This is a genomic window from Hyphomonas polymorpha PS728 (genome assembly GCF_000685315.1).
Classification (GTDB): domain Bacteria; phylum Pseudomonadota; class Alphaproteobacteria; order Caulobacterales; family Hyphomonadaceae; genus Hyphomonas; species Hyphomonas polymorpha.
Window position 1 is genome coordinate 1 of record NZ_ARYM01000002.1, and the last position, 55,454, is coordinate 55,454.

At 64.3% G+C, this 55,454-nt stretch carries 56 protein-coding genes; 33 read left to right on the forward strand and 23 right to left on the reverse strand.

From position 1 onward, the window contains the following. On the forward strand, positions 1-333 hold a 333-nt coding region (locus HPO_RS20850; protein ID WP_206742109.1), incomplete at its 5' end, for a hypothetical protein. 77 nt (positions 334-410) lie between these two features. On the opposite strand, the gene murB is transcribed toward HPO_RS20850, so the two are convergent. Continuing rightward, entirely contained in the window at positions 411-1,358 is a 948-nt protein-coding gene (murB, locus tag HPO_RS01610; RefSeq protein WP_035593759.1) for a UDP-N-acetylmuramate dehydrogenase, read from the reverse strand. A gap of 53 nt (positions 1,359-1,411) precedes the next feature. Next, on the reverse strand, positions 1,412-2,008 hold the full coding sequence (locus tag HPO_RS19485) for an EF-hand domain-containing protein (protein WP_051612166.1): 597 nt from the start codon (positions 2,006-2,008) through the stop codon (positions 1,412-1,414). A 252-nt stretch (positions 2,009-2,260) separates the two neighbouring features. Between HPO_RS19485 and HPO_RS01620 the strand changes: the two genes are divergently transcribed. Then, a complete protein-coding gene (locus tag HPO_RS01620) occupies positions 2,261-4,708 on the forward strand; it encodes a sensor histidine kinase (protein ID WP_035593760.1) in 2,448 nt (815 codons plus the stop codon). A gap of 131 nt (positions 4,709-4,839) precedes the next feature. On the opposite strand, the gene HPO_RS01625 is transcribed toward HPO_RS01620, so the two are convergent. Further along, positions 4,840-6,153, reverse strand: coding sequence for a dicarboxylate/amino acid:cation symporter (locus HPO_RS01625; protein WP_035593761.1), 1,314 nt, complete (start codon positions 6,151-6,153; stop codon positions 4,840-4,842). Between the two features lie 124 nt (positions 6,154-6,277). Here HPO_RS01625 and hrpB point away from each other — a divergent pair, with 124 nt between their 5' ends. Both hrpB and dacB read left to right on the forward strand, forming a co-directional pair. Beyond that, positions 6,278-8,716, forward strand: a complete 2,439-nt coding sequence (hrpB, locus tag HPO_RS01630; protein WP_084324096.1) for an ATP-dependent helicase HrpB — start codon at positions 6,278-6,280, stop codon at positions 8,714-8,716. A 20-nt stretch (positions 8,717-8,736) separates the two neighbouring features. Further along, positions 8,737-10,188, forward strand: a complete 1,452-nt coding sequence (dacB, locus tag HPO_RS01635) for a D-alanyl-D-alanine carboxypeptidase/D-alanyl-D-alanine endopeptidase (protein ID WP_035593763.1) — start codon at positions 8,737-8,739, stop codon at positions 10,186-10,188. Between the two features lie 6 nt (positions 10,189-10,194). Here the strand turns inward: dacB and HPO_RS01640 are convergent, their stop codons facing one another. Together HPO_RS01640 and HPO_RS01645 are read right to left on the reverse strand one after the other, a co-directional pair. After that, complete coding sequence (locus tag HPO_RS01640) at positions 10,195-11,823, reverse strand: hypothetical protein (RefSeq protein ID WP_051612167.1); 1,629 nt, start codon at positions 11,821-11,823, stop codon at positions 10,195-10,197. Between the two features lie 87 nt (positions 11,824-11,910). Next, positions 11,911-12,339 carry a hypothetical protein gene (locus HPO_RS01645; RefSeq protein WP_035593765.1) on the reverse strand — a complete coding sequence of 143 codons (429 nt, stop codon included), beginning with the start codon at positions 12,337-12,339 and terminating at the stop codon, positions 11,911-11,913. 140 nt (positions 12,340-12,479) lie between these two features. Between HPO_RS01645 and HPO_RS01650 the strand changes: the two genes are divergently transcribed. Next, positions 12,480-13,769 (forward strand): serine hydrolase domain-containing protein, encoded by a 1,290-nt coding sequence (locus HPO_RS01650; RefSeq protein ID WP_035593767.1) that lies wholly within the window; start codon positions 12,480-12,482, stop codon positions 13,767-13,769. Positions 13,770-13,828: 59 nt separating this feature from the next. Here the strand turns inward: HPO_RS01650 and HPO_RS01655 are convergent, their stop codons facing one another. From HPO_RS01655 to HPO_RS01665, 3 genes are read right to left on the reverse strand one after another with little or no spacing between them, the layout of a single operon-like run. Continuing rightward, positions 13,829-14,476, reverse strand: a complete 648-nt coding sequence (locus HPO_RS01655; RefSeq protein WP_035593769.1) for a pseudouridine synthase — start codon at positions 14,474-14,476, stop codon at positions 13,829-13,831. Continuing rightward, positions 14,473-15,897, reverse strand: coding sequence for a sensor histidine kinase (locus HPO_RS01660; RefSeq protein WP_035593772.1), 1,425 nt, complete (start codon positions 15,895-15,897; stop codon positions 14,473-14,475). The genes HPO_RS01655 and HPO_RS01660 overlap by 4 nt, the downstream gene beginning before the upstream one ends. 42 nt (positions 15,898-15,939) lie before the next feature. Next, complete coding sequence (locus tag HPO_RS01665) at positions 15,940-17,178, reverse strand: serine hydrolase domain-containing protein (protein WP_035593774.1); 1,239 nt, start codon at positions 17,176-17,178, stop codon at positions 15,940-15,942. A 193-nt stretch (positions 17,179-17,371) separates the two neighbouring features. On the opposite strand from HPO_RS01665, the gene rpmH reads away from it, so the two are divergent. The 11 genes from rpmH to HPO_RS01720 all read left to right on the forward strand — a co-directional run bounded on the left by rpmH (position 17,372) and on the right by HPO_RS01720 (position 25,979). Then, positions 17,372-17,506 carry a 50S ribosomal protein L34 gene (gene rpmH / locus HPO_RS01670; protein WP_035593776.1) on the forward strand — a complete coding sequence of 45 codons (135 nt, stop codon included), beginning with the start codon at positions 17,372-17,374 and terminating at the stop codon, positions 17,504-17,506. A 38-nt stretch (positions 17,507-17,544) separates the two neighbouring features. After that, positions 17,545-17,910: a ribonuclease P protein component gene (rnpA, locus tag HPO_RS01675; protein ID WP_035593777.1), complete on the forward strand. Its 366-nt coding sequence runs from the start codon at positions 17,545-17,547 to the stop codon at positions 17,908-17,910. 61 nt (positions 17,911-17,971) lie between these two features. Beyond that, positions 17,972-19,792: a membrane protein insertase YidC gene (yidC, locus tag HPO_RS01680; RefSeq protein ID WP_035593780.1), complete on the forward strand. Its 1,821-nt coding sequence runs from the start codon at positions 17,972-17,974 to the stop codon at positions 19,790-19,792. Then, a complete protein-coding gene (gene yihA / locus HPO_RS01685) occupies positions 19,793-20,452 on the forward strand; it encodes a ribosome biogenesis GTP-binding protein YihA/YsxC (RefSeq protein ID WP_370454420.1) in 660 nt (219 codons plus the stop codon). A 37-nt stretch (positions 20,453-20,489) separates the two neighbouring features. Further along, complete coding sequence (locus tag HPO_RS01690) at positions 20,490-20,951, forward strand: GNAT family N-acetyltransferase (RefSeq protein ID WP_035593784.1); 462 nt, start codon at positions 20,490-20,492, stop codon at positions 20,949-20,951. 99 nt (positions 20,952-21,050) lie between these two features. Continuing rightward, complete coding sequence (locus HPO_RS01695; protein ID WP_035593786.1) at positions 21,051-21,251, forward strand: hypothetical protein; 201 nt, start codon at positions 21,051-21,053, stop codon at positions 21,249-21,251. An 81-nt stretch (positions 21,252-21,332) separates the two neighbouring features. Beyond that, on the forward strand, positions 21,333-22,226 hold the full coding sequence (argB, locus tag HPO_RS01700; protein WP_035593788.1) for an acetylglutamate kinase: 894 nt from the start codon (positions 21,333-21,335) through the stop codon (positions 22,224-22,226). Then, positions 22,201-23,232, forward strand: a complete 1,032-nt coding sequence (locus tag HPO_RS01705; RefSeq protein WP_035593790.1) for a DUF1036 domain-containing protein — start codon at positions 22,201-22,203, stop codon at positions 23,230-23,232. The genes argB and HPO_RS01705 overlap by 26 nt, the downstream gene beginning before the upstream one ends. Further along, on the forward strand, positions 23,229-23,972 hold the full coding sequence (locus HPO_RS01710; protein ID WP_035593792.1) for a pyrimidine 5'-nucleotidase: 744 nt from the start codon (positions 23,229-23,231) through the stop codon (positions 23,970-23,972). Before HPO_RS01705 ends, HPO_RS01710 begins: the two co-directional genes overlap by 4 nt. A gap of 16 nt (positions 23,973-23,988) precedes the next feature. Further along, entirely contained in the window at positions 23,989-24,816 is an 828-nt protein-coding gene (gene dapD / locus HPO_RS01715; protein ID WP_035593794.1) for a 2,3,4,5-tetrahydropyridine-2,6-dicarboxylate N-succinyltransferase, read from the forward strand. 167 nt (positions 24,817-24,983) lie between these two features. Continuing rightward, positions 24,984-25,979 (forward strand): HWE histidine kinase domain-containing protein, encoded by a 996-nt coding sequence (locus tag HPO_RS01720; protein ID WP_233349228.1) that lies wholly within the window; start codon positions 24,984-24,986, stop codon positions 25,977-25,979. Between the two features lie 11 nt (positions 25,980-25,990). Here HPO_RS01720 and HPO_RS01725 read toward each other — a convergent pair whose 3' ends face one another. Then, positions 25,991-26,749: an alpha/beta hydrolase gene (locus HPO_RS01725; protein WP_035593798.1), complete on the reverse strand. Its 759-nt coding sequence runs from the start codon at positions 26,747-26,749 to the stop codon at positions 25,991-25,993. 86 nt (positions 26,750-26,835) lie between these two features. On the opposite strand from HPO_RS01725, the gene HPO_RS01730 reads away from it, so the two are divergent. Together HPO_RS01730 and HPO_RS01735 are read left to right on the forward strand one after the other, a co-directional pair. Beyond that, on the forward strand, positions 26,836-27,975 hold the full coding sequence (locus HPO_RS01730; protein ID WP_241767849.1) for a glycosyltransferase family 4 protein: 1,140 nt from the start codon (positions 26,836-26,838) through the stop codon (positions 27,973-27,975). Between the two features lie 4 nt (positions 27,976-27,979). Then, positions 27,980-29,017, forward strand: coding sequence for a glycosyltransferase family 9 protein (locus HPO_RS01735; protein WP_051612168.1), 1,038 nt, complete (start codon positions 27,980-27,982; stop codon positions 29,015-29,017). Positions 29,018-29,025: 8 nt separating this feature from the next. On the opposite strand, the gene HPO_RS01740 is transcribed toward HPO_RS01735, so the two are convergent. Next, entirely contained in the window at positions 29,026-31,542 is a 2,517-nt protein-coding gene (locus HPO_RS01740; protein ID WP_051612169.1) for a zinc-dependent metalloprotease, read from the reverse strand. Between the two features lie 131 nt (positions 31,543-31,673). Between HPO_RS01740 and infC the strand changes: the two genes are divergently transcribed. From infC to HPO_RS01785, 10 genes are all read left to right on the forward strand, one after another. Then, on the forward strand, positions 31,674-32,273 hold the full coding sequence (gene infC / locus HPO_RS01745) for a translation initiation factor IF-3 (RefSeq protein ID WP_233349230.1): 600 nt from the start codon (positions 31,674-31,676) through the stop codon (positions 32,271-32,273). Between the two features lie 188 nt (positions 32,274-32,461). Further along, positions 32,462-32,662: a 50S ribosomal protein L35 gene (gene rpmI / locus HPO_RS01750; RefSeq protein WP_011645460.1), complete on the forward strand. Its 201-nt coding sequence runs from the start codon at positions 32,462-32,464 to the stop codon at positions 32,660-32,662. Between the two features lie 58 nt (positions 32,663-32,720). Next, entirely contained in the window at positions 32,721-33,083 is a 363-nt protein-coding gene (gene rplT, locus HPO_RS01755; protein ID WP_035593801.1) for a 50S ribosomal protein L20, read from the forward strand. 21 nt (positions 33,084-33,104) lie between these two features. Beyond that, entirely contained in the window at positions 33,105-33,266 is a 162-nt protein-coding gene (locus tag HPO_RS20450) for a hypothetical protein (RefSeq protein WP_157532615.1), read from the forward strand. 132 nt (positions 33,267-33,398) lie between these two features. Further along, positions 33,399-34,475, forward strand: coding sequence for a phenylalanine--tRNA ligase subunit alpha (pheS, locus tag HPO_RS01760; protein WP_035593804.1), 1,077 nt, complete (start codon positions 33,399-33,401; stop codon positions 34,473-34,475). Then, the gene (gene pheT / locus HPO_RS01765) at positions 34,475-36,868 is read left to right on the forward strand and encodes a phenylalanine--tRNA ligase subunit beta (protein WP_035593806.1); all 2,394 of its coding nucleotides are present in this window, start codon (positions 34,475-34,477) and stop codon (positions 36,866-36,868) included. Before pheS ends, pheT begins: the two co-directional genes overlap by 1 nt. A 25-nt stretch (positions 36,869-36,893) precedes the next feature. Next, the gene (locus HPO_RS01770; protein WP_035593807.1) at positions 36,894-37,712 is read left to right on the forward strand and encodes an ion transporter; all 819 of its coding nucleotides are present in this window, start codon (positions 36,894-36,896) and stop codon (positions 37,710-37,712) included. Beyond that, positions 37,705-38,535, forward strand: coding sequence for a 4-hydroxy-tetrahydrodipicolinate reductase (dapB, locus tag HPO_RS01775; RefSeq protein WP_199285897.1), 831 nt, complete (start codon positions 37,705-37,707; stop codon positions 38,533-38,535). The genes HPO_RS01770 and dapB overlap by 8 nt, the downstream gene beginning before the upstream one ends. Before the next feature lie 99 nt (positions 38,536-38,634). Next, positions 38,635-39,039, forward strand: coding sequence for a PTS sugar transporter subunit IIA (locus tag HPO_RS01780; protein WP_035593812.1), 405 nt, complete (start codon positions 38,635-38,637; stop codon positions 39,037-39,039). Beyond that, a complete protein-coding gene (locus tag HPO_RS01785; RefSeq protein ID WP_051612170.1) occupies positions 39,039-39,332 on the forward strand; it encodes an HPr family phosphocarrier protein in 294 nt (97 codons plus the stop codon). The genes HPO_RS01780 and HPO_RS01785 overlap by 1 nt, the downstream gene beginning before the upstream one ends. Before the next feature lie 22 nt (positions 39,333-39,354). Here the strand turns inward: HPO_RS01785 and HPO_RS01790 are convergent, their stop codons facing one another. From HPO_RS01790 to HPO_RS01800, 3 genes are all read right to left on the reverse strand, one after another. Next, positions 39,355-40,917: a 2-isopropylmalate synthase gene (locus tag HPO_RS01790; RefSeq protein WP_035593814.1), complete on the reverse strand. Its 1,563-nt coding sequence runs from the start codon at positions 40,915-40,917 to the stop codon at positions 39,355-39,357. 149 nt (positions 40,918-41,066) lie between these two features. Beyond that, the gene (locus HPO_RS01795) at positions 41,067-41,816 is read right to left on the reverse strand and encodes a TVP38/TMEM64 family protein (RefSeq protein ID WP_051612171.1); all 750 of its coding nucleotides are present in this window, start codon (positions 41,814-41,816) and stop codon (positions 41,067-41,069) included. Positions 41,817-41,869: 53 nt separating this feature from the next. Then, the gene (locus tag HPO_RS01800; protein WP_035593816.1) at positions 41,870-42,838 is read right to left on the reverse strand and encodes an oxidoreductase; all 969 of its coding nucleotides are present in this window, start codon (positions 42,836-42,838) and stop codon (positions 41,870-41,872) included. Between the two features lie 145 nt (positions 42,839-42,983). Here HPO_RS01800 and HPO_RS01805 point away from each other — a divergent pair, with 145 nt between their 5' ends. Continuing rightward, the gene (locus tag HPO_RS01805) at positions 42,984-43,595 is read left to right on the forward strand and encodes a tetratricopeptide repeat protein (protein WP_035593819.1); all 612 of its coding nucleotides are present in this window, start codon (positions 42,984-42,986) and stop codon (positions 43,593-43,595) included. On the opposite strand, the gene HPO_RS19490 is transcribed toward HPO_RS01805, so the two are convergent. Further along, entirely contained in the window at positions 43,592-44,062 is a 471-nt protein-coding gene (locus HPO_RS19490) for a bactofilin family protein (RefSeq protein WP_051612172.1), read from the reverse strand. The genes HPO_RS01805 and HPO_RS19490 overlap by 4 nt on opposite strands. Positions 44,063-44,148: 86 nt before the next feature. Here HPO_RS19490 and HPO_RS01815 point away from each other — a divergent pair, with 86 nt between their 5' ends. After that, the gene (locus HPO_RS01815) at positions 44,149-44,823 is read left to right on the forward strand and encodes a glycoside hydrolase family 25 protein (protein ID WP_051612173.1); all 675 of its coding nucleotides are present in this window, start codon (positions 44,149-44,151) and stop codon (positions 44,821-44,823) included. Here HPO_RS01815 and HPO_RS01820 read toward each other — a convergent pair whose 3' ends face one another. Further along, positions 44,824-45,147, reverse strand: coding sequence for a hypothetical protein (locus HPO_RS01820; RefSeq protein WP_035593821.1), 324 nt, complete (start codon positions 45,145-45,147; stop codon positions 44,824-44,826). It abuts the gene before it with no gap. Between the two features lie 81 nt (positions 45,148-45,228). On the opposite strand from HPO_RS01820, the gene HPO_RS01825 reads away from it, so the two are divergent. Beyond that, on the forward strand, positions 45,229-46,482 hold the full coding sequence (locus tag HPO_RS01825; RefSeq protein WP_035593824.1) for a M48 family metalloprotease: 1,254 nt from the start codon (positions 45,229-45,231) through the stop codon (positions 46,480-46,482). 11 nt (positions 46,483-46,493) lie between these two features. Here HPO_RS01825 and HPO_RS01830 read toward each other — a convergent pair whose 3' ends face one another. The 7 genes from HPO_RS01830 to miaA all read right to left on the reverse strand — a co-directional run bounded on the left by HPO_RS01830 (position 46,494) and on the right by miaA (position 52,990). Then, positions 46,494-47,060 (reverse strand): GNAT family N-acetyltransferase, encoded by a 567-nt coding sequence (locus HPO_RS01830; protein WP_035593826.1) that lies wholly within the window; start codon positions 47,058-47,060, stop codon positions 46,494-46,496. Positions 47,061-47,074: 14 nt separating this feature from the next. Then, a complete protein-coding gene (gene ilvC, locus HPO_RS01835) occupies positions 47,075-48,094 on the reverse strand; it encodes a ketol-acid reductoisomerase (protein WP_035593828.1) in 1,020 nt (339 codons plus the stop codon). A gap of 52 nt (positions 48,095-48,146) precedes the next feature. Continuing rightward, a complete protein-coding gene (locus HPO_RS01840; RefSeq protein WP_035593830.1) occupies positions 48,147-48,758 on the reverse strand; it encodes a hypothetical protein in 612 nt (203 codons plus the stop codon). Continuing rightward, a complete protein-coding gene (gene ilvN / locus HPO_RS01845; protein ID WP_035593831.1) occupies positions 48,758-49,324 on the reverse strand; it encodes an acetolactate synthase small subunit in 567 nt (188 codons plus the stop codon). The genes HPO_RS01840 and ilvN overlap by 1 nt, the downstream gene beginning before the upstream one ends. Next, a complete protein-coding gene (locus HPO_RS01850; protein ID WP_035593833.1) occupies positions 49,321-50,019 on the reverse strand; it encodes a hypothetical protein in 699 nt (232 codons plus the stop codon). Before HPO_RS01850 ends, ilvN begins: the two co-directional genes overlap by 4 nt. A 36-nt stretch (positions 50,020-50,055) precedes the next feature. Further along, positions 50,056-51,852 (reverse strand): acetolactate synthase 3 large subunit, encoded by a 1,797-nt coding sequence (locus tag HPO_RS01855; protein WP_241767850.1) that lies wholly within the window; start codon positions 51,850-51,852, stop codon positions 50,056-50,058. A 187-nt stretch (positions 51,853-52,039) separates the two neighbouring features. Further along, a complete protein-coding gene (miaA, locus tag HPO_RS01860; RefSeq protein WP_035593835.1) occupies positions 52,040-52,990 on the reverse strand; it encodes a tRNA (adenosine(37)-N6)-dimethylallyltransferase MiaA in 951 nt (316 codons plus the stop codon). Between the two features lie 80 nt (positions 52,991-53,070). Here miaA and serB point away from each other — a divergent pair, with 80 nt between their 5' ends. Further along, positions 53,071-53,970 carry a phosphoserine phosphatase SerB gene (gene serB / locus HPO_RS01865; RefSeq protein ID WP_035594214.1) on the forward strand — a complete coding sequence of 300 codons (900 nt, stop codon included), beginning with the start codon at positions 53,071-53,073 and terminating at the stop codon, positions 53,968-53,970. A 6-nt stretch (positions 53,971-53,976) separates the two neighbouring features. Further along, positions 53,977-54,447 (forward strand): NUDIX domain-containing protein, encoded by a 471-nt coding sequence (locus tag HPO_RS01870; RefSeq protein WP_035593837.1) that lies wholly within the window; start codon positions 53,977-53,979, stop codon positions 54,445-54,447. Here the strand turns inward: HPO_RS01870 and HPO_RS01875 are convergent. Beyond that, the gene (locus HPO_RS01875) at positions 54,426-55,199 is read right to left on the reverse strand and encodes a L,D-transpeptidase family protein (protein WP_035593840.1); all 774 of its coding nucleotides are present in this window, start codon (positions 55,197-55,199) and stop codon (positions 54,426-54,428) included. The genes HPO_RS01870 and HPO_RS01875 overlap by 22 nt on opposite strands. Between the last annotated feature and the right edge of the window lie 255 nt (positions 55,200-55,454).

Genomic DNA, 55,454 nt, shown 5'->3' on the forward strand with positions numbered 1-55,454 from the left:
CCGGCAAACCCGGCGTGGTTCAACGCTGCGGTACTAAAGGCGCGTAAGGACGCTCGCGGTTGGGTCAAAACTGCCGATACAATTTATGCAGCTGGCTTTGCATTCTCTGGGCCAAATTGCGATCTAATTGGATTGCGCAACACCAGTCGCATAAATGTAGCTCCTGAGAGAAGCCTTCACTATTGTAATTATGATGGCTCAATCGGCGTGACTTTAAGTGCAGATCGATGTGATGCAATCGCGAATCGATTTCACACGAACGGCACATCCGAGAAGCCAATAAGCGTTGAAGATTGGATACTCTCCGGCCACTTGGGTGAGATGCCGGGCTAAAGCACGTCAGACGCCATTGGATGGCGCAAATAGGTTGGCGGGTTACGCCTTCGGCTAACCCGCCCTACGGGATCGACCTAAACCCTCTGCACACGGCCCATGCGGCGGACTTCCCAGCGGAGGTCAACGCCGGAGGTTTCCAGCACGCGGGCGCGGACGAGTTCGCCGAGGGCTTCGAGGTCTGCGGCGGTGGCGGTGCCGGTGTTGATCAGGAAGTTGCAATGGAGGGGGGAGACCTGGGCGCCGCCGACTTTCAGGCCGCGGCAGCCGGCCGCGTCGATCAGTTTCCAGGCCGAGCGCTGGTCCGGCGTGCCCGGCGGGTCGGGGTTGGCGAAGGTGGATCCGGAGGTTTTCTCTTTAATGGGCTGGGTCTCTGCGCGGCGGGCCTGAAGGGCGGCGATGGCAGCACTGATGGTGGCCGGATCATCCGTGCCCGTGCCTTCCAGGATGAGGCGCGTGACGATGAGATCGTCCGGCAGGTCTGTGTGGCGGTAGGAAAAATGGGCCTCGGGCAGGGCGCCGGGCTTGCCGGGGCCGCGCCAGGCGGCCGGGCTGCCATCGCGGCGGAAGCCATGCAGGGCAACGAGCCGGTCGCGCAGCTCGGCGCCGTAGCAGCCGGCATTTGTGCGCGTGGCGCCGCCGAGCGAGCCGGGGATGCCGGAGAGGAATTCAAGGCCGGTGATGCCGTTTTCGGCGGCGGCCTTGGCGACGGCAAGATCCAGCGCGCCGGCGCGGGCGGAAAGCGTGATGCCGTCGAGGGCTTCAATCTCGCCCCAGTATTTGCCCATCAGGCGGATGACGACGCCGGGGATGCCGCCATCGCGCACGATGAGGTTTGAGCCGACGCCGAGGACGGTGACCGGGATGGCGGGGTCCAGCGCTTTCAGGAAGGCGGCAAGGTCTTCCTCATCGGCGGGCAGGAAGAGGGCGTCTGCCGGGCCGCCGACGCGGAACCAGGTGTAGGGCGCAAGCTCTGCGCCGGGGATGAGTTTGCCGCGCACGGGCGGAAGGGGAGGCAGGGTCATGGCGGAAACGGGTTTCCTGAACCGCGCGCGAAGTCAAGGTGGGGGCGGGCGCCTTAGCGCTGGGGGCCGCCGGGCGGGCCTTCGCCGCGCGGGCTGCCGCCTTGGGCGAAGCGGCGGTCTTCCTTCTCCGGCTTGTCGGGCGCGGTGAGGCCGGCGGCGGCGATGTTGCCGGCGCTGTCCTGATACTGGGCGGCGAGTTGGAGGATCACCGTGTAGAATTCTTCATAGGTGACGATCCGGTCGAGATTGGGGTCAAACCGGACGGGATTGGCGAGGGTATCGTCGCGCACCGGGAAGCTGGCGGCCCAGGCCTGCTGTTCCAGCGCCGAGATCTGGCCATCGCCATTGGCATCGGCCTGCGTGAAAGCGGCGGAAATGCCCTCCCGCAGTTCTTCGGGGGAAATGACGCCGTCACCATTGGCATCGAAGCTGATGATCAGCACGCCGCCCGGGACGAGGCGTTTGGGCTTGTCGCCTGGCTGGCTGCCGGGGAGGGGCATTCTTTCGGGCCGGGCGGCGGCCTGCTGGCCGGGCAGGCGCACGATGTCGTCGGCTTCAGCGAGGTCTCCATCGCCGGAGGCCATCGCGGTCATCGGCAGGGCAAGGGACAGGGCAAGGGACAGGGCAAGGCTGGCAAGGAGGGCGCGCATACGGGATAGCTCCTGAAAGGCCGATCGAACTAACCTAGGTGGGTGTGGCTGTTTTGCAACACCAATCTGCAGGCTGGCCCGACCGCCGGACTGTTCTGCAGGCAGCGTGCTGAACTCAGTATTAACCCCGCCTTAACGCTCGCGGCACCATTCATTAACCAGTATAAACCCCTCGCGAGTCGCGGCGCCTTTTCTGCGCGCGGCCGGCAATGGTCGGCATGATTTGCCAATATATAGAGGCCCGGTAGCTCGATGACCGCTGAACAGATGCCCATCCTGATGGCTATTGGCACCGCGCTGCTGGCGCTTGGGGCGCTGCTCTGGGCGCTCAGGGTGTCAGACGGGGCGCGCGGGGCGGCCAAGCGCTACCGCGAAGTGGCCGGGGACCGGGAAACGGAGAATGCCGGCCTTAAATCTGTGTTAGGGGCCCATCCGGGCGTCATTCTGGTCTGGCAGGGCGACGCGCTGGAGCTGGACGGGGACGAGATCACCCCGCCGGAGCTTTATGGGTCGCCGGTGGCGCTGGCAGGCCTCCTCAGTTTTACCGATGACGCGATTTCGCCAGACCCGGCGGTGCGCATCGTCGAGGGGCTGGCCGATCTGGAGGCGCGCGATTCGGCGGGCCAGGACACGACGCTGCGCATCCGCCTGCGGGAGCTGCGCGAGAGCGGGCAGCCTTTCTCGTTGACGATCATCGGGCCCTCGGGCCGCTTCCTGGAGGCGGACGGGCGCACGGCGGGCGTGCGCGCGGTGGTGTGGGTCAACGACACGACGATCAAGGGGCTGGAGGAAAGCTCGGCCCGCGGCAAGCTGGAAGAGGCGCGGCAGGTGATTGCGCGCGACCCGACGGCGTTCCTCGACATGCTGGGCAAGGCGCCGTTCCCGGCCTGGCGGGTTTCGGGAATGGGACGCCTGCAATGGGCCAACCCCGCTTATATCGAAGCGGTGGACGGCGGAAACCTTGACCGGGTGCTGGAGCGGCAGGTGATGCTGGACCAGGCGGTCAACGAGCAGGCGCGCAAGACGATCACCGACGGGGCCGAGCATGACGAGACCCGGCATATCGTGATCAACAATCAGCGCCGGGCGATGCGGGTGCTGACCTTCCCGCTGTCGGGCGGGGCGGGGTGTATGGCGTTTGACGTGACCGAGCAGGAGAATTCCCGCGAGGAGCTCAACCGCCATGTGCGCGCCCATGACGAGACGCTGAACCATGTGGCCGATGCTGTGGCGATCTTCGGGCCGGACCGGAAGCTGAACTTCTACAACAAGGCCTTCCGCGACATGTGGGATCTGGAGGAGACCTTCCTTCTGGACCGCCCCAATCATGGCCAGCTTCTGGACCGCCTGCGCGAGAAGAAGAAACTCCCGGCGCGGACGAATTATGCCGAATGGCGCGCCGAGGAGATTTCCTATTATCTCGACATTGACGGGGTGAAGGAAGACAAGTGGTCTCTGCCGGACAGCCGCACGCTGTCTGTCACGCGCCAGCGCCACCCGATGGGCGGGCTGCTGGTCCTGTTCAAGGACATCACCGACCATCTGTCGCTGCAGACGCGCTTCAATGCGCTGATCAAGACGCAGTCTTCGACGCTGGACAATCTGCATGAGGCCGTCGCCGTGTTCGGCTCTGACGGGCGGCTGAAGTTGCATAACCGCGCCTTTGAGCGGGTGTGGGACATTCCGTCTGACCGGCTGAAGGACAAGCCGGATTATGACGATGTGGTGCGGGGCTGTGTGCCGCTGTTTCATGACATGGACATCTGGGAAGGCATCAAGGTTCACATCACCGACCCGTCCGCCCGCCAGTCCACCACCGGTGAGATGCGCCGCTCGGATGGTTCGCTGCTGACTTACCTCACCCATCCGCTGCCGGATGGAAACACGATGATCGCCTTTGCCGATGTGACGGCGACGCGGCGGGTGGAATCGGCGCTGCGCGACCGGGCCGAAGCGTTTGAAGCGGCTGACCGCCTGAAGACCGAGTTTGTGCGCAATGTGAGCTATCAGCTGCGCTCGCCGCTGACGACGATCTTTGGTTATGCCGAGCTCTTGGAGACCCAGCGCAATGGTCCGCTGACGGAGCGCCAGACAGACCATGTGCGCGCGATCCTTTCAGCGTCGGATCATCTCAACAAGCTGATCGAGAATATTCTGGATCTGGCGCTGATCGAGGCTGGCAGGCTTGATCTGGAGCTGAGCGAACTGGACCTGGAAGAGGTGATCCATCAGAGCGTTGAGCTGGTTGTATCGAAGGCGGAGGATACCGAAGTCTCGGTGCGCGCCGAGATCACCGGGCGCCTTGGCCAGATGCGGGGCGATGAGCGCCGGATCAAGCAGGTGTTGTTCAACCTCATCTCCAACTCGCTGCGCTTTACCGAGCCGGGCGGGGAGATCGTGGTGGCGGCCCAGCGCATGGGCGACATGATTACCCTCAGCGTGCGCGACAATGGATCTGGCCTTGAGGCAGACAAGCGCGCGACGAGCTTTGACAGCTTTGTTTCCGGCGATCAGCGCGGCGCGGGCCTGGGGCTCGCCCTGGTGAAGCACTTCATTCATCTGCATGGCGGTACGGTGGGCATGAAATCGGTCGATGGCGGGGGCCTGGAAGTGACCTGCTGGCTGCCCTCGCAGGCGCCGGTAACGGCGTCCCTGCCGCCGAGCCAGACGAGCTTCGAGCCGCAACCGACCGCGCACTGAGTTCGCGCCCAAAGCATAGGAAAAGCCCGGCCCTCGAAAGACGGCCGGGCTTTTTATTCTGCCGGTGATGTCTTTGGTTGCCTCGACCCCTCACCCCCCCCCTTCTCCCCAGGGGGAGAAGGGGGTGAAGATCAGACCGGATCTGTCGCCCGGAAGACTTCCTCGTCGAGATCGCCTTCCCATTTGGCGACGGCGGTGGAGACGGCGAGGTCGCCGGTGATGTTGGTGACGGTGCGCATCATGTCGAGGATACGGTCGAATGGGAACAATACGGCGATGATCAGCACGATCTGATCGGGGCTTGCGCCGACGATGCTGAGCGTGGTTGTGGCCAGCAGCAGGCTGACCGAGGGCACGCCGGCGGTGCCGATCGATACCAGCGTCGACATGATGATGATGGTCACATACATGCCCGGATCGATGGGGATGCCGAGGGCCTGCACGGCGAAGAGGGCGATGAGGCCCTGATAGAGCGCGGTGCCGTCCATGTTGATCGTGGCGCCGAGCGGCAGCACCGAGGAGGCAACCGGTTTGCCGATGCCGAGATTCTTGGTGGCGCAGGAGATGCTCATCGGCAGGGTTGCGTTGGAGGAGGAGGTCGAGAAGGCCACCATCTGCGCATCGAACACGCCGCGGAAGAAGGGGATCAGCGGCAGGCGCAGAACGCCTTTCACGATGAAGCCGTAAGTGAACAGCATGTGCAGGATACAGGCCGTGTAGTGGGCCAGCGTCATCTTGCCGAGCACGGTGAGGACACTGAGGCCCCGGTCGCCCATCACCCAGGCCATCAGGGCGAGGACGCCGAAGGGGGCTGTTTCCATCACGATCAGCGTGAGCTTCATCATCGCTTCGGCGCCGGAGTTGAACAGTTTCTCCAGCGGCTTGCCCATCTCGCCGGTCATCATGATGCCGACGCCGAGCAGGATGGCGAAGAAGATGATCTGCAGCACGTCGCCGCGCGCGAAGGCGTCGACCGGGTTTGACGGGATGATGGAGAGCAGGGTCCGGACAAGCTGCTCGCCGACGCTGCCAGCGGGCGCGTTGACGGCGAGGCGCGAGCGGGTCTCTTCAATATCTGCGGCTGAGGCGATGGAGGTGTCAAAGCCCGCGCCCGGCTGGACGAGCGTGCCCATCAGCAGGCCGAAGCAGATGGCGACCATTGTGGTGCCCATATAAAGGGCAAGGGCGCGGCCACCGAGACTGCCGAGACGTTTGGGATCGCCCATCGCCAGCACGCCGGAGACCAGCGTAACGAAGATCAGCGGCACGACCAGCATGCGGATGAGGTTGATGAAGGCGTCGCCCACAGGTTTGAACCAGGTGGTGACGAACTCTCCGGCGCGCTCTGGCCCGAGGCCGTAGCGCAGGGCAAGGCCGATCAGCGTGCCTACGACGAGGCCGACCAGCACCCGCTTCCAGAGATCAATGGCGAACCAGCCCTTCATACGCAACTCCCAGTTAGAACCCGCCGGGACGGTAGGGGGAGGGCGCCGCAATGGCAACTGCCGGAACTGCAGCAGGGATGCCGGCGCTTGCCATCAGGGCAGGGGGCGCCCTATCAGCGGGCAGATGATGCACGCCGATGCCCTTCCCATTGACGAAGTGATGCCGGAAATCCTCCGGGCATTGGCGGGCGGGCCGCGCCTTGTGCTGGCCGCCCCGCCCGGCGCGGGCAAGACGACGCGCGTGCCGCTGGCGCTGGCGGGCCTGCTGGGCGGGCCGGGGGTGATTGAAGGGCGGATCCTCCTGCTGGAGCCGCGCCGGGTGGCCGCGCGCATGGCGGCCGAGCGGATGGCCTCCTCCCTTGGCGAGCGGGTGGGCCAGACCATTGGCCTCACCACGCGCGTCGACCGGAAGGTGTCTAGGGACACGCGGATCGAAGTGATCACCGATGGCCTGTTCACGCGCCGCATCCTGGCCGATCAGGAACTTTCCGGCGTGGGCGCGGTGCTGTTTGACGAGTTCCATGAGCGGCGGCTGAACGCTGACCTTGGCCTGGCGCTGGCGCTGGAGGTGCAGTCTGTGCTGCGCGAGGACCTCCGCCTGCTGATCATGTCTGCCACTCTGGATACGGCCGCGGTCGCGCGCGCCATCGATGCGCCGGTGATCGAGAGTGAAGGACGTATGTATCCGGTGGAGGCGCGCTATCTCGGCAAGTCTGACGAGCGGATCGAGGACCGGATGCCCAAGGTGATCCGCCAGGCGCTGCGCGAGGAGGCAGGGTCTGTGCTGGCTTTCCTGCCGGGGGCGCGGGAGATCAACCGCACGGCGGAGGCGCTCTCGGGGCTGGGGCCGGATGTTATCTTGGCACCGCTTTATGGCGCGCTCTCGCCGGGGGAGCAGGACGCGGCGGTTTCGCCCGCGCCGCCGGGCAAGCGCAAGATTGTTCTGGCCACCGACATTGCCGAAAGCGCACTGACGATTGAGGGGGTGCGGATCGTGATCGATTCTGGCCTCTCGCGCGTCGCGGAGGAAGATTTGGGCGGGCTCGGCAGCCGGCTCACCACCGTGCGCGCGTCCCGCGCCTCTGCCGACCAGCGCCGGGGCCGGGCCGGGCGGACGGCGCCGGGCGTGTGTTACCGGCTATGGGATGAAGCGGCGACACGCGGGCTTATGGCGGCGCCGACGCCGGAAATTCTGGTGACGGACCTTTCCGGGCTTGCGCTGACGCTGGCCGAATGGGGCACGCAGGACGCGGCGGCGCTGACCTGGATGGACCCGCCACCGCCGGGCAAGTTGAAAGGCGCGCGCGCCCTGCTGACGGCGCTGGGCGCGCTGGACGCAGATGGCGCGCTGACCGCGCGGGGGCGGGAGATGGCGCGCCTGCCCCTGCCGCCGCGCCTTGCCGCGCTGGTGGCTTCCGCGCCAGGCCCGGCAGAGAAGGCGCTGGCCGCCGAGATTGCCGCCATGATGGGCGAGCGCGGCATGGGCGGGGAGAGCAGCGATCTGACCCAGCGGCTGCAGCGTTTCCGCGCCGATGGCAGCCCGCGGGCCCGGTCCCTGAAGCAGCAGGCCAAGAGCTGGGGCGGGGGCGCAGCGCCCGGCGGGGATCTGGCAAAGCTGCTCAGCCAAGCCTGGCCCGATCAGGTGGCGCGGCGGCGGCCGGGAAGCGCGGGCAGCTATCTGATGGCATCGGGGCGGGCAGCCGCTGTTCAGCCCTCTGATCTTCTGGCGAAGTCAGACTGGCTGATCGTGGCAGACCTGGGCGGGGCAGCGAAGGAGCCGCGCATCCTGCTGGGCCTTCCGCTCAGCGAGGCAGAAGCGCTGGCGAGCCAGAAGGCGGTGACCGAGGAACGGGCGGCGTTTGATCCGAAGACGGGCCGGTTCACCGCGCGCCGGGTGAAGGCGCTGGGCGCGATTGTGCTTTCGGAGGCGCCTCTGCCGAAGCCCTCGGCAGAGGCCGCGGCGGCAGCGATGCTGGCGGCGATTGAGGCAGATGGGTTTGGCGCCATTGGCGCGGGCGATGTGATCGAGGAGACGCTGAGCCGGCTGCGCATTCTGGCAGAGGCGGGCTTGATCGAGGCGCCGGGGCTGACGGTTGAGGGGCTGGCGGAAACGGCGGCAGACTGGCTGAAGCCGGCGCTGAAGCGGCGCGGGGCGCAGGTGCCCGAGCCCCATGATGTGCGCGAGGCGCTGGTGCAGTCGCTGGACTGGCCGGTGCAGGAAGCGCTGCGCAGCCATGCGCCGCTGAGCCTGGAGCTGCCCTCTGGCCAGAGCGCGCGGGTGGACTGGCTGGACCCGCGCGCGCCGCTGGTGTCTGCGCGGGCGCAGGCCTTCTATGGCCTGACCGAGCATCCCAAGATTGCGGCGGGGCGCGTGGCCGTCACGGTGGAGCTGCTTTCGCCCGGCATGAAGCCGGCGGCGGCGACGCAGGATCTCGCGCGCTTTTGGGGCGCAGGTTACAAGGACATGGCCAAGGATATGCGCGGGCGCTATCCCAAGCATGACTGGCCGGACGACCCGGCAAATGCCCGCGCGCATGAGGGGCGCACCAAGAAGCGCCTCTAGAGATAAAAGGACGGTTACGGATGAACTTCCCCCGCTTGCTGAAGGCCATCACCGGCGCTGCGCTGATGGGGCTTGCTGCCTGCACCACGACGCCGGCAGAGCCGCCCCGGCCGGCGCCGTTTGCCGAGACGGAGGTGGCCGGCGTGCGCTGGGGCGCGGTGGTGATGACGCTGGACGGACGGGAGGTGTTTTCGCTGAATGCCGATGAGCGCTTCATCCCGGCCTCCAACACCAAAGTGTTCACCACGGCGGCAGCGTTTCAGTATCTGGCGGGGCTTGATGTGGCCGATCCGGCGGCGGGCACATCGCTGTGGCTGGCGCCGCGCGGAGAAGGGGCGGCGCCCGATCTTGTGCTGATGGGAGCGGGCGACCCCATGCTGGCTGACCGGCCGGACTGCCTGAACAATTGCCTGCATCAGCTGGCGGACGCGGTGGCCGCTGCCGGGATCACGCGCGTGGGCGACATTATCGGCGACGATACGCTGCTGCCCGCCGAGCCTTGGGGGCAGGGGTGGAGCTGGAACAATTTCGTCTGGTATTATGCCGCGCCGGTTTCTGCCCTTTCGGTCAACGAGAATGCACTGAGCCTGATTGTAGCGCCAGGGGCGGCGCCGGGCGATCCGGCAGCGGCGGACTGGGCGGCGGGCGATGACCTGCTGACGGTTGATAACCAGCTGATCACCGGCCTGCCGGGAACCGAGCAGACGCTGCGGATGGGGCGCGTGCCGGGCCTTGAGATATTGCGGCTGACCGGATCTATCCCGGCGGGCGCCGCCCCGCGCGCCTATGCCGTGGGAATGCGCGACCCGGCGGAGACGGCAGCCTTTCGCCTCTTCCGCCTGCTGACGGAACGCGGCGTGGCCGTGGAAGGCAGGATGCGGGCACGTCATGAGCCCGCCGAATTTGGCGCCGGGCAGGGCGCGCCGGTGCTGATTGCGCAGCTGACACCGCCGCCGCTGATGGACAGTCTGCGGCGTATTCTTGTGAACAGCCAGAACCTTCATGCCGAGCTGCTGCTGCGCCGCATTGCGCTGGCGCGGGGGGAGCTTTCCCCCGAAGGCGGGCAGGAGGTGCTGGCCGCGCTGGTGGCCGAGGCCGGGCTGACGCCTGTGGAGGCGGAGCTGTTCGATGGCTCGGGCCTTTCCAGCTATAACCGCGTGACCCCGCGCGGCATGGCGCAGTTTCTCCAATGGGCCGCCCGGCAGGCCTGGGGCGAGGATTGGCGCGGCCTGATGCCGGTGGGCGGGGAAAGCGGCACGCTGGCGCGCCGGTTCCGGGGCACGCCGCTGGAGGGGAAAGTCTATGCCAAGACAGGCTCTCTGCACGGCGTCAATGCGCTCTCCGGCTTCATGACGGCGCGCAGCGGGCAGACGCTGATCTTTGCCGTCTATGCCAATGACCGGCCGGCCGATGCGCCTTCGATCATCGGAGAGATGGATGCAAACCTCGTGCGGATCGCGCAGGAAAATTAGGCGGGATTATTCCTCCTTGCCCTTCTCCCAGTACACCTCGCCCTTGACGAAGATCTCTTCCGGGGCGGCAGGCTTGTCGCCGTCTCGGATGGCAAAGAACTGGCGCTCTTCGCCTTCAGCCGTTTCGATTATCAGGGCATAATCCTCAAAGCGGTATTTCTGGCCTGTCTGGCGATCATCGCCCTTGCCGCCGCTGACGATGATGTAGGAGGCGCCAATATTGCCGGCAACAAAACCGCTGCGGGTAAAGTCCAGCTCTCCATTCTGCCGGAAAGCGTAGCTGCGATCGCTGCGCGCGCCCATCATGGCGATCTGGAGGTAATAGTATTCCTTGTCCAGGCGCGCGCCATTGCCGATGGGGCGCAAGCGGGCGGGTGCCTTCAGTATAAGGATTTCTCCGCCATCGGCGGGGCGCAGGACAATATCCTTGCCGCGCGCGCTCCATTTATACCATTTTCCCGGCTCGCGCTTGCGCAGCAGATCGGTGTTTACATCCGTGACCGGGAAGGGCCATTCATGCAGGAAGGCGCTGCCATCTTTCTGCAGCACATAGATCGCTTCGTTCCGGTCGACATAGCCATTACCGAACCCGTCCATACGGGTGGAGAAGTCTGCGTCATAGATCACCCGATCGATGCTGCGCATCGAGGGGCCGGCGCGCGGACCGGCATAAGCTTCGCTGACATCCAGTGGACGGTCGACAAGGCCTGCGACATCCTCAGGCTGGAGCATCAGGGCAGGTTGCAGCTTGGCCGGCGCCAGCGTGCAGGCGTCCAGGGTGATCGTGCCGCCATCCTGCGTTTCCACGAAATGCCGCAGGCGCCCGGTGACAACCCGGTTTTCACCGGCGGCTGCGGCGAAGGCGGTCTCCTCGGCATCGTTGGCAAAGCTGCGGCAGGAGAGGGTGTAGCGGGATTGATGATCGCCGCGCCATTCGCGCAGATCGCGCTGGCTGATGACGCGGCCAAAGGTGGAGAGGGGGCCGCGTGCCTGCAGCCAGGTTTCAGCATAATCGCCGCGCGCCTCGCGCGTTTTCCGGTTGGCGGAGGCCTCTTCGGCGGGGGCCACCTCTTCCATCAGATCCAAGAGCATTGCCGAGAGACGGGAAAGCGGGATGATTTCCGGCGGCGCCTCTGGGGCAGCAGAATCCAGCCGCACGCCCAGGTCGTCTGCCTTCTGCAGCAGGCTGCGGATCTTGGGGCGGAGGGTCATGTCCTCCTTGGCCAGAAGCTCGTCCATCTTTCCGCAGGCTTCAGGCTCGGCCTCAAGCTGAGGCAGGATCTGGGTGCGTGCCTGCGCGCCGATGCTTTCAAGCTCGGGACGCAGCTGGCTGTATTTGGTTGCGACACCTTCGATCAGTGTGTCGAACAGGGCGACTTCGTTTTCCGATTCCCAGGCCTCTGTCTTCGCGCTGCGCGCGGCAGCGTATTCGGGATCGCGCTCATTGCAGAGGAGAGTGATGGTCCGCGCCAGTTGCACCTTGCTGATGACGGCGGAGAAATCTTCCAGGAACAGGGTGAGATCGTCAGCGGCCGCTGGCCCGGCGATTGCGGCGCAAAGCCCGGCGCAAAGCGCGCTCCTCAGCGGTCTACGGGCAGTCTTGCGATCAGGCGTGTCGGCGGCGCGATGAAACATGCAGGGGGGCCTCCTTCTCCGGTTAGGAGAGGGAACCTGCACAGGAATGTGGCGTCAATCGGTCAATGCAGGATGCGTTTGCGCCGGTCAGTTGGGGCGGCGGCCTGTTTCCTCGCCCCAATCCATGCCCATGGATTTTTTCATCCAGTCAGAGAAGGTGGCGGGTTTCTTGAGGGCGTTGGCCTCCAGCGAGCCATAGGAGACGAGCGCGCCATTCTTGCCTTCCAGGCGCACGCCGCGAATACGCTCGCCGACATGGCTGAAATCGTAGGACTGGGCCGGATCGAGGATCAACATCACCTGCTCGCCGCCCTTGCCCTCAAGATCGCGCCCGAAGACGAGGCCATAGACCTTCTCGCGCCCCCAGAGGCCGTGGCTCGCCGCCTGGCGCTTGCCATCGAGCAACACTTCATCCCAGAGCAGGTTGCGCCGCCATTGCAGCACATGCATCCGCTCGCCTGAGACGATCTTGATATCGACTTCGTGCAGCGCGACGCGAACGAGTTCAGCATGCATGGGGTGGCTCCTCAGGTTCTTATCGTTTTTCAATATATGAGCAGAGCGGGGGCGTCAACACCGGTATTTGGTTTCCGGCCACGCCGGTCGCTGCTTGTCGCGTGCTTGACCGCCGCTAGCCGCAAGTGCACCGATGAAGGATGAAAAGGTTGCTCAAGATTACCGCCGCGGCCCTTGCTGTTCTCGCCCTTTGGGCGGCGCTCGTGGTGCTGGGGGCGCGCGAAGGCTGGTTGCGGCCGATGCCGGCGGCCAAAGATGATACGGCGGCTTTCCTGAAATGGGCCGAGGCCCAGTATGCGTCGGAATCGCAGGGCAATATTGCAATCATATTGCTCGAGAACGGCCACACAGCGCAAACTTACTTCGCGTCTCATGGGCGGCCCGTTGACGGCAACTCGCTCTTTCAGATCGCTTCCATAAGCAAATGGGTCACCGCCTGGGGCGTGATGGCGCTCGCCGAGCAGGGCCGGGTCGATCTTGATGCGCCCGTGTCGCAATATCTTACACGCTGGCAGCTTCCGCCGGGGCCGTTCAATAATGAGGAGGTTACCGTGCGCAGACTGCTCAGCCACACGGCCGGTCTCACCGATGGCCTGGGATTCCTCGGCTTTGAAGAGGGGCAGCCTCTGCCCACACTCGAAGAGGAGTTGGCGCAACCGCGAGACGTGATGCCGGGAGCGAATGGGAGTGTGCAGGTCGGCGCTGAGCCGGGGTCCGCCTGGCGCTATTCCGGCGGCGGCTATCTGATCCTGCAATTGCTCATTGAGGACGTGACGCAGGAACCGTTCAACGACTATATGCAGCGCGCGGTGCTTCAGCCGCTTGGGATGACCGGCTCCACATTTGTTGAGCCAGACCCGGGCCGGCTGGTTGATTTCTATTCAGCAGGCGGATCACTGGCGGCGCACTACCGGTTCACTGCGACGGGGGCTGCGTCCCTTTATACGTCCGCTGCGGATATGGCGCGCTTCCTTCAGGCTGACTTTGACGGCCCGGAGGGGGCTCCGCCCGGGCGCGGTGTGCTCAGCCGCGCCACGCTTGAAGAGATGCACGCGCCGGAAGCGTTTCTGTATGGCCTGCCCGTCTGGGGGCTTGGGCCAACCCTCTACGCGCCCAATGGGTCCGGGGGTTATGTGATCGGCCATGATGGGGGCAACTACCCCGCCATCAACACCACCGCGCGGATTGATCCTGCGACAGGCAACGGCATCGTCGTGCTTCAAACCGGCAGCGCGACACTGGCCCGAAAGATTGGCGGGGAGTGGCTGTATTGGCAAACGGGCAAGGTCGGGCTGGATACGCTTATTGTTCTGGAGGCCCGTACTATCCTGATCGTGTTCGCGTCGGGCGCAATCCTGATCCTGATGGGGGCGATTTTGATCGCGCGGACCGGGCGGAGACGGCCGCCTCACTCTGGGGGCACAGACTGAGCAGATCGGGTGGTGGAAGATGCCTCGTTCTGTGTGTTGGTTTCCAGGATATAACAGCGTCAGAACGGGCAGGGCGCTTCAAACTCCATGCGTTCATCCGTTGCCGGATGGACGAAGGCAAGGAGCGCGGCGTGCAGCGCCAGGCGCGGTCGGGCGGCGAGGGCTTCGCCGGTAGCGTAGAACTCATCGCCCAGGATCGGGTGGCCGATGGTGGCAAGGTGGACACGCAGCTGATGGGAGCGGCCGGTCAGCGGGGTGAGCTTCAGGCGGGCATGACCATTCTGAACACTGAGGGTTTCATAGAGTGTCCGGCTCGGCTTGCCGATGTCGTGATCGACCTTCTGCAGGGGCCGGTTTGGCCAGTCCGTGATCAGGGGAAGGTCAATCTCGCCACGGGTGGGGGAGGGCGCGCCCCAGACATCGGCGAGGTAGGCCTTCTCCACCTCGCCGCGCTCGAAGAAGCCGGAGAGCGCTCGCTGCATGTCCTTGCCGCGCGCCATCAGCAGGAGGCCGCTGGTGGCCATGTCCAGCCGGTGGACGGTGAGGGCATCTGGAAACTCTGACTGCACGCGGGCGATGGCGCAGTCGGTTTTCTCAAAGCCCCGTCCGGGTACGGAGAGGAGGCCGGAGGGTTTGTCGATCAGGATCAGGTGATCGTCGCAATATATGTAGGAAACCGGCGCGGGCGCCGGGGCGTAGGCGTTCATGCCGCAAGGCCCGGCAGGGCGAGGCGGAAGACGGTGCCATCCGGGCCGGTTGAGGCGAGCGTGAGATTGCCGCCCAGGGCCTGCGCCAGTTCATGGGCAATCACCAGGCCGAGCCCCGTGCCGCCCACCCGGCCGGAGCCGGAGAAGGGGCGGAAGAGATTTTCCTGCGTCTTTTCCGGAACGCCGGGGCCATTGTCAGCAAACATCAGCGCGCCGCCTTCTATCCGTATCCGGATTTCTGGGTCAGGTGTGTTCACCTGGCGCATTGCCTCGGCAGCGTTGCGGATGAGATTTGCGGCGATGCGGTGCAGATGGTCGGCGTCGGACCGGATGACGAGGGTTTCGGGCACATCGATCCGCGTCTTTACGCCGTTCTCCACCAGCGCTTCTTCGGCGGCGCCTTGCAGAACGCTCAGCAGGCGCACGGTCTGCATCACCGGCGCGCGCGGGGCGGCCTTGCCATAATCGAGCGTGGCGGTGGCCAGTTCAATGGCGCGTTCGAGGGCGCGTTTGAGGCGCGGAGCGGCGCGCTGCACGCGGGGGTCTTCAGAGGTGGCAAGGCCGTCAGAGACGAGCTGGGCAGAGGCGAGGGAATTGCGCAGATCATGGTTGATCTTGGCCACGGCGCTGCCAAGTTCGGCCAGGTGGGCACGCTGGCGGAAGGAGTCGGCGACGACTTCCTCCATGCCGGCAAGGGCGTTCTGCGCGCGGCCGATCTCGTCGCGGCGCTTGGTGGGGGAGAGGCGCCGGGTCCAGCTGCCGGGGTCGCGGCTGAACTGTTCCACGCTGACGGTCACCCGCCGCACCGGGCCGACCACGAGGGCATTCAGCACAAGGTAGATCACCACGGCTGCGACCAGCGCAATGATCAGCGAGAAGCCGGTGACCCGCCAGGCAAGCTCCACCATCGTTGTCTTGAGCGGCGCCTGGGGCACCACAACCTCGATCACCCGCCCGCTTTCGGAGCCTTCCGCCAGGATGACCAGCATTTCGCCTTCGGGCGCGAAATATTCCCCCAGCGCCGCCGCGCTGCGGCCCATCATGCCGGCTGCGCGCAGGTCCACGATGCGGGTGGGCGCTTCTTCGATTTCCATGGCCGGGGCGAGCAGCTGGAAGCGCATGTCATCTTCCACCTCGGTGACGGCGAGCACTTCAGCCTTCTCCAGCAGGCTGCTGGAGAGTTCTTCGGAGACCTCGCGCATCGGCGCTGCCTCAAGGGCGAGGGCGGCGATCCGGGCGGCCTGGGCGCGCTCGGTCAGCCATTGGGTGCGCACATTACCGGCCGTGGGGATGAAGACCAGCGCTTCAGTCAGCAGGATGGCGCCCAGCGTCAGGGCGAAGAGGCGCGCAGCAAGGCTCTCCGTCAGGCGCCGCACGCGGCGCTGCGGGGCTTGGTCCGGGGACAGGTCAGGCTCGCTCACGGCCGGAGACTTAGGCCAAAAGCGCCGCGAGGGAAACGGGGGCTATTTCGCGGCCCCGGCGGCGGGCGGGTCGATCCGCATCCAGTCATGCGGGGGGAGGCCATAGATCATGTCCATCACTTCCAGCTCGATGCCGACCGGGCGGCGGGAATTGGAGTTCCAGAGCACCACCACGCCGGAATCGAGCTCGGGATCAAACAGCATCAGCGAGCGATACCCCTCCACCGCGCCGCGATGGCCCACCACGCGGGCGCCGGTGATGTCGTATTTGTAGGTGCGCCAGCCAAGGCCGTAGCGGGCGTCGCGCATCCGGTTTTCGTACTGGTTGCCCAGGCGGGACTGCTCGCGCGGGGTGTAGACGCGCGGCGTGTGGAGGGTGACCAGGGTTTCAGGCGTCAGCACATCGGGCGCCAGGCCCATCTGGGCGCGGGCAAACTGAGCCAGGTCGAGGATCGAGCCATTGACGCCGCCGGCGGCGGGCACGCGGTAATAGGGCTCCTTGACGGTCTGGCGGACGGGTTGGGGCGCGCCGCGCTTCATTTCATAGGGCTTGGCCCAGGAGGCAGAGCCGACGAGCCCGGCGCGGCCGGTGCTGGCGGTGGTCATCTGCAGCGGCTTGAACAGGGTGACATCGACGGCCGCGCCATAGGACATGCCGGTGGCCGCTTCGACGATCTCGGTCACCGCATCAAAGGCGACATTCTGATAGGAGTGGCAATCGCGGATCGGGCAGACAACCTTCAGGCCGGCGAGGCTGCGGCGGATATCAGCCGGGTTGCGGCCATCCTCCAGCATCGTGTCATAGGCGTTGGACACAACGCCCACCCGGTGGGCCAGGAGGTCTTCCAGAGTGGCCGCCTCTTCGCCCTTGCCGGGCAGGCGCAGGGTGGTCTTGAACGAGGCAAGGGTATCGTCCAGCGCAAAGCGGCCCTCATTGGCGAGTTTTGCCGTCAGGCTGCTGGCGACGCCTTTCGACAGCGAAGCCCAGCGGAACACGGTATTGCGCGTAACAGGATCTTCCCCATAGGCGGTGACGCCATAGCCGCGCGCGAAGGTAATCTCGCCCCGCTCGATCACTGCCACGGCCAGCCCGACCATGTCGGTCTCCCGGGAGAGCCGGGTCAGTCTTTCGTCCAGACGGTCAAAATTTACAGGCTGCGGCGCGACCAGAACGGAGGCCTGAACCGGGGGATGAGCCGGAACCGGCTGAGGGCTCTGCGCCTGAGCGATACCCGCCACACACCCCATAAACCCCAGCAGAAACGCGCCAAACCGGATCATCGATACCCCTCTGCCTTCAGATGCTGCGTTACAGATAACACCGTGTGTGGGAGGAAAGTGTAAACCGGGCTCAGGCAGTAGAGCTGCAATCTGTCAGCCGGGGAGGGGTAAATCCCGCAGGCCCCGCTTGACCTTCCCCCGCGCGGCCTGTATTGGCCGCGGTTTCCAGAATTCAAGCCGTCAGGGCAGACCTATGAAACGCACATTCCAGCCGAGCAACCTTCGCCGCAAGCGCACGCATGGTTTCCGCGAGCGTATGGCCACGAAGAACGGCCGTAAGGTTCTGGCGCGCCGCCGCGCCAAGGGCCGCAAGACGCTGACGGCCTGACGGAGCTTGCCTGCGCCGGTTTTTCCGGCGTTGCGGTAATGTCGCCCGATCTCACCCCCATGCCAGAACTGCGCCGGCTTCGCCGACGCCGCGAGTTCACCTATGTCCGCGACGGGATTACCGAGCGGCGCAAGACGGTGGTGGTTCAGGCGCGCGCCCGGCCCGGTGATGAAACCGGTGATCATGTCGGGGAGGGCTACACGGCAACGAAAAAGGTTGGTGGCGCTGTCGAACGCAACCGGGCCAAGCGCCGCCTGCGCGAAGCTGCCCGCCGCCTCTTGGCCCAGCATGGCCGCCCCGGATGGGATTATGTCTTCATCGCCCGGGAAGCGACACTTGATACCGGCTGGGCACGTTTGCTTGACGATATGGAAAGCGCGCTGATAAGCCTCGCGCGCACCTGATCCCCGAAACGCCACCGCGCCTGCCGGACCGGCACGCTCTCAGCCCCCGCGGACACCCGATATGGAACCTCAAGAACAACGCAACTTCCTGATCGCCATGGCGGCGATGATCGCGTTCGTTTTCCTGTACCAGTATTTTGTCATGGAGCCGGCCCAGAAGCGGTATGAGGCCGAGCAGGCAGCGCTCGCCGCCGCCACGCAGGCGCCCGGCGCTGATACCGGGGTAGCCGAGGTTCTGGGGCCCAGGCCGCTGGAAGCTGCCCTTTCCGAAGGGGAGCGGGTGGCGTTCAATGCCGACGCCGTGGACGGCTCGATCCGTCTGGCCGGCGCGCGCATCGACGATCTCAGCCTGAAACAGTTCTACACCACGGTCGACCGTGTGGAGGAAATCCGCCTCCTGCGCCCGGAAGCCTCCGAAGGAGGCTATTTCGCCACTTATTACTGGGCGGACGGCAATACGCTGTTGGCCGGGCGCAACTCTGCCTGGACGCAGGTGGGCGGCGATACGCTGACCACCGCTTCGCCGATCACCCTGCGCCTTGAAGCCGACGGCATGACCATCGACCGGGAAATTTCGATCGACGCCAATTACATGTTCACCTTCCGCGACACGCTGACCAATACGTCCGGCGCGGCGCGCAATGTCCGCGCCATCGGCTCGCTGGAGCGCCATGGCGACTGGAAACGCTTCCTCGAGATCACAGACCCGGCCTCGGCCACCAGTGGCGGCCCGGCGCATCTTGGCCTGATGGGCGTGGTGGAGGGCGATCTGCGCCTGCAGAAATACAAACCGCTTTTTGAATCCAAGAAAATCAGCGGCGAATCGAGAGACGGCACCTTCTTCTCCGACGAAGGCGGCTGGTGGGGCCTGACCGACATGTACTGGATGGGCGCGCTGGTGCCCGAACAAGTTCGTCCGTTCACGGCCAGCGTCAACCGCACGAGCCTGTCGCGCGGTGGCCCGCTGGAAGTGCGCACGGAGGCAGAACCGGTGCAGATTGCGCCGGGCGCCAGTGTCACGGTTGAGAACCGCCTCTTTGCCGGCGCCAAGCAGTTCGAAGTGCTTGAAGGCTATGAGAAATCCGGCCTGCCGCGCTTTGTCGATGCCATCGACTGGGGCTGGGCCTACTTCCTGACCAAGCCGTTCTTCTATGTGCTGCACTGGCTGAACGGTCATCTCGGCTCGTTCGGCTGGTCGATCCTGGCCTTTACCGTGCTTGTGAAGCTGCCGCTGGTGCCGCTCTACAATGCCAGCTTCAAATCGATGGCGAAGCTGAAGAAGCTGCAGGAGCCGATGAAGCAGCTGAATGAGCGTTTTGCCGCCGATCCGCAGCGCAAGCAGCAGGAGCTGATGAAGCTCTACAAGGAAGAGGGGGCCAACCCCATCGGCGGCTGCCTGCCCATCCTCTTCACTATCCCGATCTTCTACGCGCTCTACAAGACGCTGTATGTCTCGCTGGAAATGCGTCATGCGCCCTTCTGGTTCCTGAAGGATCTCTCCGCGCCCGATCCGACAGCCATCGGCAACCTGTTCGGCCTGATCCCGTTCTGGTCCGGCGCTGACGTCAAGAGCATCCCGGTCATCGGCATCATCATCGGCATCGGCATCCTGCCGATCCTCTATGGCGCGACCATGGCGGCGCTGCAGTCGCTGTCCCCGCCGCCGCCGGACAAGATGCAGGCGCGCATCATCATGGCCATGCCGATCGTGTTCATGTTCGTTTTCGGCGGCTTCGCGGCGGGCCTCGTGATGTACTGGGTGTGGTCGAACGTGCTGACCTTCATCCAGCAATACATCATTATGCGGATGAATGGGGTGGAGACCGAGCTCGGCAAGTTTGTTGCCACGCGGCTTGGCCTCAAAAAGGCGCAGGCGGAATAGATCTTGGACGCAGCCCCGGAATTCTCAGAGGAAGCCCTGGAGGCTGGCCGTCTGCTGTTTGCAGGCAAGGCGGAGTTCGTCCTGGGCGTGGCCAGCCTGTCGGGCCTGCCGCCCTCTGACCGGGCCGAAGTGTGCTTTGCCGGGCGCTCGAATGTCGGCAAGTCCAGCCTGATCAACGCTCTCACCGGCCGGGCCAAGCTTGCCCGCTCCTCGGCGGAACCGGGCCGCACACGCGAGCTCAACTATTTCGCCATCGGGGATGAAGGAAAGCTCTTCCTCGTCGACCTTCCGGGCTTTGGCTATGCCAAGGTCTCCAAGACGCAGACGGCCGCCTGGACCAGGCTGATCAAATCCTATCTGCGCGGCCGGCCCAGCCTGCGGCGGGTGTTCCTGCTGGTCGATGCCCGGCGCGGCGGCCTGATGGATACGGACGAAGAGGTGATGAACCTGATGGACGGGGCCGCGGTCACGTATCAGGTCGTGCTCACCAAGGTCGACAAGGTGCCGAAGGCGGAGGTCGAGAAGACCGTCGCAAAGATCACCGACAAGCTGAAGAAACGCGGCGCGGCCCACCCGGTCGTGCGCATGACTTCGGCAGAGAAGGGCTTTGGCATTCCCGAGCTCCGGGCAGAGATTGCAGGCCTCGCCGCGCTCGGCTAGCGGTTTTGCCGGACATATATAGGCAAGGCTCTCACCCATGACCATCGACATCCGCCCGGACGATCTCACCAGCGCCGAGATGGCCGACCTGATCGCCATCCATGCCCAGACGATGCTGGCTTCCTCACCGCCCGAAAGCTGTCACTTCCTGCCGATTGACAGCCTGCGCCAGCCTTCCGTCAGTGTCTGGTCGATGTGGGAAGACGGCGCGCTGATCGGCTGCGGCGCCCTCAAGGATCTCGGCAATGGGGAGGGCGAGATTAAGTCGATGCACACGCGGGCGCATCTGCGGGGCAGGGGGATTGGCCGGCTGATGCTGGAACATATCCTCGGTGTTGCCAGGGCTCGGGGCTATACCGGGCTCTGGCTGGAAACCGGCTCGATGGACGCCTTTATCCCAGCCCGGCGCCTGTATGAAAGCTATGGCTTCTCTTATTGCGGGCCCTTCGGCGATTATGCGGAAGACCCGAACAGTGTCTTCATGTGTTTGCAAATGTAACAGGCATTTTTCACCTTTCCGGACCGTAACATTCAACCACACTTGACGCCGGATTCAGGATCGTTCTTAAGGGGCTTCCACGCGCAAAGGGGAGTTTGCATGCTGGCCGTTCCGCTCGTTCTGATCGCCATTTTTGTCGGCGTTCTGTTCTATCGCCGCACTCAGAAGGCCGGGCGCGAGCTCGAGCTGCGCCGCATCCAGAGCGAGCTGGCGGCGCTGGCGCGGGTGCGGCAGCATAATGAAGGCGGCGAGCTTGTGCCCATCCCCGTGGAGGCGCGCCGCCGGGCGGCCGGGCGCTAAGGCAGGCCGGGCCTGCGGCCTTTGCTTCAGGCACAGAATATTCGTTTCGTCTCGCGAAAAACCGGGCTATTAGCCCCGCCCATGACGACCCAATCCGACGCCCAGTTCACCGCCCGCACCCTCTCCGAGGCTCTGCCCTATATCCAGCGCTATGCCGGCCAGACCATCGTGGTGAAATACGGTGGCCATGCCATGGGCGATGCCAGCCTTGCCTTGTCCTTCGCGCGCGATGTGGTGCTGCTGAAGGCCCTGGGGCTTAACCCGGTGATCGTGCATGGCGGCGGCCCCCAGATCGGCAAGCTGCTGGACAAGCTCGGCATCGTTTCGGAATTCAAGGACGGCCTGCGCGTCACCGATGAAGCGACGATGGAAGTCGTCGAGATGGTGCTTTCCGGCCCGATCAACAAATCCATCGTGCGGGCCATCAACCAGGCAGGCGGCAAGGCGGTCGGCCTTTCGGGCGCGGATGGCAATCTTCTGCGGGCGGAAAAAGCCACGCGCACCACACGCGATCCCGACAGCCATATCGAACAGATCGTCGACCTCGGCTTTGTCGGTGAGCCGAGCGAAGTTGATACCAGCGTGCTCAATGCACTGCTGCAGGCGGATGCGGCGCTGATCCCCGTGGTGGCTCCGGTCGGTGTGGGCGCGGATGGTGCGCGCTATAATGTCAACGCCGATACAGCCGCCGGCGCGCTTGCCTCGGCCCTGAAAGCCAGCCGCCTCATTCTGATGACGGACGTTGCCGGCGTGCTCGACAAGCAGAAGCAGCTGATCCGCGAAATCCCTGCGGCAGAGGTCGCCGGGCTGATCAAGGACGGCACAGCTGTAGGCGGTATGATTCCGAAGCTTGAAACAGCGGCGCAATCCGTAAATCATGGTGTCGGGGCGGCGGTTATTCTGGATGGGCGTGCGCCGCATGCCCTGCTCATGGAGCTGTTCACCGAACATGGCGCTGGAACGCTGGTTTCTTAGAATTGTAGTTCTGGCGATTGCTTCGCTGGCCGTCCTGCTGCTGCCTGCCGATGCGCAGGAAGGCGAGGGCTGGAAGCTGTGCAATCGCACCAGCTATGTCATCGAGGCCGCTGTCGGCCATGAGGAAGCCAGCGGCATCACGGTTGAAGGCTGGACGAAGCTGCATCCGGGCGCCTGCCGCATTGCGCTGCCCGGCCCGCTGAAAGCCGGTATGCACTATCTTTACGGCCGCACGTCCTCTGCCCACCTTGGCGGCGGGCGGGAATGGGGCGGGCGCAAGGATCTCTGCGTGGACCCGACCGGCACCTTCTCGCTGGAGAGCCCGCCGGACTGCGCCGCGATGGGGCTTGAGACTCAGGGGTTCCGCCCGGTCGATATCACCCGGGACGGAAGCTGGACCAACCTCTTCACCGAGATCGAGAATTATTCCGAGGACACCGCCCGCAATGCCGGGCTGCAGCGCCTGCTGGATGAGGCGGGTGTCATTTCCGGCAATGTTGATGGTTTCATCGGCCAGCGCACGCGCGCGGCAATTGCCGACTTCCTGAAGCTGCGCGGCCTGCCGGCCAACCTCTCGGATGCCGATCTGATCGACTATCTTGAACAGGCCGCCGAGGAGCGGGGCCGCAATGTCGGCTTCACCCTCTGTAACCGCACCAAGAACCGCATCTGGAGCGCCATTGCCCGGCGCAGCCCGGAAGGCTGGGAAAGCCGCGGCTGGTGGCGGATCGAGGCGGGCGGCTGCGCCCGCGTGATCGACCGTCCGCTGAGGGGCTCGGAACATTTCGTCTATGCCGAGATGGAAGACGGCGCCCAGCTGCGCACGCTGGCCAATGCCAATGAAGCCTTCTGCGTCGGCCGGGCGAAGTTCGCCATCTCCGGCCGCGAGGATTGCGAGGACGCCGCCTACCGCACCGCCCTGTTCACGCGCACGCCCGCGCCGGTCGAACGCAAGCTCGTCTATGAATTCTTCGCCCGCGACTTTACCGAGGTTGCCAGAAAATGAGCGGCAGGGACGGGGAAGGCGATACCGGCTTCGGCCATGTGCAGGACTGGGTGTTCGATCTCGACAACACCCTCTACCCGGCCGAGTGCGACCTCTTCGCCGAGATTGACACGCGGATGACCGATTTCGTCTCCCGCTACCTTCAGCTTGAGCGCATCGATGCCCGCAAGCTGCAGAAATCCTATTACGCCCAGTATGGCACCACGCTGTCGGGGCTGATGCAGGTGCACAAGCTCGATCCGGCAGAGTTCCTGCACTATGTCCACGAGATCGACCTCTCGCCGCTGCCGGACCTGCCCAACCTGCGCACGGCGCTCGCCTCGCTGCCGGGCCGCAAGTTCGTCTACACCAATGGCTCGCGCCGCCATGCAGAGCGTGTGACCGAGAAGATGGGGATCGCCCATCTCTTCCATGACAGCTTCGGCATCGAGGAAGCTGCCTACCGGCCCAAGCCTCACCTGGATGCCTATCAGACCTTTTGCCAGACGCATCAGGTCCGCCCCGAAGGCGCGATCTTCTTCGAGGATCTCGCGCGCAATCTGAAGCCTGCCAAGTCTCTCGGCTTCACCACCGTGCTCGTCCATTCGGAAAAGGACTGGAGCCATGAGCCGATCGAGGCACGTCCCGCCGGGGCAGGGGACGCTTTCGGGGATGACGGCCCCGGACACATCGATTATGTCACCGGCGACCTCGCCGGTTTCCTCGATACGGCGGTGTCGAGCCTGACTGCCAAAAAATAAGCTGAAGAGAGATGCCATGACCGACGCCCTTGCCCGTGTAATCGATGCTGCCTGGGAAGGGCGCGACAGCCTCTCCACGTCCACGACCGGCGAAGTGCGCGATGCGGTGGACGCCGCCATCAGCCTGCTGGATTCCGGGGAGGCGCGCGTTGCTACCAGGGAAGCTGATGGCAGCTGGACCGTGCATCAATGGCTGAAGAAGGCCGTGCTGCTCTCCTTCCGTCTCAACGCCAATGGCGTGATCAATGGCGTGCCCGGCGGCGGGAGCTGGTGGGACAAGGTGCCCTCGAAGTTTGAGGGCTGGGGCGCCAAGGAATTCCAGGACGCCGGCTTCCGCGCCGTGCCGCCCTCGGCCGTGCGCCGCGGCGCCTATGTGGCGAAGAATGCCGTTCTGATGCCGTCTTACGTCAACATCGGCGCCTATGTCGGCGAAGGCACGATGATTGACACCTGGGCCTCGGTCGGCTCCTGCGCGCAGGTTGGCGCCAACTGCCACATCTCCGCAGGCACCGGCATCGGCGGCGTGCTTGAGCCGCTGCAGGCCAATCCCACCATCATCGAAGACAACTGCTTCATCGGTGCGCGTTCGGAAGTCGTCGAAGGCGTGGTTGTGGGCGAGGGTTCCGTACTCGCCATGGGTGTGTTCATCACCCAGTCCACCAAGATCGTTTACCGCAGCACCGGCGAGATCATCTATGGCAAGGTGCCGCCTTACTCCGTGGTCGTGCCCGGCACGCTGCCCGATCCCAAGGGCGGCCCCTCGCTCGCCTGCGCCGTGATTGTGAAGACCGTTGACGCGCAGACCCGCTCGAAAACCGGCGTAAATGAACTGCTGCGCGACTGAGGCTGTGTGAAGAACCCCGCAACACGCGCATAACGCGTGTTGCGCAGGCGGCTGGTTGCGCAATGGTTGTGCTTGTATTACCGTGACTTTTCCTCAGGCTAGGTCATTCGGTTCCGGTGCGCTCGAAATTACAGTCTCTTCCAGCTTTCGCCGCGGCCGAGAGGCGATTGTCCCTTCCGGCTGCGCTGGCGACCTATGTGGCCAGCGTCGCCATCTTTGCCCTCGCCTTCGGCCTGCGCAGCTGGTTTGACCCTTATCTGCCGCAAGGATTTCCCTTCCTGACCTTCTTCCCGGCGGTGATTGTCAGCGGCTTCGTCTTCGGGGTGCGCCAGGGCATTCTGGTGGCGCTGCTCTCGGCATTTGCGTCCTGGTACTTTTTCATTCCGCCGGTGGGGGCAGATTTCTCGGCCGGCACATTGCTGGCCATGGGCCTCTACATGTTCGTGGTGTCCACCGAGCTGGCGCTGATTGCCCTGATGATGCACGCCTTCCGCGCCGAAGCCCGCGCGCTGGAGGAAACGCGCCGCCTGGCCGACCAGCAGGAAACCATGGCGCAGGAGCTGGACCACCGGCTGAAGAACATCTTCGCCACGATGAACGCGATCATCTCGCTGTCGCTGCGGGGCGTCACCAGCGCCCAGGAACTGGCTGCCCGCCTGCGCGAACGTGTCAGCGCTCTGGGCCGGTCAAATCTGCTCCTGCGCGGTTTCCGGGCCGGGGAAGAGGTGGGTCTGCGCTCGGTGATCGAGCAGGCGCTTGAGCCTTTCTCGATCGTCGGCACACCAAAGCTCAGCACGGCGGGCGCCCACATCCCGATCGGCGGACAGACCCTGGTGGTGATGGGGCTGACATTGCATGAGCTGGGTACCAACGCCGCCAAATACGGGGCGCTCAGCGTGCCCGAGGGCAGGGTTCTCCTCTCCTGGCAGATGGAAAAGGACACCGCCACCGGCGCGGAAAACCTGCTGTTTGAGTGGCGCGAGACCGGCGGGCCGCGCCTTGATCCCGAAAAGCGCGGGGCAGGGGGCTTTGGCTCAACGCTGATGAGCCGCGTTATCGCCAATGTCGGCGGGCACACCGATATCGACTATCCTCCCGAAGGCGCCCTTGTGCGGATCATCATGCCCGCCGAAATGCTGAACCCGGAAAGCCCGTCAGCCTGACGCGCGCCGCTTCAGGCGCCGGTCAGATTTGCCATGTCCGCGCAAGCGGCAATCAGTCTTGCCACATCCTGATCGCGGGAGAGGCGATGGTCGCCGTCCTTGATCAGGGTAAGGATGACATCGGAAGAGGTCAGCCGCTCATTGATCTCCAAGGCGTGTGGCCAGGGCACGTCCGGATCTTCCATCCCCTGAAGGATGCGCACCGGGCCATCAAACGCAATCGGCGCGTCCAGAATCTGCCACTGGCGGCCATCCTCGATCAGCGCCTTGGTGATCGGGTCGGGCGTGCCATAGTCTGACGGGCGAAGGGTGACGCCCCGCGTCATGATCTCTTCCTGCTGGGCCTGGCTGAGGCCCGCCCACATCAACTTTTCGGTGAAATCCGGCGCCGGCGCAATCAGCACCAGGCCCTTTACGCGCTCGGGCCGGGCAAGCGCCGCCAGCAGCGCCATCCACCCGCCCATGCTGGAGCCAGCCAGGACAAGCGGGCCTTCCGACAGGGTGTCGATAGCGGCCAGCGTATCTTCGCGCCAGCTGGAAATTGTTCCGTCCTCGAAACGGCCCTCTGATTCGCCATGGCCGGAATAGTCAAACAAAACAGCGCCATTTCCGGTCTGCCAAGCCCAGCTGCTGACCGCCTGCGCCTTGCTGCCCGCCATGTCCGATCTGTAGCCTGACAGCCAGATGAAGGTTGGCCGCCCGTTTACAGGCGGGATTTTGTTGAAAGCCAGCCGGCGGCCCTCGGGTGAGGTGAAATATTCCGTTGTCATGGCTGCTGCCTTCCGTCATCTCTCACGCCTGTCAAGCGAGTAGTCAGGGCCGCGTTTTGGGCGAACTTCCGGATTTGAAGAACAGGGTGATCCTCCAGGTTGCGCCGGAGCTTTCGGCCGGCGGTGTGGAGCGTACCGTGCTGGAGGTGACCGAGGCCATCGTCGAGGCAGGCGGGCGCGCTCTGCTTGCGAGCCGAGGTGGAAGGCTGGAAGCCGAATTCGAGCGCCTGGGCGGCGAACTCTTCCGTATGGATGTAAAAAGCCGCAACCCACTGACCATCCGGATCAATGAAGGCAAGCTGCGCCAGATCATCCGTGAAGAGAAGGTGGACCTTGTCCACGCCCGCTCGCGTGCTCCGGCCTGGAGCGCCTATGCCGCGGCAAAGGCCGAAAGTGTCCCCTTTGTCACCACCTATCACGGCGCCTATTCGGGAACCTCGGGTCTGAAGCGCGCCTATAATTCCGTGATGGCCAAGGGCGACATCGTCATCGCCAATTCCAACTGGATTGCCGATCACATCTGCCAGGTTCACCAAACGCCGGCAGACAGGATCGTCACCATCCCGCGCGGGGTGGACCTGGCCGAGTTCGATCCCAAGGCCGTAGCGCCTGCCCGCGTGGATGCGATCCGCCAGAGCTGGGGCCTGCTCGGAGACAAGCGCCTGACGCTGTTCCTCCCCGGCCGCCTCACCGAATGGAAGGGGCAGGGCCTCGCCATTGACGCTTTCGCCGCTCTGGCCCCGGACGAACGCGCGGGGATGGTGCTGGTCCTCGCCGGAGACCCGCAGGGGCGCGATCACTATGTCGATGCGCTGCAGAACAAGATTGCGGGGCTCGACCTTGAACGCTCGGTGATCATTGTTCCGCATATCGGCGACATGGCGGCCGCTTACCTGGCGTCTGACATCGTGCTTGCCCCATCGACCCGCCCGGAGGCCTTCGGCCGGGTGGCGGCAGAGGCCGCTGCGATGGAGCGTCCGGTGATCGTTTCCGATCATGGCGGCGGGCGGGAAACCGTCATCGAATACGAGACCGGCGCGCGCGTCCAGCCGGGGGATGCCCGGGCCCTTTCAGGCGCGCTGCGGGCCATGATCGGGCTTGGCCCCACGGTGCGCGCCTCCATGGGCGCGGCGGGCCGGGCGCATGTCCTGCGCCATTTCTCCAAGAGGGGGCTTCAGACGGCGACACTCAACGTCTATAAGCGCCTGTTGGAGAAGGGGAATTGAACACTTGTCGAGTGCGCGCGGAAGCGGCGCCAGCCCGGTAAATCCCGGCGCGAAGGCGAAGGAAGTGCTGGTCATCAAGCTCAGCGCGCTGGGAGACTTTGTCCTCGCGCTGGGCGCCATGCGCGCTGTACGCGAGTTCCACCCGTCTGCCCGCATCACGCTGCTGACCACCCCGCCTTACGAGGAATTCGCCAAGACCTGCCCGTATTTCGACGTGGTGGAGACCGATGGCCGGCCCGAGGGGCTGAAAGCCACCAACGCGCTGCTCAGCCGCCTGCGCAAGGCGAAATACGACATCATCTATGATTTCCAGACCAGCGGGCGCACCCGGAACTATTATTCGGTGCTGTCCCGCGCCGGGAAGGCGCCGCTCTGGTCAGGCCATCATGAGAAGGCTGCCTTCTTCCACGATAATCCGGCCCGCGCGGGGATGCACTCGATTGACCGGCTGGCCGAGCAGCTTGAGGTCGCCGGGGTGGCGCCTCAGGGCCGCTGGCTGGGCAAGAGCGCGCCGTTTCCGGATCTCGGCTGGGTGCGCCCCAAGCTGGGTGACACGCCCCGGCTGAGTCCGGCCTATTTCGGCATCCAGAAGCCCTACATGCTGCTGATTCCCGGCGCGTCGGAACACCGGGAAGCCAAGCGCTGGCCAATCGAGAACTATGCCGAACTCGCCCGCCGCATCGCCGATCTCGGCATCACGCCGGTCGTCATCGGCGGCAAGGCCGAAAGCGCAATCGCCCAGGAACTGGTGAAGCGCGAACCGCGCGTCAAAAACCTCGTGACGCGCACAGACCTCTTCCAGATCGTCGCGCTGGCGGAAACGGCGGTCTTCGTCGTCGGCAATGATACCGGGCCGATGCATATGGCGACCCTGGCCGGCGCCCCCGGCATCGCCCTCTTCGCGCTGACCGAAAGCAACCCGGACCATTCGGCCCCGCGCGGCCCTAGGACCGTCATCGTCAACTCCGCCCCGACGCTGAAAGAGCTGTCGGTGGATGATGTCTGGCAGTCCGTCCGCGCGCTGGGGATCGCGCCGGTCTAGGGGCGCAGCTATTGAGCTCCGCAGAACCAGCATTCTTCGATCTGGCCCATGGCGCCGGTCATCGATCCGATGGGCGCGCCGGCGGGGGCAGGGGGCGCCGGGCGCAGGATAGCGGCGGGCAGATCATCCCCGGCCAGATGCTTGCCGATCATGTCCACCAGTGCCCGTGAGGTGTCCGGATTTGTCCGGATTTGTCCTCTTTTGGGCGCGGAAAGCCGCGTCTGCAGCCCGGCCAGGTAGCTGTCTGTCACAGCCTTGACGCCCGGCGAGGCCGTTTCGCTGCGTGAGAGGCCAATCAGCTCGGCGACAAAGCGGGTCTGCACAATGCCGCTGAGCGCGGCGAGCCGTGGGCTTTTTTCTTCAGTGAAAACAGATGTTTCCAGCCGTTCGATCACCTGCCTCAGGGTCAGCGCGCCCGGATCACGTGCCTCATACGCCATCAGCCGGTTGGCGCGGGCCGGATCCAGCACCGCAGATAGCGTCACTCTTGCTGCAATCTCTGCAGACGCGGCCAGATCGAACGCCGGCCCCGTGCGGTTCGGGAACAGCTCCTCGATGGTGCCGCCGCCCGCATAGCCGACATCGCCCGGCGTCAGGTAGTTCAGCACGCTGTCGGGCAGGTCCAGCGCGGAAGGTTTCAGTGTGTTTACAAGGACTTCCAGCGCCCGGCGCTGCTCGGCGGCCGCTACCGGCCGGGCGGGGGTCTCGCCTTCGCCTTTCACATGATACCGGAAGTCGAGGCCCCCAATGCTCTTGGCGGCGGCCTCCACCTGATAACGGTGGTAAAGATAGACCGGCACGATCACGGCGTTCAGCTCAGACAGCGGCCGCCCGTCAGAGAGGGCTTCGGGGCCGAAACTCGCCAGAGCAATCTGGCGGACAGCCATCACCTCGTCGAGCATCCCGATGGGGTCTGCGCCATTGTCCCAGACGGCGCCGAAAGGGTGGCCTGTGTCCTTGCTGCGGGCATGATTGTCCGACACGAAGCGCAGGCCGCTACCATAGGCTTGATCGACCATCTGGTTCAGCGCCGGCAGGTTGTCCCCGCCCTCCGGGAACTGGGCGTAGAGCCATTTCACCGTGAAAATGTCCCAGGCGCCAAGGCCCGTTGCATAGGCGTTGCTGAAGTCCAGCCCGCCACCGGCCGCCGGGCGCACCCAGGGCGCCGGATAGTCCATCACCGAGGCTCGGTCATTCGTGCTGGCGGCAAAGTTGTGCGCAAAGCCAAGGGTATGGCCCACCTCATGGGCGGAGAGCTGGCGGATCCGGGCGAGGGAGACCTCCACCGGATCATCGGCCGCGCCGGTGCCGGTCTTTGCTGCGCCCGCCAGGCCTTCGAAGATCATCCGGTCCTGCCGGACACGCTGGGAGCCGAGAATGACGTTGGCTTTGAGGATCTCGCCGGTGCGCGGGTCCATCACGCTGCCGCCATAGGACCAGCCGCGCGTCTGGCGGTGCACCCAGTTGATGACATTGTAGCGTACATCCAGCGGATGGGCGCCTTCGGGCAGGACCTCTACGCGGTAGGCATTCTCGAAGCCCGCCGCCTCAAAGCCCTGCGCCCACCAGCTGGCGCCTTCAATCAGGGCGTCGCGGATCTCTTCAGGCGCGCCATTGTCGACATAGAAGACGATTGGATCCTTCACCGGGCCAGAGGCGGCGGCCGGGTCTACCCGTTCCAGCCGCATGCGCGGGGAAAAGCGGGAGACGAGCGGCGCGCCCAGCGGGGCGGAGAAATCATGAAAGCCCATGCCGATGCTGGCCGTGCGCTGGTCAAACAGGCGCGGGGTATAGCCCTCATCGGGAAGGCGCACGAAGGAATGGTGGAGCACCAGCGTTACCGCGCGCGCATCGGCGGCGGTAGCATAGGTCTGCGCGTTTGGCCTGGAGGTCTCGAAGGTCAGGAAGGCATCGATCTCGGCATTGTCCGGGAAGGAGAGAACAGCGCCCGGATCAGGCATCGAGCGGTCTGCCGCCAGGCGATAGTCGCCCGCATCCTTGCCGTGCTTCAGGGCGCTGGCGATGTCGCTGGCGTCGCGCGTCAGAAAGCCGGAAAGGTCGATCAGCAGACGGCCATCCGCGCCGGTGGCCTCGATGCCCGTGGACCATAGGAAGGAATTGGCAAAGCTCTGCTGAACGGAGCGTTCCTCATCGCTGCGGCCGGAGGTGGCGCGGTATCTCCAGTTCTCGGCCTCGGCCACCACCTTCTCGCCGATGCGGCGGAAGCGGACAATATCGCCGGAGGTGGCGTTGCCCCGGTCTAGGCCTATGGGGTTGGAGCCGAGCCCGGCGGTGAGGCCGGTGGAATAGATGAAGCGGACAGAGAGGCCATCCTCATCCGGGGCGGGCAGGGCGGCAAACACCTTGCCGGCGGCCTTGTCGACATAGAGGTCCAGAAAGCCGGGCTTTGCCTCAAGGCCCTCGATCTTGCTGGCGAGGCTCGCTGGCGCTTCGGGTTTTGACTGCGCGAAGGCGGGGCCGGCCAGCAGCAGACAGCCAGCGGCAAGGATAGCGGCAAGTTTCATGATGGCGCCCCCAAGGCTTTGTTTCTCTAGGCCTGCGATTAAGGACATCTTCGCCCGGAGAGCAATTCAGGCAGCTAACTTTGGCAGTTGCATTGCGCTTCAGCGGCTGCCAAAGCCTCGCGCCTTGAAGAATGCCCCGAACACAGGCATATTCCCGCGACTTTCTGAGCAACCAAAGGAGATCTCCCATAGCTCGCAGACCTGAAGCCGATGCGCCGCCCAAGAAACAGGCTGGCCCCCGCATCAACGAAGAAATCCGCGCCGCAAAAGTGCTGCTGATTGACGAGAATGGCGAGAAGCAGGGTGTGATGCCCCTGGCCGCCGCGCTTGACGCGGCTCGAGAAGCATCGATGGACCTGGTCGAAGTGTCGGCCGGGCAGGAAATCCCGGTCGTCAAGATCCTCGACTATGGTAAGCTGCGCTTTGAAGAGCGCAAGAAAAAGGCCGCAGCCAAGAAGAAGCAGAAATCTTCCGAGCTGAAAGAGATCAAGATTCGCCCGAACATCGACAAGCACGATTACGAAGTCAAAGCGCGCGCCATCGCCCGCTTCTTCGAAGAAGGCGACAAGGTGAAGGTGACCCTGCGCTTCCGGGGCCGCGAGATGGCCCACCAGCATCTCGGCATGGAGCTTCTCGAGAAGATGAAGAAGGATTTCGAGGAGACCGCGAAGGTCGAACTCGAACCCAAGCTCGAGGGCAAGCAGATGACCATGGTGCTCGCCCCGCGCTGAGGGGTGTCCCGGGCTCTGGGCTCATTCTGGATTAATCGGCAGGGCGGCGCAGGCCGCCCTCTTGATTCATGGCGTATGTTCCGCCATAAGCCGCCACTTCCGGGTTTTGGGGCGACGGCATTGCCCCCTGACCCGTGTGTCCTGGGCCGCCAGATCTGGTGTGAGCTCTACAGTTTAAGGAGACAAAGATGCCGAAGATGAAGACCAAGAAGGCCGCTGCAAAGCGCTTCAAAATCACCGCAACGGGCAAGCTGAAGCACGGCGTCGCTGGCAAGCGTCACCGCCTGATGAGCCATAACGCGAAATATATCCGCCAGAACCGCGGCACGTCCGTCGGCGCCAAGGCGGATGAAGCCCGCGTGAAAAAGTACCTGCCTTACGGCCTCTAAGGCTGGGCAGACCCCTTTAACCCCGTTGATTTTGAACACTTTCTGACAGGAGGCCACGATGCCCCGTTCACGCGCCAAAGTTCCCGCCCACGCCCGCCACAAGAAAATCCTGAAGCAGGCCAAGGGTTTCCGCAACCGCCGCAAGAATACCTTCACCAACGCCCACGCCGCCGTCTGGAAAGCCGGCGAGTATGCTTACGTTGGCCGCAAGGTTAAGAAGCGCCAGTTCCGCTCGCTCTGGATCCAGCGTATCAACGCTGCCGTCCGCATCCATGACGAGAACCTCAACTATTCGACCTTCATCAACGGCCTGACCAAGGCCGGTATTGAAGTCGACCGTAAAGTGATGGCTGACCTCGCCGTGCGCGAGCCTGAGGCTTTTGGTGCGCTCGTCGCCCAAGCCAAAGCTGCCCTCGCCTAATCCAGCCCGGAGAGAAACAAGATGTCGAAATCCCCGAACAGCGTTCTCACCGCCGGCAAGAAGCCGCGCGTCAAGCGCCGCAACGCCAAATGGACCGCCAACCTTGGAAAGCGGGCAAAGATCCGCGTGTTTGGTAACACCAAGCGCGCACGCCTTGCTCGCAAGAAGGCTGCGCGCGCCTGATCGGCGCCCCCGGCCTCGCCTCGTTTTCTGAGACGCCCGCGGGTTCCGGCCTGCGGGCGTTTTGCTGATTGCCTCGCCCTTATCCTAGCGACTAGAAAGCCGCGACGGTCTGACCTGAAAGGGAAATTCCAAGTGTCCGACATAACCGCGATCGAACAAGAAGCCCTCGCTGCCATAGCAGCGGCGGGCGACCTTGCCGCTCTGGACGCCGTGCGCGTGGCCGAGCTTGGCAAGAAGGGGCGGGTCTCCGCTCTGATGGGCGCCCTGGGCAAGATGAGCCCGGAAGAACGCAAGGCGCAGGGGCCTCTGCTCAACACCCTCAAGACCCGCGTGGATGAGGCCATCCGCCTGCGCAAGGATGTGCTGGAGAATGCCGCGCTTGAAGCGCGCCTGGTGACCGAACGGGTGGACCTGACGCTTCCCCCCGCGCCCGGCCCCGGCGAGGGCGCGCTGCACCCGGTGATGCAGGTGTTCGAGGAAATCGCCGCGATCTTCGGCGATATGGGGTTCACCGTGGCCGAAGGGCCCGACATCGAAGACGACTGGCACAATTTCACCGCGCTGAACTTCCCGCTGGGCCATCCGGCGCGGGAGACGCACGACACCTTCTTCATGAAGGCGCTGGAAGGCGACACGCCCAAAGTGCTCCGTACGCATACGAGCCCCGTGCAGGTGCGCACGATGATGGAAGAGAAGCCGCCGATCCGCATTCTGGTGCCCGGCCGCGTTTACCGGAATGACTGGGACGCGACCCATACGCCGATGTTCCACCAGGTCGAAGGCCTGGTGATCGAGAAGGATATCCATATGGGGCACCTCAAAGGCTGCCTTATCGATTTCGTGAAGGCCTTCTTCGAGGTGGACAATGTGGAGTCGCGTTTCCGGCCCCACTTCTTTCCGTTCACGGAGCCTTCGGCCGAAATGGACGTGAAATATTCCCGCAAGGGCGACGCCATCGAGATTGGCGCCGGTGACCGCTGGATGGAAATCCTTGGCTGCGGCATGGTGCATCCCAATGTGCTGCGCAATTGCGGCATTGACCCGGCCGTGCATCAGGGCTTTGCCTTCGGCATGGGCGTGGACCGTCTCGCCATGCTGAAATACGGCATGCCGGACCTGCGCCCCTATTTCGAAGCCGACCCGCAATGGACCCGCCATTACGGCTTCTCACCCTGGCTTACACCATCCGTCAGCGGAGGGCTCAGCTGATGCGTTTCTCGCTTTCTTGGCTGAACGATCACCTTGTCACCAAGGCGTCGCTTCAGGACATTCTCGATCTGATGCTCAAGGCCGGCCTTGAGGTCGAAGAGGTTATTGATCCGCGCGAGAAGCTCGCCCCGTTCACGGTCTGCAAGGTGATCGAGGCCGCGCCACATCCCGATGCGGACAAGCTGCGCGTTTGCACGGTGGAGACCATCGACGGGATCAAGCAGATCGTCTGCGGCGCGCCGAATGCGCGTGCGGGCATGACGGCCATCTATGCGCCGCTCGGCACCTTCATTCCGGGGCTGGATTTCGCGCTCGACAAGAAGCCGCGCGCCATTCGCGGCATCGAGAGCCATGGCATGATGTGCTCCTCGCGGGAGCTGGAAACCGGCGATGATCATGACGGGATCATTGATCTGCAGGGAGACTTCAAGGTCGGCACGCCGGCGGCTGAAGCGCTCGGTCAGACCGACCCGGTGATCGACTTTGAAGTGACGCCCAACCGGCCCGATTGGCTGGGTGTGCAGGGCATTGCGCGAGATCTGGCCGCGGCCGGGGCAGGGCGCTTCCTGCGCAATGATCCCAAGAAGATCAATGGCAGCTATGACTGCCCCATCGACATCAAGCTGGAGGCCCCCGAAGCCTGCCCGATGTTTGCCGGCGCGCTGATCCGGGGCGTCACCAATGGTCCGTCTCCGGACTGGATGCAGGCACGCCTCAAGGCGGCCGGCCTTCAGCCGAAATCGCTGCTGGTCGATGTGACCAACTATATCTCGCTCGATCGGGCCCGGCCGCTGCACGTTTATGACGCGGCCCGGCTTTCCGGCGCTGTCGTGGCGCGCCTCGGCAAAGCCGGTGAGACGCTGGAAGCGCTGGACGGGAAAACTTATACCGTCACCGAAGACATGTGCGTTATCGCTGACAATTCCGGCGCCATCGGCCTTGGCGGCGTGATGGGCGGCGTCTCCACGGCGGTATCGGCAGAGACGGTGGACGTGTTCATCGAAGCGGCCTGGTTCGATCCGCTGCGCACCGCGCGCACCGGCCGCGCCACGGGCATCCATTCGGACGCCCGCTACCGGTTCGAGCGCGGCGTTGATCCGCAAAGCTGCCTGGACGGGCTCAATCTCGCGATTGCGCTGATCCTGGAATATGGCGGCGGTCAGGTGTCGAAGGCAAAGATTGCCGGTTCGGTCCCGATCCGTACGCAGAAGGTTACCTTCTACCCCGTGGATGTCGAGCGCCTGACGGGACTTGTCGTCAAGCCGGCGGAAATGAAGCGTATTCTCAAGGATCTGGAGTTCGACATCGAGGACGCGGGCGACGCCTGGTATCTGATGCCGCCATCCCACCGGTTCGATATGGAGCAATCGGCCGATATCGTTGAGGAAATTGCGCGCCTGATCGGCTTTGATCAGCTGCCGACCACTTCGCTGCCGCTGCCCGAAGGGGGGCGCCGCGTCATCACCACGCCGCGCCAGGCGCGGGTGGCGATCTCGCGCCGCGTCATGGCGGCGCGCGGCTTCCTCGAAGCGGTCACCTGGAGCTTCATGGCGCGCGAACATGCCGAGCTGTTCGGCATGACCGAAGACGCGCTGAGCGTGGCCAATCCCGTGGCGAGCGAACTGAACTATATGCGCCCCTCTGCGCTGGGTAACCTTGCCCAGGCAGCCCAGCGCGCCCGCAATCGCGGCGAGCGTACGGTGCGCCTGTTCGAAGCTGGCCCGGTCTATCTCGGCGATGGCCCCAAAGATCAGCGTACGGTGGTTGCCGGGCTGGTGCTGCCGGCGGCCGAGCGCCACTGGCAGGGCAAGGCCGCGCCTTATGATGCGTATGCGGCCAAGGCTGATCTTTTCGCGCTCCTCGCTGCGCTTGGCCAGCCGGGCGACCGGTTCCAGGTGTCGGCGCCGACCCAGCCGCACTGGCATCCCGGCCAGGCTGCCAGCCTGAAGCTCGGCCCGAAGATGACGGTCGCCAATTTCGGCGCGCTGCATCCCGGCGTGCTGAAAGCGCTGGATGTGGAAGGCCCGGTCTATGCATTCGAGCTGAACCTCAACGCCCTGCCGGTGATGAAGGTGAAGGCGACCAAGACCAAGCCCGTGCTGCAACGCGCCGAGCTGACGCCGATCCGACGCGACCTGGCTTTCATGGTCGATGCGGGCGTGGCAGCCGGCGAAATCGTGCGTCATGCCCAGTCTGCCGAGAAGCAGCTGATCACCTCCGTAGATGTGTTTGACGTCTATCAGGGGCAGGGCGTTGCCGAGGGCAAGAAATCGGTGGCCATCGAGGTTACCCTTCAGCCGAAGGAAGCGCTCAAGGACGAGCAGATCCAGCAGGTCATGGAGCGGATTGTTGCTTCCGTCGCCAAGGGAACGGGCGGTGTGCTAAGAGGCTGACAGAAACAGCAAGGGGACGGCTGGGATGGGACTGAAACGGCGGCTTTATGAGGCATTAGCGCCCGAGGCGCGCCGGACGGGTCTATCGCTCACCAATGCCTGCATTGTCGGGCTGGTGATCCTCAGCTTCCTCTTCCTGGCGCTGGAGACCGAGCCGACCCTGCAGGTGCCGGGCTGGCAGCTTGTGTTCCATGTGTTCAATGTCACCGTGATCTGCATCTTCGCGCTGGAATATGTTGCCCGGGTGTGGAGCGCGGGCATTGATCCGGCCTATCGCGGGTTTCGCGGGCGTTTGCGTTTCATGGCGCAATTCTATTCGATTGCCGACCTGCTGGCCTTTCTGCCGGAGCTGATCCTGATGGCGATGGGCTCGGGGATGTCGCTGCTGGTGCTGCGCGTGCTGCGCCTGGCGCGTCTGATCAAGATTGCGCGCTTCATTCCTGCCTTTGAAGCGCTGGGCGCAGCCGTGCGGCGGGCAAGCTCGCTGCTTCTCACCTCGCTCGCCCTGGCTGTGACGCTGGTTTATGTGGCTGCCGTGCTGCTCTATTTCGTCGAGGGCATTGGCGGAAACCAGCAGGAAGCCTTTGCGTCCATTCCGCGCGCCATCTGGTGGTCTGTGGCCACACTGACGACGGTGGGCTATGGCGATGTCTATCCGGTGACCCCGCTTGGCCGCTTCTGCGCCGGCATTATCGCGATCGCGGGGATCGGGGTCGTGGCGCTGCCGGCGGGTGTTTTCGCCAGCGCCTTTTCCGACGAGCTGCGCGAGCGGGAGCTCTCCAGCCTGCGGAGCGAACTGGAACAGACTAGGGCGGATGCTGCCGCGGAGAAATCGAATGACTAAACCAGAGACCGCCATGAGTGTTGCCATTGCAGGCGTCGCCGGGCGTATGGGGCGCAAGCTGGCGGCCGTTTCGATTGACCGGGGCATCCCTATCCGGGGCGGCACTGAAGTTGCCGCCGCCAATGCCTATGGCGAGGATATCGGTCTTCTTGCCGGGCGGCGCGCGATCGGGATCAAACCTGTGGCGACGGTGGCAGGCGCCGCCGAGGAGGCTGGGGCGTGGATTGATTTTACCCGCCCGGAAGCCACGCTTTCCGCGCTGCGGGCGCTGGAAGCGACAACGGTGCGCGCTGTTGTGATCGGCACCACGGGTTTCTCTGCGGCTGAGGAGGACGCCATCCGGGCGGCCTCTTCGCGCTTTGCGATTGTGAAGGCAGGTAATTTCTCCATCGGGGTGAACCTGCTCGAAGCGCTCACCCGTCTTGCCGCCGGCCGTCTGGGCACGGACTGGGATATCGAAGTGCTGGAAACCCATCACCGCATGAAGGCGGATGCGCCCTCGGGCACGGCGCTGATGCTGGGCGCGGCGGCGGCAGAGGGCAGGGGCGCGCCGCTGAGCACGCTGCGGGCGCCGCCTTATGACGGGCCGGAAGCCCGGCGCGAAACCGGCAAGATCGGCTTTGCCGTGCGCCGCGCTGGCGGCGTGATCGGGGAACATGAGGTGACGTTCGGCTCCGAAAAAGAGCTGATCCGGCTTTCCCATACGGCACTTGATCGCTCTGTCTTCGCCGAAGGCGCCTTGCATGCAGCGATCTGGGCAGCGGCGCAGGCACCCGGCCTTTACGACATGAACGATGTGTTGGGTCTGGGCCACACCGGCTGAGGAAAGCACCGCATCTTCAGCCGAATGCGCCTTGACGCGGCGCAGCATCGTGACAACGTGACGTTAGTTTAACGTTCAGGGTTGCATCCCAGTAGCGGAATGATCGGCATTGTTGTTGTCAGCCATGGAAGATTGGCCCACGAGCTCGTCGCGGCAGCGGAGCACGTCGTGGGCCGCCTTTGGCGTGCGCGGGCTGTTTCCATCGATTCGGATGATGATCTCGATCAGAAGCGCGAGCAGATCCTGGCAGCGGTCAAAGCCTGCGATGATGGCCATGGCGTTGTTGTGCTGACGGATATGTTCGGCGGCACGCCGTCCAATCTCGTTCTTTCCATTCGAGGCAATGTGCCGATGGAGATCGTGTCGGGGGCCAACTTGCCGATGCTGATCAAGCTGGCCGAAGTGCGCGAAGTTCTGAGCCTGGACGAGTCCGCTCACGCCGCTGCCGAAGGCGGGCGGAAATATGTCACCATCGCCTCCGAGCTGCTTGCCAGGCTGCCTTGATGTCGAGTTCGGTTCCCACTGCCTCTGCCCGCGCGACTATTGTCAATCGTAAGGGCCTGCATGCGCGGGCGTCCGCCAAGGTTGCCAAACTTGCTGCTGAATATGATGCCAAGGTGATCGTGCGCCATGAAGGCGAGCAGGCCGATGCCCGCTCGATCATGGATCTGCTGATGCTGGTGGCCCATACCGGCTGTGAGATCGAGCTGACCGCGAACGGCCCCCAGGCCCAGGAGGCGGTGGAAGCCATCGCCGCGCTGGTCGCCGATGGCTTCGGAGAGCGGGACGGGGGCTGACCAGCCCGCCGCCAACCGATGATCAGGCCGCCTTGCTGCGCTTGGCCTTGCGAACTTCAAACTTGTTGAGCGCGTGCAGATAGGCCTTTGCGCTGGCAACCAGCGTGTCGGGGTCTGACGAGCGCCCGGTGGCCATGATGCCGTCGCCATTCAGCCGTACAGAGACGGTTGCCTGCGCGTCCGTGCCGCCGGTGACGGCGTGCACCTGATAGAGTTCCAGGATCGCCTGATGCGGTACCAGCTGGCGGATGGCATTGAACACAGCGTCCACCGGGCCATTGCCGCGCGCGATGGAATACTTGTCTTCGCCGTCGATCGTCAGGTCGATTTCTGCCGTCTGCGGACCTTCCGTACCAGCCACGACGCGCAGGCGCTTGAAGCCGATGCGCTCGCCTTCGGCGGCCAGCTGCTCATCCACCAGCGCGATGATGTCGTCGTCGAACACGTGCTTCTTGCGGTCAGCGAGGTCCTTGAAACGCTTGAAGGCGTCGTTAAGCGGTTCGCCTTCCAGGAAATAGCCCATGGATTCCAGCTTGTCGCGGAAGGCATTGCGGCCCGACAGCTTGCCCATCACCAGCGAGGTCTTGGCCACGCCGACATCTTCGGGCTTCATGATCTCGTAGGTTTCGGAATTCTTCAGCATGCCATCCTGGTGGATGCCGCTTTCATGCGCGAAGGCGTTCTTGCCGACGATGGCCTTGTTGTATTGCACCGGGAAACCGGTGATGCGGCTGACCATGGCAGAGGCCCGGGCCAGATAGCTTGAATTGATGTTGCATTCGTAGGGCAGGGTGTCGCCGCGCACCTTCATCGCCATCACGATTTCTTCGAGCGCCGCATTGCCTGCGCGCTCACCCAGGCCGTTGATGGTGCATTCGATCTGCCGCACGCCATTGGAGAGGCCAGCCAGGGAGTTGGCAACAGCCAGGCCGAGATCATTATGGCAGTGGGCCGACCAGATCACCTTGTCGGAGTTGGGGATGTTTTCGATCAGTCTGCGGATCAGTGCGCCATATTCTTCCGGGTGCGAATAGCCCACCGTATCGGGCACGTTGATCGTGGTCGCGCCCGAGGCAATCGCTGCGTCGATACATTTGCAGAGGAAGTCGAACTCGGTGCGGGTTGCGTCTTCCGCGCTCCATTCCACATCGTCCACCAGGTTGCGGGCCTGCGCCACCGACCGGCCAACAGCTTCCAGCACGGCATTCGGCCCCATCTTCAGCTTGTGCTTCATGTGCACAGGGCTGGTGGAGATGAAGGTGTGGATGCGCGGCCGGGCCGCTTTGCGCACGGCTTCGGCGCAGCGGTCAATATCGGCCGGGGTGGAGCGGGAGAGGCCGCAGATGACGGCGTTCTTCGACTGGGCAGCTACGGCGCTGACAGCGGCAAAGTCGCCCTCCGAAGCGGCGGGGAAGCCGGCTTCGATGATGTCGACGCCCATGTCTTCCAGCAGAGTTGCCAGTTCGAGCTTCTCGTTATGCGTCATCGACGCGCCGGGCGATTGCTCGCCATCGCGCATGGTGGTGTCGAAAATGAATACGCGGGGTTTCTTTGCGGATTTCGCAGCTTGGTCTTGGGAGGTCATGGTTTTGCGTCGCTCAGCGGGATGTCGGGAAAAAAGCGTTCTTTTCGAATGTCCCCTGGCCGCGCGACCGCCCTCAGACTCGGGCGTCGGTCCCCGGCCAGGGGCCGGTAAGCAGGCTAAGAAGGGGCAGAACTTTGCGCATAGTCACTCTAATCACCGGCCTCAGCGGCGCTGTCAACCGGTGAGGCTGTCTCAGTCGCAATAATTTGCCGCGCGCGAGCCGCCCGGCGCCGGAAATAGACATATCCGCCAGCATAAACGGCGACGGCTGCCAAAGCAGTCAGGACCGCGATCCCCAGATTGCCCTGAAGCGCGGCCAGAACGCTGCGCCCCGCAAAAGCCACCAGCGCGATCTTCGGAAGGACGCCGATGCCCATGCCAATCCAGAAATCGCGGAATTTGGCGCTGCTGACGCCGAACGCCATGTTCACCAGCAGAAACGGACCGGTGGGCACATTGCGCACGATCGCGCTCGTCACCAGCGCGTTGCGCCCGACAAAGCGCGACAGCCTCTGCGCGCTGGCGCCGGCATATCGGCGGAAGGCCTGTTCCCCCGCTGCCCGGCCCACCCAGAAGGTCAGCGCGCCGGAAATCATATTGGCGATCCAGGAATAGCCTGCCCCATACCAGGGGCCGAACACCGCGACGGCGGTGGCGATCAGGGCAAATTGCGGAATGCCGGCAAAGGCCGCCAGGCAGAATACGGCAATCACGGCCACCAGCCCCCACGGGCTTTCGCTGAGGGTTGTCATCCAGCTGGTCACCGTATCGGCATCGGGCAGCAGGCCAGCCCTCCCGGCCACAAACACTCCGGCAATCACCAGCAGAAGCGCAAGTCCCAGAAGGATCGCGCGCCGCGAAGCTGCCGGAGCGCCGGAGGGAAGGTTGGTCTCGCTCATCGCGTTCTCGTGCGCCGAAAGCCCGGAAGCGTCAATCTGGACGGGGCAGGGCGTTATGCATTGGCCAGAAAGGTGTCGCTCATTGCCCACAGCTTCTCGGCGCGGGCGTCGTCGCTGATCCATTCGCGGGCGTGTTCAAAGCGCTGGCTTGCCGGCGTGGCGGCTTTGGCAATGTCGCAGTCTTCGCAATAGACCCCGCCTTTGCCCTCCAGCTTGGGAGAGGTGGCCGCCCAGACGGTGGTGGAGGCGCCCTGCTCGGGCGTCTTGAACGAGGCCTTGATCCTTTCGGGCAGCGTGCCATCGGGGTTTTTCCAGCCGAGCACGACCATTTCCTCATCCGGCAGGTGGCGCTGCAGATTGGTGAAAATGCCGCCCGGATGCACCGAGAAGGCGCGAATGCCGTTGCCCCGCTCGCGCAGGTCCACGCCAAGGGCAAACAGCGCGTTGGCGGATTTGGATTGTCCGTAGGCTTCCCATTTGTCGTATTTGCGGGACTGGTAGTTCGGATCCTCCCAGATCACGTCCGACAGGATATGCCCGGTCGAGGACAGCGCCACCACGCGCGCGCCATTGGCCGCGCGCAGCGAGGGCAGCAGCCCCTGATACAGGCCGAAATGGCCCAGATGATTGGTCCCGAACTGGCTTTCCCAGCCGGCCCCGACGCGGGCGAGCGGGCAGGCCATGATCCCGGCATTGTTGATCAACAGGTGCAGCTTCGGCGTGGCAGCCACATGGTCCTGCGCAAACCGGCGCACGCTTGCCTGATCGGCAAGATCCATGGCGGCGACGGTAACGCCGCTGATCCCTGCCAGCGCCGCCTGCGCGGCCTCAGGCCGGCGGGCGGGCACGGTCACCTTCGCTCCGGCTTCTGCCAGCGCGCGGACAGTTTCCAGCCCTATGCCGGAGTAGCCCCCGGTCACAATGGCGTTTTTGCCGGCAAGGCCGATGTCCGCGACGACTTCCCTGGCCGTGCTCTTGGCGTGAAAACCTGAGCCGAGGGGTATCTGATCACTTGCCGCCATTGCGGTTTCTCCCTTATTTTTTGTGTGTTGCGGCGATGGTAGACCCGCCTCGGGCAGGGGGCTACTGCAATCTGTCTGCCGGCCTGCCCCAGCCTTGCCCAATTCTGCCGCTAAACCCTCACACAAGGAAAAGGAGACCCGATCGATGAAAAAGGTTCTCATGATGCTTGGCGCTGTCCTGGTGACGGCTGCCATAACCCTGCCGGCAAGCGCGCAGGGCACGGCGGGGCGGGTCGAGCGTACCCAGGCCGAACTCGCCATGGAGAAGGCAGAAACAGACTTTGCCAAGCTCAAGGAAGCCCGCGAGACGGCGAAAACCAAGTGCGCCGCCCGTGAATATCAGGCCTGCTATGAACTCGCCGAGCTGGAACGCAAGGGCCTTGGCGGCTCGCAGGATCTGGCCGCGGCGGCCAAGAACTACAAGAAAGTCTGCGATGCCAAGGATGGCCGCGGCTGCGCGGGCCTTGCCTATCTGACGGTGCAGGGCCGGGGCGTGAAGGCAAACCTCACTGAGGGGCGCCGTCTCTACAAGGCAGCCTGTGATCTGGGCGAAGTCAGCGGCTGCGCGGCCTGGGGCAACATGGCCTTCACCGGCACGGGTGGCCCGAAAGACGTTCAGGGCGGCACCCGCGCTCTGCAGGAGGCCTGCCAGAAAGACTATGCCTGGGCGTGCGAGCGCATCCAGACTCTGGGCGCGTTTGATCCCAATGACGCTTCGCAGCAGCGCCTGCGTCAGATCGAGAAGAACAAGAACTAGCCGGCGGCGCCCGTGGGCGTTGTCCCCGGCGCTTCCGTCAGCACGCTGAGAACCTTCGCCCGTTCGATATGGGCGGGCGAACGTTCCGGCGCGATCAGCAGATCGCCGTCAATCACCGCATTGCCCTCCACCCGCATCGACGGGGCAAAGATGGATCCCTCCGCCCGGCCTCCGGCGCTGACTTCCATCCGGCGCGTTGCGGCGATCTCTCCGATCAGGCTGCCGGCCAGCACGATCTCTGCCGCGCTGATCCGGCCTTTGATCTTTCCCGTGGCCTCTACCACCAGCGCGCCCTGGCAGTGGACGTCCCCCAGAATCTCACCCCCCAGGCGCAGCGAACCGGCCAGTGTCATATTGCCGATGACACGGCATCCGGCGGCGATAACATTGTTCGGCCCGGCCGGGGCGGCGGGCTTGGCGGGTGAGGGCGCTGGCGGGGGGGCCGCTCTGCCTTTGTCTGCTGCCATTCTGCGTCTCCCTGAATATGCCGCCGATGAGGTTCTATCATGACCGAGATGATCCAGAACGGGACACTTCCTGAGGGCGCGGCGCGATGAAACTGCGCCTGCGCCTTGTGTCCGTGCTGGTCATACCCTGCCTGCTTGCATCCTGTGGGCCAAGTGGCGCCCCGGTGGAGGAGGCGCCCCGGCCTCTGCTGGCGCCGGGCGCGGAGGGCATCGATCTCTCCCACCACAATGGCGCGGTGGACTGGCCGCGCCTTTCCACGGCAGGCCTCTCCTTTGTCTATCTCAAGGCCACCGAAGGAGAGAGCCATGTCGACACGCAGTTTCAGGCCAATTGGCAGAGCGCGCTGCGCCATCACTGGCAGACCGGCGCCTACCATTTCTACCTTCTCTGCCAGGATGGCGGGCGGCAGGCGGCAAATTTCATCCGCCAGGTCGAGGTGCGCAGCGACACGCTGCCCCCGGCGGTCGATCTGGAGCACGCTCACAATTGCGCGCCGCGCGCGGGCCGGGCGGAAACGCTCGCAGACCTGAAACGGTTTCTGGCGGGCCTTGAAGAGGAATACGGCGCCGTGCCCGTGATTTACACCACGCCTGCCTTTCATGCCGAATGGCTTGCGGGGGAGGGGTTCGAGCGCCACCCGCTCTGGGTGCGGTCGCTGGAAGGCCCGCCGCGCCTGCCCCATGCCATCTGGCAGTATTCGATGAAGGGCCGCGTGCCGGGCGTGGCCGGCAATGTCGATCTTAATCGCGCGGCCGAGTGATCAGCCCAGCCCGACCAGCCCGCGGATTTCCGAGGTGAACAGCGAGACCAGCGCGCCGGCCGAAAACCAGAGGAAGTTGCTCGCCCAGGCAAACCTGGCAGGCTTGGTATGTTCCTCGAGCGCCTGCTGGATCATTGCCTTGGTCACGGTGAAGGTTTCTTCGCCGGTATCCGCGTCCAGCCCCTGCGCCCGCATGCGCCCCAGCCGGACAAGGCGCTCGAGGGTGGCGTCATAGAGCTTGCTGCCCCGCCCGGTTATCTGGCCGGCAATGAACGCCGCCAAAAGGCCAAACACCAGCGCCAGCGCGACATCAACCAGGCCCATCGTGAAATATCCCCCAATTTCCACTCATCCGACACCCGTGCTACATCCATTGCCGAGATGATGCACGGGGGCGAGATTACCATGCTCAACTGGTTCTCGAAAGGCAAAGGGCGTGAAGCCCCAGCGGCTACCAGCAAGGAGCATTGGCGCCAGGTCATCGGAGACCTTGAATACCTCCAGAAGGTGCATGCGCGCTCCCATCCCTGGCTTGCAGGCATGGAGCCGGGCGCCACCGACGCCGACTTTACCGAGCAGTTTCTGGTCCACTTCCACCAGTCCATGACGGCGGCGGGCATTACCAGCCTGCCTCTGGACGCCTGGCGGAAGGAAATGGAGCCCGGCTTCCGTGCCCGCCCGTTCAGCCGGTATGAAGATCCGCTCACGCATTTCTGGCTGCAGCAGATGCAGGGGCAATTGGAACAGTCCTGCCAGCGCCTGAAGATCGGCCTGCCCAAACAGCCCGTATTCGGCAGCCTGCAGACCGGGCGTGTCAACGGCGTTGCCGCCGATGTCGATAATCCGTCCTATTACCTGATCCTGATCGATGACGGCATCATGGGTTTTGCCAACCTCCTGTCCAAGGTCGCTGCCGTCAGCTTCCCGGTTACCCAGGCAGAAGATGGCAACCTCAACTTTGCCACCGACCGGGACAGCGTGGTCCGCCAGCGCCTGCAATCGCCCGAAACGGGTATGCGCTTCTTTGATCTGCTCACGGCCTATGCCGTTCAGGGCGCGCCCCATGCCGCCCAGTCCTATCTGATGACCACCCATCACACCCATCTGGTGGGCGTGTTCCGCGATGCGATGGAGTTTTTCATCTTCGGGCATGAGTATGGCCATTGCGCAGCCGGTCATCTTCAGGGCGCCCCCCGGATGTCGCTTTCCATGGCGGCAGAGGGAAACGGGGAGGGCGGCGAGATAGAGCTGCGCATGCCGGAAAGCTGGGAAAAGGAGCTTGAGGCCGATTATATCGGCCTGGCGCTGGCTATGGATGTCATGCGCGCGCGCGGCTACAGCCCCAACCTCTCCTATGCCGGGGTCGAGCTTGTCTTCACGGGCGTCGATTATATGCAGCGTACACTGAGCATCCTCGAGCATGGCGTGGAACAGGAACGCCTGCTGGATACCCATCCGCCAGCCCTGATCCGCCGCGAGGTCATGCGCCAGAACGCGCTGGGGCTGCTGGGCGAGGAAGCCGGCAGCGTTGCCGGGGATCTGGCAGACATTGTCAACGATACGCTGGAATATCACTGGCGCGCCGTGGCGCCGGCGCTGGCGCGGATGCATGCCGATGGCTACCGGCCCCATGCGCGCTGGTTGCAGAAGGCGCAGTAAGGCCCGAAGGGTCAGATCAGGTGCTTGCCCATACGGATGACGGGAACGGCCACGCCGTCCGCCTCCGCGCCGATGGTGTGCTCGATGACCCTGTAACCACAGGCTTCGTAGAGCGGTATTCCGGCCAGCGTTGCGCCCATTTCCAGCCGGGTAAAGCCTTCAGCGCGCGCGGCGGTTTCGCAGAGAGAAAGGATCATCCGGCCAAGCCCGCGGCGGGTGAAATCCGGATGGGTGTACATTGCGCGGATGCGTGCTGCATCCGTGTCCGGATGAAGCAGCGCGTCATTGCGTTTGCCTGCGGAATGATCGCCGCCATAAAGCGTCGCCCGGCGGCTCCAGCCGCCGGAGGCGGCCAGGTGGCCGCTTTCTGCGTCATGGATCAGGAAATAGGTGCCGTCCGCAATCAGCGTCCGGTCCAGCCCCATGATGGAGCGTGACACGGCGATCTGTTCCGGGCTCAAAAAGCCTTTCTGCAGTTCGCCGATGGCCACGTCCATCAGGGCGGCGATCTCCGCCTCGTCGGCCGGCACCGCAAGGCGGTGGGTGAAGCCGGATGGAGGCGAAGATCTGTCAGCCATATGCGGCGAGGGCCCTAGTTACGGCTCTTGTCCACGAGGCGGTCATTCTGCGCCCAGTGCATCATGCCGCGCAGTTTCTCGCCAACTTCCTCGATCGGGTGGCTGCTCATGCGCTGGCGCATGGCGTGGAAGCCCGGCGCGCCGGCCTGGTTTTCCAGAACCCAGTTACGGGCAAAGGTGCCGTTCTGGATGTCTTCGAGAACCTTCTTCATCTCGGCTTTCGTGGCGCTGTTCACAACGCGCGGCCCGGTGACATATTCTCCGTACTCGGCCGTGTTGGAGATCGAATAGTTCATGTTGGCGATGCCGCCTTCATAGATCAGGTCGACGATCAGCTTGGTCTCGTGGAGGCATTCGAAATAGGCCATCTCCGGCGCATAGCCGGCTTCAACGAGGGTTTCGTAACCTGCCTTGATCAGCTCGACGATACCGCCGCAGAGCACGGCCTGTTCGCCGAAGAGGTCGGTTTCGGTCTCTTCACGGAAGGAGGTTTCGATCACGCCGGCGCGGGTGTTGCCGATGGCTTTGGAGTAGGAGAGGGCAACGGCCTGGGCGGTGCCAGTGGCGTCCTGGTGGATGGCGATCAGGCCCGGAAGGCCAAAGCCCATCTGGTACTGGTTGCGCAGCGTGTGGCCGGGGCCCTTGGGCGCCGACAGCGACACGTCCACATCTTTCCGGGGGCGGATCAGGTTGTAGTGGATGTTGAAGCCGTGGCCGAACATCAGGTGCTGACCAGCGCGCAGGTGCGGCTCGATCTCGTTGGCAAACAGAACGGCCTGCTTCTCGTCGGGAACGAGAATCATCAGCACATCGGCCCATTTGGCCGCTTCGGTAACGGTGACCACTTCCAGGCCTGCCGCTTCAGCTTTCTTGCGCGAGGCAGAGCCTTCCTGCAGCGCCACCTTGATCTGCTTTACGCCGGAATCCTTCAGGTTCAGCGCATGGGCGTGGCCCTGGCTGCCATATCCGACCACGGCGACTTTCAGTTTCTGGATCAGCGAGAGGTCCGCGTCTTTTTCGTAATAGATCTTCATGTGCTTGCTAAAGCTCCGGTGGATGAAAGTTGAGGGAGGGGGGATTGTCAGGTCAAACGGCGTCGCAGCTCCAGTCGCCACTGAAATTGGCGACACCGATGACAAGATTGTTGAGACGGGTAACCGCATCCTCCGCGCCGGCAAGGCGCGAGAAATTGAAGGTGCGATCTCCCGTATTGATACGTGTAATGATGTCGTGGCTGTCCACAATCAGGCGGATGTTGCGCGACCCATCCGGGTTGACCGTCACCATTTCGCGCGGGCCATAGCCGGCAGGCGGGGCGGCGGCGAGGCCTGCCGCGGCCTCTTTCACCTTGACGGCCACGTCCATCGGCAGCGCCGTGCGCAGCTTGCAGGCCGGGGCCCTGGCCGCACTGGCGCCCGGCACAGACCGCGCCTCCAGCAGCTGGTAGGGGCCTTCCTCGATCACATAATAGACATAGGCTGCGCCGCTGGCAGACTGGGTGTCGATGATCCGCAGCCAGGCTTCCGGCGCCGCGCCGAAGAGGCCCTCGCCCCTGCCGGAAATCCCGGCGGCGCGGGCCATATCGCAATCAAGCCGTTCCTGGTCGTTCGTGGCCGGAGCACATGGCGCTGCCTGCGCCGCTGCCATCAGGGGCAGGGCGGTCAGCGTCAGGGCTGCCAGGGCCAGGCGAAGGGTCATCAGCCCTTTTCCTTCCCGCGCTTGATCGAAAGCACGCCCGTGCGGCTCACCTCGACGAGGCCCAGAGGCCGCATCAGGTCCACAAACTGGGTCAGCTTGTCAGACGCGCCAGTCACTTCGAAAATGAAGCTCTCATTCGTCGTGTCGATGACATGGGCGCGGAAAATCTCGCCGATACGCAACGCTTCGACGCGCTTCTCGCCGGTGCCGGCTACCTTCACCAGCGCCAGCTCCCGCTCGATACCGCGCTTGGAGTTGGTGATGTCGATAACCTCCGCCACCGGAACAAGCCGCAGCAGCTGCGCCTCGATCTGTTCCAGAATGTGCGCAGTGCCCTGGGTGACGATTGTGATGCGCGAGCGGTGCTGGCTGGCATCCACTTCGGCCACGGTGAGGGAGTCGATATTGTATCCGCGTCCGGAGAACAGGCCCACCACGCGCGCCAACACGCCCGGCTCGTTATCCACGATCACCGCCAGCGTGCGGCGTTCGACTTCCTCATCCTCGTGCGAGAGGAAATAGGCAGATTTCGGCGCAGGGCCGGGCGGAATGGTGCCATCGCTCATTGGGGGCGCTCCGGAATAGTGTTGCTGGCAAAGCCGCGATCAAGGACCACGTTCGGCCGCCGGGTCAGCAGCTTGCCGCGAAGTATGGCGGACTGCTCCCTGGCCTTGGCGCGGTTTTCCTTTGACCGGTCATCATAACGCTCGACGATTTCGTCAAGGCGGCGGGGATCAAGATGAGCCTGCAGTTCGGAAACCAGCAGGCGGCGGCATTCGTCGATGAAGTCCCCGCACTCTTCGGCGGGCGGGCCATTCTCGCGTGCGGTCGCTTCCACCTCGCGATAGGCGAACATCAGCGCGTCAAGGATCGGCGGGCGCGAGCCGCGATAGGCGCCTTCCTTCTCCACGCCCTTTCCATCGGGGTCGATGTTGGGGAAGAACATCCGCCCCCGGTCCACCAGGGTGGACAGGAGGATCAGCATGTTGGACTTGGCCGCCATGAAGGCGCCCTCGTTGGCATGCAGGTGCCGGGTGCGCACGAAGGTCGCGCAGCGCGCCATCGTGTCGATCGCGGCGGCGCCCCAGTCCAGGCTTGCCGCATCGATGCTCTGGCGCAGGCGCTCGGTGGCCAGCTTGCGCTGCTTGCGGGTCTCCCCACGGGCGATCACCGCGCTCACCACAGCCACGATGGCAGAGAGAATGCCGATGAAGATCTCGGCATTCCCTTTAAGCCATTCAAAGATGCTTGCAGCGTCCATGAGTGTTCCGTGTGTCCGGGTTCCGGTCGCAGACCGTCAGACCAGCCTGCGGCCGGCCTCTCCGATTTCGTTACCCGTTATTTCACCGAGAATCATCTGGTTGTGCGCTGATCCCGACGGAATCATCGGCAGGCAGTTTTCCGCCCGCTCCACCCGGCAATCGAACAGCACCGGTCCGGGATGGTTCACCATCTCCAGGATCTTCGCGTCCAGCTCAGCCGGATCGTCACAGCGGATGCCATGGGCGCCCAGCGCGTCGGCAAGCTTCACAAAGTCCGGCAGGCTTTCCGAGTAGGAATGGGAATAGCGCTCCCCATGCAGCAATTCCTGCCACTGGCGCACCATGCCCATCCATTCATTGTTGAGGATGAACACTTTCACCGGCAGCTTGTGCTGAACGGCGGTGGAAAGCTCCTGCATCATCATCTGGATCGAGGCTTCCCCCGCAATATCGATGACAAGGGCGCCGGGATGGGCCGCCTGCACGCCGACAGCGGCAGGAAGGCCATAGCCCATCGTGCCCAGCCCGCCGGACGTCATCCAGCGATTGGGCTCCTCGAAATGATAGAACTGCGCCGCCCACATCTGGTGCTGGCCCACTTCGGTGGTGATGTAGGTGTCCCGGTCCCTGGTCAGCTCATAAAGGCGCTCGACCGCATATTGCGGTTTGATCACCTCATTGGAACCCTTGTAGGCAAAGCACCGGCGGTCGCGCCAGGTATCGATCTGCTCCTTCCAGGCCGAAAGGTCGGGCAGCTTCGCCTTGCGCGCCTTCAGCTCCTTCAGGATCGCTTCCAGCGCCTCTGCGCAGTCAGCCAGCACCGGCACATCCACCCGCACGATCTTGTTGATCGAGGAGGCGTCAATGTCGATGTGAACCTTCTTGGACTTGGGCGAGAACGCGTCCACCCGGCCGGTCACCCGGTCATCAAACCGCGCGCCGACACAGATCATCAGGTCGCAATCATGCATCGCATTGTTGGCTTCAAAGGCGCCATGCATACCCACCATGCCCAGCCAGTCCGGGCTGGAGGAGGGAAAGGCGCCCAGGCCCATCAGGGTGGAGGTCACCGGAATGCCGGTTGCGGCCTGCAAGTCGCGCAGCAGTTTGGACGCGCGCGGCCCGGAATTGATCACGCCGCCGCCGGTATAGAGCACAGGCCGCCAGGATTTGGTGATCAGGTCCACCACCGCCTTGATTGCCTCAGGCGCAGGCTCGGTCTGGGGCACATAGGTCGGCTTCAGAATGCCCGCCTTGCCGATATAGGGGCCGGTGGCAAACTGGATGTCCTTGGGAATATCGATGACGACCGGGCCGGGGCGGCCATTTGTGGCAATGTAGAATGCCTCATGGATGGTCCGCGCCAGCTGGTTCACATCGGTGACCAGATAGTTGTGCTTGGCGCAGGTGCGGGTGATGCCGGTGGTGTCGCATTCCTGGAACGCGTCGGTGCCGATCAGATGTGTGGGCACCTGTCCGGTGATCACGACCATGGGGATCGAATCCATCATCGCATCGGTGATCGGGGTCACCATATTCGTTGCGCCGGGGCCGGAGGTGACGAGCGCCACGCCGCATTTGCCGGTGGAGCGGGCATAGCCTTCGGCGGCATGGCCTGCGCCCTGTTCATGGCGCACCAGAATGTGGCGGATCTCCTCCTGCCCGTAGAGCGCATCATAAATCGGTAGCACTGCGCCGCCGGGATAGCCGAACATTACCGATACGCCCTGCTCCCGAAGGGCCTCCACGACGATCTGCGCGCCGGTCATCATGCGCGGGGTGGAGATTTCTGCCGTGTCAGCGGCGGGCTTGGCCTTCGTCTTGGTGGTCATGGGCTTCAGCTTCCGGGAGGGGGTTTTCTGCGTAGGGTTAAAAGAGGGCTCGGCCAAAAGAAAAAGGGCCTCCGGAGGAAGCCCTTTTGTGCGCGCACCCGCAACTGCCTGGTCGAAGGGCAGCTACGGGCACTTAAGAATTACTACGTTTCTGACGCGCACTTTGCGTTTCCTCAATTCTGGGACTTCAGGCATAATCTTCCGTGTGAGCCGTGTCAATCTCACGATAGAGGGCAAAAATAACCCTCATGCGGTCCCCGATTTCAGGGGAAGGGATGCGCGGCCAGAAGGGAAATTGCCGCCCGATCCAGGTAAATTGCCTTTTGGCATAACGTCTTGTGTCGCGTTTGGCGTTCTCGGCCGCCTCCTCGGCGCTGATCTCGCCGCGCACGAAGGCGGCAATCCAGGGCATGCCATGCGCTTTCATGGCTGGCAGTTCCGGATCGAGATTGCGTGCCACCAGCGCTTCGGCCTCGGCCATCGCGCCCTGCATCAGCATCCCTTCAAACCGCCGGTCGATCTTCTTGTAGAGGGCAGGGCGGGGCGGGGTGAGGGCATAGCCTACCCATTCGCCATCCTTCAGCACCGGCGGCTGGCGCTCGGTCTGGAAATCGCTGAGCGGGCGCCCGGTTGCCAGCCACACTTCATAGGCCCGCGCCAGGCGCTGCTTGTCGCCGGTGCCCAGCCGCTCTGCCAGGTCCGGATCATGCGGGGCGAGGCGGGCCCGCAACCCGTCAGCGCCCTCGGTGTCGGAAATCTGCTTCACTTCGGCCCGGATATCGTCGGGCACCGGCGGGATATCGGAAAGCCCCTGCGTGAGGGCGAGCAGGTAGAGCCCCGTGCCGCCCACGATCACCGCATGCTTGTTCTGGCGCTGCAATTTTTTCAGCACGCCGCGCGCCGCTTCCAGCCATTCGCCGGTCGAATAGCGGGCTGCCGCGTCCACATAGCCGAACAGATGATGCGGCACGCCGTCCATCTCTTCCTCGGTCGGGCGGGCAGAAATTACCTGCAGATCACGGTAAACCTGCATCGAATCGGCATTGATTACCTCCCCGCCCAGCTTACGGGCGACTTCTATTGCAAGGGCGGTTTTTCCGCTGGCCGTCGGGCCGTGTATCAGGATGGCAGGGTGCATCTGGTACAACTAAGGACTTGCGGGCCTTGAGGAAAGCCACCTAGAGACGGCGAGTTTTCAGGAGGGCCTCCAGCATGAAGATGGATTGGGTTCTGGTGGCAGCCGCCAGCGCGGCAGACGTCCGCCTCCCGGCACTTGCCGCCTCCGCCGTCAAGGCGGCCGGCGGGGAGGCAGGCGAATGGACCTCCCTGGCTGACGGGGCTCCCCTCCATGCCGGTTTCCTGCCTTTCGCTGCCAGCGGGGAAGGGGCCGCAGCGCTGCGCCGCCAGATCGAAGCGGCTGGGCCGGTCGATGCCGCGATCATGCCGGCTGCCCGGTTCGGCAAGAAGCGCCTCCTCATCTCCGACATGGACTCCACCATCATCGGCCAGGAATGCATCGACGAGATCGCTGACGCCGTGGGTCTGAAAGCCAAAATCTCGGAAATCACAGAACGCGCCATGCGCGGCGAGCTGGATTTTGAGGCGGCCCTGACAGAGCGCGTCTCAATGCTGAAAGGCCTTCCGCTCAGCGCCTTGACGCGCACGCTTGAGGAACGCATCACCCTCAATCCCGGCGCCCGCACGCTGATCGCCACCATGAAGGCCCATGGCGCGCGCACGCTGCTCGTCTCCGGCGGCTTCACCTATTTCACCTCGCGTGTGGCTGACATTGCCGGCTTTGAAAGCCATCAGGGCAATACGCTGATCGATGACGGCGCGGCTCTCACCGGCGAAGTCGGCCGGCCCATCCTTGGCCGCGAAGCCAAGCGTACGGCCCTGATTGAAGCCGTCGCGGCGCTCGGCGCCACCCCGGAAGACGCGATCGCCATGGGGGACGGGGCCAATGATCTGGATATGATCCGCGCCTCCGGCCTCGGCATCGCCTATAAGGCCAAGCCGGTTGTTGCCGCCGAAGCCACCGGCGCCATCCGCCATACGGACTTGACGGCCGCCCTCTTCTTCCAAGGATACAGGGCGTCCGAATTTGTCCGGAGATGACCGGAAATGTCCAAGATCCGTACCCGCCTTTTCCAGTCCTGGTTCCGTCTCAGCCGCCCGATGACACTCGGCGTGCGCGCTGCGGTGGAGAATGAGGCCGGGCATGTCTTCCTGGTGCGCCACACCTACATGCGGGGCTGGTTCATGCCCGGCGGCGGTATCGAGCGGGGCGAGCCGGCGCTGGACGCGCTTCGGCGCGAACTGGTAGAGGAAGCGGGCGTGAAGCTCGTCACAGAGCCCCGGCTCGTCAGCGTCTATTCAAACCATCACAACTTTCCCAACGATCACGTCCTCTTCTACCGGGTGCCGTGGGGCAGCTGGGAACCGGCCAAGGCCACCTCGCGCGGGGAAATCGCAGAGACCGCCTGGGTCAACCCGGCAGCTCCGCCAGAGGGGGTCACCCATGGCACGCGCCTGCGGCTGGAAGAACTCTATGGCGGCCTGCCGGTCTCGCCCTATTGGGCGCCGCGCACCTGATAGGCGCCGCCGCGAACGGTCACGGATGGAACCTTGCCGCTTGCCGCAAAGCGCTCCCAGGCGGGCTTCAGGCTCTGCCAGAACGCGGCATGTTCGCTGGCCGAATGCGCGTCCATGTTCGCCTGCGTCATGGGGAAGGGGAAGATGTGCACCTTCACGTCGCTCTGCCCGCCTTCATAGGCGGCCTGCATCAGCGTCCAGATTTCCTCGATCACCGGATCGGTCATTGCGAAACAGCCCACCGAAACACATGATCCGTGTACCATCAGGAAACTTCCCGTGCGTCCATTTGCCCGGTCGAAGGCGTTGGGATAGCCGAGGTTGAAGGAGAGGTGAAAGCTGGAGGCCGGGTTCATCTGGCCGGGCCTCACCGTGTAAAACCCCTCCGGCGCCTGCAGGTCGCCCTCGCGCATCTTCGGGCCAAGGCCCCCAGACATCGCGCAGACCGGCCAGGTCCGGTAGGGCTGGAACCGGCCGTCAGTGTCCTGAACATAGGCGGTCAGCTCGGCAGGCTGCTTGGTGATCTGCAGAAAAACCGGGCTGCCCAGGGCAAGGCCCTTTTCTGCCAGTGCGGCCTTCACGCCGCTCGCCTGTGCCTCATATGCCGCGCGGGAGCGCGCCGTCTGCGGCACAGCTTCGGCATGGGCAAACGCAAACAGCGCCGGCAGGCAGAGGAAGGCGAGCATCGCGAAAAGGACCGCGATAATGTTGGGCTGCGGGCGGCGGCGATGAGTTGAGCGGCGCTGGGTCATGGCCCGCCCAGCTTCACCCCGATTGTGGCTGAAGCCGGGCGCCTTCGCGGAGGCCCCGGGATTTTTGGTTAAAAGACCGAAAGGCAGGCGTTAATGCCCGGTTAAGAATTAAGGCGTAATCTGGGCGCATGTCGGGTTTACCCCTCCCGCCATGAATGATGACGACCCTGCAAATCGGCGGCCCGCACTCTCCCGCGCATAAGCCCGTCCATCGACGTCAGCGCCGGTCTGCTTCCCCAGACCGGCGTTTTCGTG

Excerpts from the sequence above, each read along its gene's own strand:
- murB (WP_035593759.1), bottom strand. The coding sequence starts at position 1,358 with ATGACCCTGCCTCCCCTTCCGCCCGTGCGCGGCAAACTCATCCCCGGC.
- HPO_RS19485 (WP_051612166.1), bottom strand. The coding sequence starts at position 2,008 with ATGCGCGCCCTCCTTGCCAGCCTTGCCCTGTCCCTTGCCCTGTCCCTT.
- HPO_RS01620 (WP_035593760.1), top strand. The coding sequence starts at position 2,261 with ATGACCGCTGAACAGATGCCCATCCTGATGGCTATTGGCACCGCGCTG.
- HPO_RS01625 (WP_035593761.1), bottom strand. The coding sequence starts at position 6,153 with ATGAAGGGCTGGTTCGCCATTGATCTCTGGAAGCGGGTGCTGGTCGGC.
- hrpB (WP_084324096.1), top strand. The coding sequence starts at position 6,278 with ATGATGCACGCCGATGCCCTTCCCATTGACGAAGTGATGCCGGAAATC.
- dacB (WP_035593763.1), top strand. The coding sequence starts at position 8,737 with ATGAACTTCCCCCGCTTGCTGAAGGCCATCACCGGCGCTGCGCTGATG.
- HPO_RS01640 (WP_051612167.1), bottom strand. The coding sequence starts at position 11,823 with ATGTTTCATCGCGCCGCCGACACGCCTGATCGCAAGACTGCCCGTAGA.
- HPO_RS01645 (WP_035593765.1), bottom strand. The coding sequence starts at position 12,339 with ATGCATGCTGAACTCGTTCGCGTCGCGCTGCACGAAGTCGATATCAAG.
- HPO_RS01650 (WP_035593767.1), top strand. The coding sequence starts at position 12,480 with ATGAAAAGGTTGCTCAAGATTACCGCCGCGGCCCTTGCTGTTCTCGCC.
- HPO_RS01655 (WP_035593769.1), bottom strand. The coding sequence starts at position 14,476 with ATGAACGCCTACGCCCCGGCGCCCGCGCCGGTTTCCTACATATATTGC.
- HPO_RS01665 (WP_035593774.1), bottom strand. The coding sequence starts at position 17,178 with ATGATCCGGTTTGGCGCGTTTCTGCTGGGGTTTATGGGGTGTGTGGCG.
- rpmH (WP_035593776.1), top strand. The coding sequence starts at position 17,372 with ATGAAACGCACATTCCAGCCGAGCAACCTTCGCCGCAAGCGCACGCAT.
- rnpA (WP_035593777.1), top strand. The coding sequence starts at position 17,545 with ATGTCGCCCGATCTCACCCCCATGCCAGAACTGCGCCGGCTTCGCCGA.
- yidC (WP_035593780.1), top strand. The coding sequence starts at position 17,972 with ATGGAACCTCAAGAACAACGCAACTTCCTGATCGCCATGGCGGCGATG.
- HPO_RS01690 (WP_035593784.1), top strand. The coding sequence starts at position 20,490 with ATGACCATCGACATCCGCCCGGACGATCTCACCAGCGCCGAGATGGCC.
- HPO_RS01695 (WP_035593786.1), top strand. The coding sequence starts at position 21,051 with ATGCTGGCCGTTCCGCTCGTTCTGATCGCCATTTTTGTCGGCGTTCTG.
- argB (WP_035593788.1), top strand. The coding sequence starts at position 21,333 with ATGACGACCCAATCCGACGCCCAGTTCACCGCCCGCACCCTCTCCGAG.
- HPO_RS01705 (WP_035593790.1), top strand. The coding sequence starts at position 22,201 with ATGGCGCTGGAACGCTGGTTTCTTAGAATTGTAGTTCTGGCGATTGCT.
- HPO_RS01710 (WP_035593792.1), top strand. The coding sequence starts at position 23,229 with ATGAGCGGCAGGGACGGGGAAGGCGATACCGGCTTCGGCCATGTGCAG.
- dapD (WP_035593794.1), top strand. The coding sequence starts at position 23,989 with ATGACCGACGCCCTTGCCCGTGTAATCGATGCTGCCTGGGAAGGGCGC.
- HPO_RS01725 (WP_035593798.1), bottom strand. The coding sequence starts at position 26,749 with ATGACAACGGAATATTTCACCTCACCCGAGGGCCGCCGGCTGGCTTTC.
- HPO_RS01740 (WP_051612169.1), bottom strand. The coding sequence starts at position 31,542 with ATGAAACTTGCCGCTATCCTTGCCGCTGGCTGTCTGCTGCTGGCCGGC.
- infC (WP_233349230.1), top strand. The coding sequence starts at position 31,674 with ATGCCCCGAACACAGGCATATTCCCGCGACTTTCTGAGCAACCAAAGG.
- rpmI (WP_011645460.1), top strand. The coding sequence starts at position 32,462 with ATGCCGAAGATGAAGACCAAGAAGGCCGCTGCAAAGCGCTTCAAAATC.
- rplT (WP_035593801.1), top strand. The coding sequence starts at position 32,721 with ATGCCCCGTTCACGCGCCAAAGTTCCCGCCCACGCCCGCCACAAGAAA.
- HPO_RS20450 (WP_157532615.1), top strand. The coding sequence starts at position 33,105 with ATGTCGAAATCCCCGAACAGCGTTCTCACCGCCGGCAAGAAGCCGCGC.
- pheT (WP_035593806.1), top strand. The coding sequence starts at position 34,475 with ATGCGTTTCTCGCTTTCTTGGCTGAACGATCACCTTGTCACCAAGGCG.
- HPO_RS01770 (WP_035593807.1), top strand. The coding sequence starts at position 36,894 with ATGGGACTGAAACGGCGGCTTTATGAGGCATTAGCGCCCGAGGCGCGC.
- dapB (WP_199285897.1), top strand. The coding sequence starts at position 37,705 with ATGACTAAACCAGAGACCGCCATGAGTGTTGCCATTGCAGGCGTCGCC.
- HPO_RS01780 (WP_035593812.1), top strand. The coding sequence starts at position 38,635 with ATGATCGGCATTGTTGTTGTCAGCCATGGAAGATTGGCCCACGAGCTC.
- HPO_RS01785 (WP_051612170.1), top strand. The coding sequence starts at position 39,039 with ATGTCGAGTTCGGTTCCCACTGCCTCTGCCCGCGCGACTATTGTCAAT.
- HPO_RS01790 (WP_035593814.1), bottom strand. The coding sequence starts at position 40,917 with ATGACCTCCCAAGACCAAGCTGCGAAATCCGCAAAGAAACCCCGCGTA.
- HPO_RS01795 (WP_051612171.1), bottom strand. The coding sequence starts at position 41,816 with ATGAGCGAGACCAACCTTCCCTCCGGCGCTCCGGCAGCTTCGCGGCGC.
- HPO_RS01800 (WP_035593816.1), bottom strand. The coding sequence starts at position 42,838 with ATGGCGGCAAGTGATCAGATACCCCTCGGCTCAGGTTTTCACGCCAAG.
- HPO_RS01805 (WP_035593819.1), top strand. The coding sequence starts at position 42,984 with ATGAAAAAGGTTCTCATGATGCTTGGCGCTGTCCTGGTGACGGCTGCC.
- HPO_RS19490 (WP_051612172.1), bottom strand. The coding sequence starts at position 44,062 with ATGGCAGCAGACAAAGGCAGAGCGGCCCCCCCGCCAGCGCCCTCACCC.
- HPO_RS01815 (WP_051612173.1), top strand. The coding sequence starts at position 44,149 with ATGAAACTGCGCCTGCGCCTTGTGTCCGTGCTGGTCATACCCTGCCTG.
- HPO_RS01820 (WP_035593821.1), bottom strand. The coding sequence starts at position 45,147 with ATGGGCCTGGTTGATGTCGCGCTGGCGCTGGTGTTTGGCCTTTTGGCG.
- HPO_RS01825 (WP_035593824.1), top strand. The coding sequence starts at position 45,229 with ATGCTCAACTGGTTCTCGAAAGGCAAAGGGCGTGAAGCCCCAGCGGCT.
- HPO_RS01830 (WP_035593826.1), bottom strand. The coding sequence starts at position 47,060 with ATGGCTGACAGATCTTCGCCTCCATCCGGCTTCACCCACCGCCTTGCG.
- ilvC (WP_035593828.1), bottom strand. The coding sequence starts at position 48,094 with ATGAAGATCTATTACGAAAAAGACGCGGACCTCTCGCTGATCCAGAAA.
- HPO_RS01840 (WP_035593830.1), bottom strand. The coding sequence starts at position 48,758 with ATGACCCTTCGCCTGGCCCTGGCAGCCCTGACGCTGACCGCCCTGCCC.
- ilvN (WP_035593831.1), bottom strand. The coding sequence starts at position 49,324 with ATGAGCGATGGCACCATTCCGCCCGGCCCTGCGCCGAAATCTGCCTAT.
- HPO_RS01850 (WP_035593833.1), bottom strand. The coding sequence starts at position 50,019 with ATGGACGCTGCAAGCATCTTTGAATGGCTTAAAGGGAATGCCGAGATC.
- HPO_RS01855 (WP_241767850.1), bottom strand. The coding sequence starts at position 51,852 with ATGACCACCAAGACGAAGGCCAAGCCCGCCGCTGACACGGCAGAAATC.
- miaA (WP_035593835.1), bottom strand. The coding sequence starts at position 52,990 with ATGCACCCTGCCATCCTGATACACGGCCCGACGGCCAGCGGAAAAACC.
- serB (WP_035594214.1), top strand. The coding sequence starts at position 53,071 with ATGGATTGGGTTCTGGTGGCAGCCGCCAGCGCGGCAGACGTCCGCCTC.
- HPO_RS01870 (WP_035593837.1), top strand. The coding sequence starts at position 53,977 with ATGTCCAAGATCCGTACCCGCCTTTTCCAGTCCTGGTTCCGTCTCAGC.
- HPO_RS01875 (WP_035593840.1), bottom strand. The coding sequence starts at position 55,199 with ATGACCCAGCGCCGCTCAACTCATCGCCGCCGCCCGCAGCCCAACATT.